Here is a 55638-nt window from a genome sequence, read left to right on the forward strand (position 1 = left end):
CGGGGCTGGCCTGGCGCGTGAGCACGAAGGCGCCGGCAAAGGCCACGGTCTGTTCCTGATAGGTGAACGTCAGGGCATACATGCCTGGACGGAACGCCGGGCCGCGGGAGCAGTCTTCCACCATGCGCTGGTCGGACGGTGTGAGCAGGTAGTCCTTGGCGTTGAGGCGCGCTTCCTGTTCCAGCGCGGTGCTGCCGGCGGTATAGGTCATGTAGGCCTTGCGGCCCTGGCCATCCACGCGGCTGGTTTCATCCAGGGTTTGCAGTTGCTGGTCTAGATTGGTTTTCAGGCGCGCGAGCGAGGTGTCGTCTTCGGCAAGGCCGTTGTAGAGCGCGCGGGCCTGGGTGAAGAAAGCCGCGTTGGCTTGCTTGAGCGTGGCGTTCACTTTTTCCAACGCCTGGAGCGTGTGTGGTAATTGGACGGGGCGCAGCGTCTGGCCGCGCAGTGTCGGGTCGATCTCGAGCAGTTGGGTCTCGAGCTGCTCAAGGGTGGGTTCGGTCAGGGTGCTCATCGGCACAGTCCTCATGATGATGAAGTGAATCCTCAGCATGAGGTGACGCCCGGGCGGCGCAGCGGTAGATAGCTAGGGGGCAGGGGTGGGCTCATCAGGGGCAGGTTTTCTGTGCTAGTCTGCTGGCCCTTTTAGTTCTGGAGGACACGGGAAGCGCAGCGCTCATGCAGCTTTTTCGGTGTCTTCCTACAGCGGAGCCTCTTCATGTCCGAAGTTAATCTGTCCACCGACGAAACCCGCGTCAGCTACGGTATTGGCCGTCAGTTGGGTGACCAACTGCGCGACAACCCGCCGCCGGGCGTGAGCCTGGACGCGATCCTGGCCGGCCTGACCGACGCCTTCGCTGGCAAGCCAAGCCGTGTGGACCAAGAGCAGATGGCCGCCAGCTTCAAAGTGATCCGCGAAATCATGCAAGCCGAAGCGGCTGCCAAGGCTGAAGCTGCAGCGGGCGCCGGCCTGGCGTTCCTGGCTGAAAACGCCAAGCGTGATGGCATCACCACCCTGGCTTCCGGCCTGCAATTCGAAGTGCTGACCGCAGGTGATGGCGCCAAGCCAACCCGTGAAGACCAAGTGCGTACTCACTACCACGGCACCCTGATCGACGGCACTGTGTTCGACAGCTCCTACGAGCGCGGCCAGCCTGCAGAATTCCCGGTTGGCGGCGTGATCGCTGGCTGGACTGAAGCCCTGCAACTGATGAATGCCGGCAGCAAATGGCGCCTGTACGTGCCAAGCGAACTGGCTTACGGCGCTCAAGGCGTTGGCAGCATCCCGCCGCACAGCGTTCTGGTGTTCGACGTCGAACTGCTCGACGTTCTGTAAGACTGGGCAGCATTGACGCCAGCTTGATATGGGAGCTGGCTTGCCTGCGATAGCATCACCTCGGTAGCAAGGTTGACCGAGTCGTCTGCATCGCGGGCAAGTCGAAGCGTCGACTCCCACATCAGGCCGGTGCATTCATGGCTTGTAGTGTCGCTCATGGATGAAACTTGCCATTGAGCTCCGTGGTCGGGCGCAACGCTCGGGCATAGCAGAACAGAAACAGATTGCGCACCACTTCCTTCAACACGCCAGGTTCACTTGAACTCAGCCCGTTGACGTCCAGATCACCCTGATCCTGCAGTTCATTCAGGGCTTCTTCTTCCAGTACCGCACAGACTTCGCCGGTTTCCCGATGCAGGATCCGCAGGTAAGGGTGTGGGCGGTCCAGCCAGGCATCTATCAAATAAGTCATGGGTTGCATCTCCTTGATGGGTTTCAATGAGAATAATTCTTATTCGTAGAATAGCAAGTGTCTATTGGCGGTTTCTGGTTTTTTCTGTGTGGATATTGCGTGGGGTCAACGCAGAGGGCGAAACGCCATCCCGCGGCGGGCGCGGGATGGAGGTAGCACATTCAGACTTTGCGCACGAACTCGGACTTGAGCTTCATTGGGCCGATACCGTCGATCTTGCAATCGATATCGTGGTCGCCGTCGCACAGGCGGATGTTCTTGACCTTCGTGCCGACCTTGACCACCAGGGAGGTGCCCTTGACCTTGAGGTCCTTGATCACGGTGATGGTGTCGCCGTCCTGCAGGACGTTGCCTACAGAGTCTTTCTTCACGGCGTCGTCGCTGGCCGCTTCGACCTCGCCATTGGCGGACCACTCATGGGCGCATTCCGGGCAGATCAGCTGGGCGCCGTCTTCGTAGGTGTATTCGGAGTTGCATTTCGGGCAGGGTGGCAACGTGCTCACTAAAGCTCCTTAAAAGTCAGGATGGCTAAAAGTCGCACATTATATAGGGATTTGCAGCGAGAGCGGAGCAGTGGGTGGTAATGAGGTCCAAATGTGGGAGCGGGCTTGCTCGCGAAGGCGGTGGGTCAGCTAGAAGCTTCTCACTGATATACCGCCTTCGCGAGCAAGCCCGCTCCCACACAAGCCCATTCCGCCAATAGTCTTTAGTGCGTACGCGCGACCGCAAACTCACTCAGCTCAACCAGGGCGTCCCGGTATTCACTGGCCGGCAGGGCGTCCAGGCATTTGATCGCACGGGCGACATAATCACGCGCCAACTGTGCGGTGTACTCCAGCGAGCCTGACGCCTCGACGGCGGCACGGATGGCCTCCAGGTCTTCGATCCCGCCTTTCTGGATCGCCTTGCGCACCAGGGCGGCTTGTTCCGGCGTGCCTTCGCGCATGGTGTAGATCAGCGGCAAGGTCGGCTTGCCTTCGGCCAGGTCGTCGCCGACGTTCTTGCCCAGGGTCTCTGCGTCGCCACGGTAGTCGAGCAAGTCATCTACCAATTGGAAGGCTACGCCCAGGTGGTCGCCAAAGGTGCGCAGGGCTTCGGACTGTTCGGCCGTCGCGCCACACAGTGCAGCCGCGCTATGGGTGGAGGCTTCGAAGAGCATCGCGGTTTTGCCGCGAATCACTTCCATGTAGGTTTCTTCGGTGGTGCTGGCGTCGCGGACCTTCGACAGTTGCAGCACTTCGCCTTCGGCGATGATGCGTGTGGCCTGTGAAAGAATCTTCATAACCGGCATCGAGCCAAGTTCAACCATCATTTCGAACGATCGCGAGTACAGGAAGTCGCCCACCAGTACGCTAGGGGCATTGCCCCACATGGCATTGGCGGTTTCGCGGCCACGGCGCATGCCGGACATGTCGACCACGTCGTCATGCAGCAGGGTGGCGGTGTGCAGGAACTCGATAGTGGCCGCCAGCAGGCGCAGGTCATCGCCTTCGCGACCCAGGGCCTTGCCGCACAGCAACACTAATAAAGGACGCAGGCGTTTACCGCCCGCCGACGTAATATAGTCGCCAATTTTGGAGACCAGCGGCACTTTAGAAGTCAGCTGCTTCTTGATGATGCCGTCGACGGCGCTAAAATCGTCCGCGACCGCGCGGTAGAAAGCTTGGGGTTGCATCAGCGACAGTCGCTCCAGAAGGGTTGCGCGGCATGCTAGGACCCAGGCTCCCGGGTGTCAAGGCGCGATAGACGGCCACTTGCAACGCGTCAAAGCCTTGCGTACAATCGCGCACCCTGAACTTCCTGGGCAGCACCTGCCTTACGCAATTGCATTCGGGACGTCCATCCCATGCAGCCATGCCAGCCAATACCTCTTCTTATAAAGCGCTGGGTGAGCAGGATTATCGGAGAAATACCATGTCGTACGCAGTAATTGTTACTGGTGGCAAGCAATACAAGGTCGCCCCAGGTGAATACCTGAAGATCGAAAAACTGGAAATCGCTACCGGCGAATCCGTTACTTTTGATCGCGTTCTGTTGGTCGCCAATGGCGATGACGTGAACATCGGCGCTCCAGTTGTTGCTGGCGCTACCGTTGTGGCTGAAGTGATCTCCCAAGGTCGTCACGATAAAGTCCGCATCATCAAGTTCCGTCGTCGTAAGCACCACATGAAGCGTATGGGCCACCGCCAGTGGTACACCGAGATCAAAATCACCGGTATTCAGGCTTAATTTCAGCCTAATTCCTCACTAGGAGAATTGACTCATGGCACACAAAAAAGCTGGTGGTAGTACCCGTAACGGTCGCGACTCAGAAGCCAAACGCCTTGGCGTTAAGATGTATGGCGGCCAGAAAATCATTCCGGGCAACATCATCGTGCGTCAGCGCGGCACCCAATTCCACGCCGGTTACGGTGTTGGCATGGGTAAAGATCACACCCTCTTCGCTAAAATCGAAGGCGTGATCAAGTTTGAAGTAAAAGGCGCGTTCAACCGCCGTTACGTGAGCGTTGTCGCAGCTTAACTGCGAGATCGCTGGAAAAGCCCTGTCTCGCGACGGGGCTTTTTCGTTTGTGGGGTGAGTCTCTTGCAAAGCTGTTTGTAATGGGCTCAAGCGCGGGATGTGCGGTCGTTGATTGAGGTCGCTGCGCTCATTTTTGCAAGAGTCTTATGTCTTGGTTTCTTAAGCTCGTCCGTGCGGCGAGAGGCGTTTTGTTATGAAGTTCGTTGATGAAGTTTCCATCCGAGTAAAAGCAGGCGACGGCGGTAACGGTTGCATGAGTTTCCGTCGCGAAAAATTCATCGAAAACGGTGGTCCTAACGGCGGTGATGGCGGTGACGGCGGTTCCATCTACATGATGGCCGACGAAAACCTCAACACCCTGGTCGACTACCGTTACACCCGGCACTTTGATGCCGAGCGTGGCTCCAACGGCGGCAGCACCGACTGCACCGGTAAAAAAGGCGAAGACCTGGTACTGCGCGTACCGGTTGGCACCACGATCATCGACTCGGCCACCCAGGAAGTGATTGGCGACCTGACCAAGGCCGGCCAGAAGCTGATGGTTGTGCAGGGCGGCTGGCACGGTCTGGGTAACACCCGATTCAAGTCCAGTACCAACCGCGCGCCACGCCAGACCACGCCAGGCAAGCCGGGCGAGCAGCGTGACCTCAAGCTGGAAATGAAAGTCCTCGCCGACGTAGGCCTGTTGGGCCTGCCGAACGCCGGTAAAAGTACCTTCATCCGTTCGGTATCGGCCGCCAAGCCGAAAGTCGCCGACTACCCGTTCACCACCCTGGTACCCAACCTGGGCGTGGTCAGCGTCGACCGTTGGAAAAGCTTCGTGGTCGCTGACATTCCTGGCCTAATCGAAGGTGCTTCCGACGGTGCTGGCCTGGGGATTCGCTTCCTCAAGCACTTGTCGCGTACCCGTTTGCTGCTGCACCTCGTCGATATGGCGCCGCTGGATGACACCAGTGCACCGGACGCCGCCGAAGTGATCGTCAGCGAGCTGACCAAGTTCAGCCCGGCCCTGGCCGAGCGTGATCGCTGGTTGGTGCTGAACAAGTGCGACCAGATCCTCGAAGAAGAGCACGAAGAGCGCGTCAAGGAAATCGTTGACCGCCTGGAATGGACTGGCCCGGTCTACGTGATCTCGGCCATCGCCAAAGAAGGCACCGAGCGCCTGACCCGCGACATCATGCGCTACCTCGAAGACCGTGCCGACCGCCTCGCGGCCGACCCGGTGTTCAAGGCCGAACTGGCTGAGCTCGATCAGCAGATCGAAGACGAGGCCCGTGCCCAGTTGCAAGCCCTGGACGACCAGCGTGCCCTGCGCCGCAGCGGCGTGAAGTCGGTCCATGACATCGGCGACGATGATTGGGACGAAGAAGACGTGGATGATGAAGACGGTCCGGAAATCATTTACGTGCGCGACTGATCTGTTGCGATAAACTTGAACGCCGCTCCTTTTAGAGCGGCGTTTTGGTATCTGGGTATAACGTTATGGGCGGCGCTGGGTCGCGCAGCCATCACTTTAAGGTTGAAGATGATGCGGAGCAAAGTGACAGGTGCGCAGCGCTGGGTCGTAAAGATCGGAAGTGCGCTGCTGACGGCGGATGGCAAAGGTCTGGATCGCGCAGCCATGAGCGTCTGGGTCGAGCAGATGGTGGCCTTGCATGAAGCAGGCGTCGAGTTGGTGCTGGTGTCGTCCGGGGCAGTTGCTGCCGGGATGAGCCGCCTCGGCTGGACCGCGCGACCCAGCGCGATGCACGAGCTGCAAGCCGCCGCCGCCATCGGCCAGATGGGCCTGGTGCAAGCCTGGGAATCCAGCTTTGCCGAGCACGGTCGCCACACGGCGCAGATCCTGCTGACCCACGACGACCTGTCCGACCGCAAGCGCTACCTCAACGCCCGCAGCACCCTGCGTGCGCTGGTGGAGCTCAAGGTCATCCCGGTCATCAACGAAAACGACACGGTGGTCACCGACGAAATCCGCTTCGGCGACAACGACACCCTGGCCGCCCTGGTGGCCAACCTGGTGGAAGCCGACCTGCTGGTGATTCTTACCGACCGCGACGGCATGTTCGACGCCGACCCGCGCAACAACCCTGATGCCCAGCTCATCTACGAAGCGCGCGCCGATGACCCGGCGCTGGACGCCGTGGCCGGCAGTGTCGGCGGCGCCCTGGGCCGTGGCGGCATGCAGACCAAACTGCGTGCCGCACGCCTGGCCGCACGTTCCGGCGCGCACACCATCATCGTCGGCGGGCGCCTGGAGCGCGTGCTGGACCGCCTCAAGGCCGGTGAGCGCATCGGCACCCTGTTGTCGCCGGAACGCGGCATGCTGGCGGCGCGCAAACAGTGGCTGGCCGGTCATCTGCAAACCCGAGGCACACTGGTGCTGGACGAGGGTGCCGTGTCAGCGTTGTCCCAGGGCAACAAGAGCCTGCTGCCGGTGGGCGTCAAATTGGTGCAGGGCAGCTTCCGCCGTGGCGAGATGGTGGTCTGCGTTGCGCCGGACGGTCGTGAAATTGCTCGTGGCCTAGCCAACTACAGCGCCCTTGAAGCGCAGAAAATCATTGGACAATCGTCTGATGCGATTGTCGGACTATTGGGTTACATGGCGGAACCTGAACTGGTGCACCGCGACAACCTGATCCTGGTCTAACCAAAGGAATACACGATGCGTTTAATGAAGGGAATGCTCGGCCTGCTGTTGGCCATGCCGCTGCTGGCGTCCGCCGAGGAAGTCGGCCAGGTGTCGACGGTGTTCAAGTTTGTCGGCCCCAACGACCGGATCGTGGTCGAAGCGTTTGATGACCCCAAGGTCGACGGCGTGACGTGCTACCTGTCGCGCGCCAAGACCGGCGGCGTCAAAGGCGGCCTGGGCCTGGCTGAAGACCGCGCCGAAGCCTCGATCGCCTGCCGTCAGGTGGGGCCGATCCGCTTCAAGGGCGAGCTCAAGGATGGCGACGAAGTGTTCAAGGAGCGCACCTCACTGGTGTTCAAGACCATGCAGGTGGTGCGTTTCCTCGACAAGAAGCGCAACACCCTGGTGTATCTGGTGTACAGCGACCGACTGATCGAAGGCAGCCCGCAGAACGCCGTGACGGCGATTCCGATTTTGCCCTGGCCGACCGCTCAGTAACCCGCAGGCGAGTTTTGCAATCGGCGTCTATGATTGCAGGCTTGCGAGCTGTAATCTCGAAGCGCTGCAATGCGAAGAATATGGGATATCTGGAGTTCGTCATGAGTGCTTTCCACGACCTGAAACTCAAAGCGTTGGACGGACAAGAGCTGCCGCTGGCGCCCTTCAAGGGGCAAGTGGTGCTGGTGGTCAACGTAGCCTCCAAATGTGGTTTGACCCCGCAATACGCCGCGTTGGAAAAACTCTACCAGCAGTACAAGGACCAGGGTTTTACCGTACTTGGCTTGCCGTGCAATCAGTTTGCCGGCCAGGAGCCGGGTACTGAGGAAGAGATCCAGGCGTTCTGCAGCCTCAACTACGGGGTAACGTTCCCGCTGGGCAGCAAGCTCGAGGTCAACGGCCCTGATCGGCATCAACTGTACCGCCTGCTGGCAGGCGAGGGCGCCGAGTTCCCCGGGGATATCACCTGGAATTTCGAAAAATTCCTGTTGGGTAAAGACGGCCGGGTGCTCGCGCGCTTTTCGCCACGTACAGCGCCGGATGATCCGACGATCGTCCAGGCCATCGAAAAAGCCCTGAGCTAAACTTCCCCCCCTGTGGCGAGTGAGCTTGCTCCCGTTGGGCTGCGCAGCAGCCCTGAAAGCCTTGCCACTTTTACCCCTTAATCACTCAGATCAATAGTGCTACTCAGCGCTGCGCACTCCCCATATTATCCACATCATAAATCCAGTCTCCCGTGGAGTGCCCCCATGCCTGTCCAAGCCTTGTTCAAACCGTTCCAGCTCGGTGCATTGCAACTGTCGACGCGCGTGGTCATGGCGCCGATGACCCGCTCGTTCTCCCCGGGTGGCGTCCCCAATTCCAACGTCATCGAGTACTACCGTCGCCGCGCCGCCGCGGGCGTGGGCCTGATCATCACCGAAGGTACGGTGGTCGGCCATCAAGCCTCAAACGGCTACCCCAATGTTCCGCATTTCTACGGTGAAGCCGCCCTGGCTGGCTGGAAGAAGGTAGTCGACGCGGTGCACGCTGAAGGCGGCAAGATCGTTCCGCAATTGTGGCACGTAGGCAGCGTGCGTCGTATTGGCACCGAGCCAGATGCCAGCGTGCCAGCCTATGGCCCGATGGAAAAACTCAAGGATGGCAACGTGGTCGTCCACGGCATGACCCCTCAGGACATCAAAGAAGTGATCAACGCCTTCGCCCAGGCCGCCAGGGATGCCCAGAGCATCGGCATGGACGGTGTAGAGATCCACGGCGCCCACGGCTACCTGGTGGACCAGTTCTTCTGGGAAGGCAGCAACCAGCGCACCGACGAATACGGCGGCAGTCTGGCCAACCGTTCGCGCTTTGCGATCGAGCTGATCGAGGCCACCCGCGCGGTAGTTGGCCCGGACTTTCCGATCATCTTCCGTTTCTCCCAGTGGAAACAGCAGGACTACACCGCTCGCCTGGTGCAAACCCCGGAAGCGTTGGGCGAGTTCCTCAAGCCGTTGTCTGACGCCGGTGTGGATATTTTCCACTGCTCCACCCGTCGCTTCTGGGAGCCTGAATTCGAAGGCTCCACCCTCAACCTGGCCGGCTGGACCCGCAAGCTCACCGGTAAGCCGACCATTACCGTGGGCAGCGTGGGCCTGGATGGCGAGTTCCTGCAGTTCATGGTCAACACTGACAAGGTCGCGCAACCGGCCAGCCTTGAGAAACTGCTGGAACGCTTGAACAACGATGAGTTCGACCTGGTCGCCGTGGGCCGTGCCCTGCTGGTGGACCCGGATTGGGCCGTGAAGGTGCGCGAGGGCCGGGAGAGCGACATCCTGCCATTCAGTCGTGAGGCGTTGACGACCCTGGTTTGAGTGGTTGGACTCCCTGTGGCCGCACAGGGAGCTTTATGGTTTTAGTGACTAGTACTGCGGCCCCTTGTACAGCTCTTTACTGTGGTCGGTTTTGTTTGGGTCTTTATGCCCGGTCTGACCGTAGACAGGGGGGGCTGCCCGGGATTTATCCAGCCATTGTTGCTGACGCGTCCATTCGGCGTTTGGCATGTTGACGCCATTGCGTGCACCCATTCCGTAAGCAGACATTTTTCGTATCTCCAATAATTGAAAGCCCTGCTTGCATAGCAGGTATCAATAATTGGCGTTCAGCATTAAGGAGTTCCCAGCTTAAATATAAGGAAAGACTTAAGGGTTTATCGCACGTAAGGCTGTGTAGGAAGCGCAGGGTTTTCATCGCATGCACCCCGTAGCTGATGCTCAAACTGCTCGATAATCGCCGGCCAACCCTGGCGGCTCGCATGCTGACGGGCATTCAGGCGCATGCGGCGCAAGCTTTCTGCGTCCTCCAGCAACCAGTTCGCGGCCTCACAAAACGCATTCTCATCTCCCGGCATCGCCAGCACACCGTTGTAGCCATGGCGAATATGCTGGGTCGCAGCCGCCTGATCGTAGGCCACCACACCCAAGCCCGATGCCATCGCCTCCAACACCACGTTGCCAAAGGTTTCGGTCAGGCTGGGGAACAGGAACACATCGCCTGACGCGTAATGCCGCGCCAGTTCCTCGCCTCGCAAGGTGCCGCAGAAGATCGCTTCCGGCAGTTCCTTTTCCATCATCGCCCGTTGTGGGCCATCGCCGACGATGATCAGCCTCATCTGACGCTGTGGATAAGTGTCCTGCAACGTCTCAAAGCAACGTTTGAGCACTCCCAGGTTCTTCTCCTGCGCAAGTCTGCCTACGTAGAGCACGGCAGTTTGCTCACTGTTCAATGCCCAGCTTTCCCGCAGCGCGTTGTCGCGTCTGGCTGGGTGGAACAACTGGCTGTCCACCCCGCGTGACAACATCCCCAGACGCTCGAAATGCCTGCGCTCCAACTCCAGGCGCTGGCTGGCGCTGGGCACCAGGGTCAAGGTCGAACGGTTATGAAACCAGCGCAGGTAGTGAGTGACCATTCGGCTCAGCATGCTCAAGCCGTATTGGTTCGAGTACTGCTGGAAATTGGTATGAAAGCCACTGACCACGCTGATCCCCAGGCGCCGCGCAGCGCGCAGGGCAGAGAGACCCAATGGCCCCTCGGTGGCGATGTACAGCACGTCCGGACGCTGACGGGTCCAGCGTCGCAGCAATTTGTGCATCGACGACTGTCCCCATTGCAGGCCCGGGTACCCGGGTAGCGGCCAGCCACGGCACAGTAGCAACTCATCGTCGCTGGGGCGGCTCTGGTCGACGCCCTGGCGTGGGCGCACCAGCTCGACTTGATGGCCGCGCGCGCGCAAACCCTCGCACAAGCGGCCAAGGGTATTGGCCACCCCGTTGATCTCTGGCGGGAAGGTTTCGGTAATCAGGGTGATGTGAAGCGAGGCTGTCGTCATGACCCACAGTGTCGCCGTGGGCCATGTCGTCATTGTGTCATCGGCATGATGGATTTATGACGGGGTCACTTTTTTCGGCTGCGCCATCGCTTCGGCACCTTGCTCGCGCACCCAGAACAACGTCGCCCCGGCGACTGCCGCCGGCATCATCAGCAGGTTGACCACCGGCACCAGCAGCACCAGGTAAACAATCCCGCCGAAGCTCATGCTCTGCCAGCGCTTCTGGCGCAGCCAGGCGAGCATCTCATTCCAGCCCAGCTTGTGGTTGTCGGCCGGGTAGTCGATGTACTGGATCGCCATCATCCACACGCCAAACAACAGCCATAGTGGCGCGGCGATCAGGTTGACCACCGGAATGAACGACAGGATAAACAAGCCGATGGCCCGTGGCAGGAAGTAGCCCAGCTTGCGCATTTCCCGGGCCAGCGTGCGCGGGACCATGGCGACCAACTCGCCCCAGCTGAAGGCCGGAAAGTCGTCGGTGCCACGTACCACCACTTCAACCTTCTCCGAGAGAAAGCCGTTAAAGGGCGCGGCGATGATGTTGGCCAGCATGGTGAAGGTGAAAAACACCATCAGCACCACTAGCACCACGAACAGAGGCCAGATGAGGTAATTCAGAAAACTCAGCCAGCTCGGCAGCGCCGGCATCAAATGGTCGACCCACACACTGAACTGGTGACCGGCGAAATAGATCAAGCCGACGAACAGCATCAGGTTGATCGCCAGCGGCAGCAAAACAAACAGTCGCAGGCCAGGGCTCAACACCAGTTTGAGGCCTTCACGCAGGTATTGCGGGCCAGAAAGAGCAGGGGCGGGCATGGAGAACTCCGAGCAAAGGGGCGAACGCGCCGACCTTACCGACTTTGCACCTTAGGCGAAAGCGGCGACATCAGCGGTAACAAACGTGTCGATGAACCAACCCGACTGCATAGAGACCACCTATGAGCTGGATTGTTATTCCGTATTTCCTTAATCTTGCCCCCCTCGATACGCTGCACCCATTATTTTTCAGGGCCTGCGAGTTCAAGCCTTCCCCAAGTGCTTCGTAGTCCCTTTTTTATTCCAGCCGCCTTGTAGTCCGGGCGGTCGATAGGAGTGAGTCATGTCTGATACCCGTCATTCGCGAGTGATTATTCTCGGTTCCGGCCCTGCCGGTTACAGCGCTGCGGTCTACGCTGCCCGGGCCAACCTCAAGCCGCTGCTGATCACCGGCATGCAGGCGGGCGGTCAGTTGACCACCACCACTGAAGTCGACAACTGGCCGGGCGACGTCCACGGCCTCACCGGCCCGGTGCTGATGGAGCGTATGAAAGAACACGCCGAGCGCTTTGAAACCGAAATCGTGTTTGATCACATCAACAAAGTCGATTTCTCGAAAAAGCCTTACAGCCTGACCGGCGACAGCGGCGTATACACCTGTGACGCGCTTATCATCGCCACGGGCGCCAGCGCCCGCTACCTGGGCCTGCCATCGGAAGAAGCGTTCATGGGCAAGGGCGTATCCGCCTGCGCGACCTGCGACGGTTTCTTCTATCGCAACAAACCGGTTGCCGTGGTCGGCGGCGGCAACACGGCCGTGGAAGAGGCGCTGTACCTGGCGAACATCGCCAGCACCGTGACCCTGGTTCACCGCCGCGAGACCTTCCGCGCCGAGAAGATCCTGATCGACAAGCTGCACGCCCGTGTCGCTGAAGGCAAGATCATCCTCAAGCTCAACGCCACCCTGGACGAAGTCCTGGGCGACAACATGGGCGTGACCGGTGCTCGCCTGAAAAACAACGACGGCAGCTTTGACGAACTGAAAGTCGACGGCGTGTTCATCGCCATCGGCCACACCCCGAACACCTCGCTGTTCGAAGGCGTGCTGGAAGCCAAAGACGGTTACCTGGTGGTGCAGGGCGGCCGTGAAGGCAACGCCACCGCCACCAACATCGAAGGTATCTTCGCTGCCGGTGACGTGGCTGACCACGTGTATCGTCAGGCGATCACCTCGGCCGGTGCTGGCTGCATGGCGGCACTGGATGCCGAGCGTTACCTCGACGGCCTGCAGAACGCTTCGTTCTGAACCCGTTGAACTAAAAAACCGGCTGTGAGGCCGGTTTTTTATGTCTGAGATTTGATTAACGCCTCAGTTCAAATGTGGGAGCGAGCTTGCTCGCGAACGCGGTGTATCAAATACACATTAAGTGACTGACACTCCGCTTTCGCGAGCAAGCCCGCTCCCACATTTTGATCTGTGTTTGACTCAGGACTTGCGAGTCAGGGGCTGTGCGGTGAACTTTACGCCGGCCAGGCCATGCGCGATCAAGGCGCGGATGTTGGCGTGGTCGCTGCCCTCAGGCGTCGCCACTACCGAACGGTAATGCTCGCCAAAAGCCAACAGCGCTTCCTGATCGCTCAGACCTTCCAGCAGGGCCAGACCCAATGTCTTGCACGAACCCTCGTTCTGCCCGGCCGCATTTTCTACAGCGCCATTGGTGAAAGCTTGCGGCTGGTAATCGTAACCGGCAGCGACAAAAGCCAAGGTGTCGGAAAAAACGTGTTCGCCGCTGTTGAGGCTGGCGCGAAGGGTGGTCAGGTCGGTCATGGGTATGGAGCCTTTTAACGTCGGGGTCAATATATACACGCGTATGGTAGCTTTTTTGAGTGTCGAGATCATTCGGCGCAGGGATATTTTAAAAGGTTTGCGTTTTCGTGGTGGTGCTTCCTAGAATTCGCGCAACCATCCCGCTCGATTGAACGAGTAACAGGGTTTGAATAACTGTAGGAGTTGCTGTGTTAAGGATAATGTTGTGTGCGACGGTTGCGGGAGTCTTGTTAAGTGGTTGTTCGGTGGCTACCTACAGCCACAAATTGGAAGATGTTCAGGGCGGCGAACGGGTCGGTGTCAGTTTTGATAACCGTAATATTGACTATATCCGTGTCTACCCTAATACCGGTACGTGTATAAATCTGGATGACCCGCAAAATGGCTATACCAATAATGCGGTGGGTTTTCAGACAGCAATGAACAATAAGATCGAAGGGTTTCCCGACATTCCAGAAACCCCGCCGCTGCGCCGCGAGTTTTGGGTGAGTGCACAAAAAAATATCGCAGTGCGTATGATTTCAGCCAATGGTTCATACAGTACTGTCACGTTCAAACCGGTCGTAGGGTCTTACTATTATGTGACCGGGCTCTTCGTTAATCAGTATGCCCCGCGCACGCTCACTGTTTATGAAGTCTACAAAACCGAGAAGGGCTACTACGATAAAAAGCCTGTCACCGACTTGGCTCTGGAAAACTGTGAGGATGGCACGTTCAGGCTGCAGAAGTTCTGATTCCGTATTGGCAGGCAGCCGTTGCGGCTGCCTGCCCGCCGGATCAGGTCAGCTTGTAGCCTACAGAACGATTGTCGTACCAGGCATCCAGCGTGCTGAGTAGTTTTTTAGCCTGTTCTACCGTCAGCCCGAAGTAGCGATCCTTGCCGTCGATGTGAATCACCAGCATCGGCACGCCCGCGCGGGTTTGAGTAAAGTCAAACTGATACTCGACTTCTCTGTTTTCAAAAAGATAACCATAGGTGTTCCCCGCAGGCCGTTTCATCGTTAAACGCTTGGCGGTGTGCGTGTCGGCCTGTGCCCATGCTAGGAAGTCACGTATGGGTTTGACTTGTGCCTGATAGTCGTTTCGGATAAATCCAAAATAGCTGACACTGTCACTTGGGTTGATGAACTTTGCTAACGCAACTTTTTCTTTGTTGTCCGATATTTTTACGTCGAAAACGCGTTGTTCGGCACAGTCGTTAAAGGCCGGTTTAAACTCGCAGCCACCCAGACCGCTCACAGAATAAATTTCGTAATAGCGTCCGCTGGCATATTTGTCAGCGGTGGAGCAAGCGCCTAACGACAATAGGCCTAGCATTAAGGCGAATTTATATACTGAGTGCTTCACTTGACCTTCCTTTGGTTGCTTCCATGTTTAATCAGTTATTACCGTTGCCGTTTTTAGCGAACGCTGCCTGTTGGTCGGCGCTGGCTTCTTTCTGATACTGAGCTTTCCACTCGGCGTATGGCATGCCGTACACCACTTCACGGGCGTCATCGAGGCTCAGCTCGATCTGGCGCTCGTCAGCTTCGGCCTTGTACCACTTGGACAAGCAGTTGCGGCAGAAGCCCGAGAGGTTCATCAGGTCGATGTTCTGCACATCCTTACGGCTGTCTAGGTGGGCTACCAGCCGGCGAAAGGCGGCGGCTTCGAGTTCGAGGCGTTGTTGATCGTTCATAAGGCTCACTGGCAATTCAGGGGTTAGCGGCTGGCCGCCAGGGTAATCGAAACCGATTCGGCAAAGCGCAGCGCGTGGGGCTTGTCGACTTCGACTTCGGCGTACAGCACTGATTCATTACTCATCACCAGGTCCAGCAATTCCTGGGTCAAGCGCTCTAGCAGCGCAAAGCGGTTGCCTTCCACATGGGCGATGATCGCCTTGGTGATGGTGCGGTAGTTCAGCGCATGGTCGATGTCATTGTCGCGCACGGCTTCCTGGGCGGCATACAGGATGGTCAGGTTGATCAGCACATCCTGCTTGTTGAGGATTTCCTCCTCGTTGATACCGATGTAGGTGCGCAGGCACAGGTCCTTGACCCGGATACGCGCCATGCCTGGTTGAAGTTGTGGCATTGCTACTTGCTCCGTCCGATCAGTTGCAGGAACTCCATGCGCGTGGTGTTCGACTCGCGGAACGCGCCGAGCATCACCGAGGTGTTCATGGTTGAATTCTGTTTTTCTACGCCACGCATCATCATGCACATGTGCTTGGCTTCGATCACCACGGCCACGCCGGCCGCCTGGGTCACGTCCTGGATGGCGTCGGCAATTTGCCGCGTGAGGTTTTCCTGGATCTGCAGGCGCCGGGCGAACATGTCGACGATACGCGCCAGTTTCGACAGGCCCAGCACCTTGCCGGTCGGAATATAGGCCACATGGGCCTTGCCGATAAAGGGCAGCAGGTGGTGTTCGCACAGCGAGTACAACTCGATGTCCTTGAGGATCACCATCTCGTCATTGTCAGAAGCGAACAGCGCGCCGTTGACGATCTCCTCCAGGTTCTGCGCGTAGCCATGACACAGGTATTGCATGGCCTTGGCGGCGCGCTTGGGGGTATCGAGCAAGCCTTCGCGCTCGGGGTCTTCGCCCAGACCTTTAAGGATCTCGCGGTAGTGTTGGGGCAGGGATAAGGTCATACAACATCCTCACAAACGGCTTACTTGATATGCCGCCCGCCGTTGACGGTCAGGGTGGTTCCGGTGACATAAGGGTTGTCCAGCAGGTAGCGCACGCTCTGGTAGATCACCTCGGGCCCAGGCTCGATGCCCAGTGCCGACTTGGCCAGTACCTTGGCGCGGTAGGCAGCATCGTCGCCCTCGTTGAACATCACCATCGCCGGTGCGATGCCGTTGACCTTGATCAGCGGCGCGAACTGCGCGGCAAATGACAGCGTAAGGCTGTCGAGCCCGGCCTTGGTGGCGCAGTAGGCGATGTGCTGGCGGCTGCCCTTGCGCACCACGTCATCGCTGATGTGCACGATGTCGGCCGGTGTCGAGCGTTGCAGCAGGGGTGAACAATGCAGGTTGATCAGGTATGGCGCAAGCATGTGCACGCTGAACATGTCGGTAAAAGCGCGGCTTTCGTCGCCAGGCGTTTCCGCGACCCAGGCCGAGGCGTTATGGATGATCGCGCGCAGGCTCTGGGTGTGGGTGTGCAGCTCGGCGATAAACGCGAGAATTCCGGCTTCGTCAGAAAAATTGGCATATACACCGATGGCCCCGCGCTCGCGCAACGCCTGCACGCCGGGCCGCTCGCTGCGGTAGCTGAAAATCACCGAGTGGCCTTCGTCCAGCAGGCGCTGGGCGCAATGCAGGCCGACACGCTGGCCGGCGCCGGTGATCAGGATCGGGGCGTTCGTTGCAGTCATGAGGGGCTCGCGTCGCTGGCAGATTGAAACTATACCAGCGACCGCACGCCCCTGTACTCAAGCGGCAGCTTGAGTGACCTTGCGCGGTGGGGAAGGATGTAGCCAATTCGCCAGCAGGTGGGTCGACAGTGGGATAAACAGATAAACCATCAAGGGCGTGAGCGCCAGGGTGCTGACCAGCACACGTGGCACCAGCTCCAGTTCATTGAGCAGCGGGCCCAATACAAAGTTGAACAACAGCGATACCGGGAAGAACGCCAGCCAGATCGCCACGGCCTGCTTCCAGCGTGGTGGGCGAGCACCCACCGCGCCGAACCAGCCGTCGATGCCGCGTACGCGGTGCTCGGACGGGTCGGCAAACAATTCGCTGCCACGGCTCAACCAGGCACTGCGGGAGGCAGAAAACTCCCAGGCATGCAGGGTGTGCTCATCGGCGAAGCGGAAAATGATCTGGAACTCATCATCATTGGGCGGCGGCGCAAGGACGCCTGAGCCCAGGTAGCCGGGGAAGTCCGTGGCTAATTGCTCGCCTTCGCGCAGCCAGGCCATCAGTTCTTCATAGCGACCCTTGGCCACGCGACGCGCAACCATCAGGGTGACGGGAGAGGTAGACATTGTGTATCTCCAAGTGTGCGGGTGTGCTGGGCCGGGTAGGCGGCACACAAACGAGGCTGCGGGGTGTTGCAGCGACGTAGAAAAAACAGGCAAGGATTATTCCTGTTTTATCGAAATACGCCAGGTACTTTGGTCGGGTCGCCCTGTAACTTGTGTCGCACCGCCGAATAAGCGTTAAATAGTGTTCAAACTGACGCGGATGTTTTTCATCTCTGATGCCCGAAATTACTGCTCCCCAGCGCGAAAAGACGCCTAGCAATGTCACTGATTGCGACGACCTTTTCCCTATTCGTGAAGTCGCCCGGCTGACCGGCGTCAACCCGGTCACCTTGCGCGCCTGGGAGCGTCGCTACGGCCTGATCCAGCCAACCCGCACCGAAAGCGGGCATCGGTTGTACTCACGCGACGATATCGACACCGTGCACCGGGTGCTGGACTGGATCGAACGCGGCGTCGCGGTGAGCAAAGTCGGCAAAATCCTCGCACGAGACGAACTGCTCAGCGACCCTGGCACCGCGCCTGAAACGCAGGTGGAGTGGGTCCAGTGGCATGGGCGTCTGCGCCTTGCAATCAGCGCATTCGATGACCGTGAGTTGGACCGGCTGTACGGCCAGATCTTTTCCGCCTACCCGATTACCGTAGTGTTTCAAGACATTCTCATGCCGCTGTGGCAGGCATTGCTGCGTCACCAAGGGCGCTTCGGCCAAGCCAGCGAGTGGCTGTTCTTCGACAATTTCCTGCGCTCGCGCACTGCGCAACGTCTGCAAGTGGCAGCGGCCACGTCGGTACCTCGGGTATTGCTCGCGGCCGTTGCCGGGGAATGCCGCGAGTTGGAGTTGCTGGTCGCGGGCCTGCTGATGTCGGGGGAAAAGCTCGCAGTGAAGGTCATGGGCGTAGGCCAGCCATTCGATGAACTGACGCTGATCTGCGAAAAGACCCAGCCGCAAGCCTTGGTGCTGTTTTCCAATCGAGCGCCCGGCAGTGAACTGCCGCTGCGACTCAAGCGTCTGGCTATGACCCTGGATTGCCCGTTGTTGCTGGCGGGTGATGCTGCGGAGTTGGCGCAGGAGCGTCTTGCGGACTCGTCAATTGGTTGTCTCGGTAATGAGGGGCGGCTGATGCAGCGCCGCTTGCAGCAATTCTTGAGCGGTAGCCTGGATACCTGATTTCAGGCATGCACTTCAGGATGGGCCAGGCGGTGCTGGTGCAGGATGAACTGACGCAGACGCTCGGTTTCATCGGCGTCGCCTTGGCTCAGCCGATAGGCGAACAGCCCGCGTGCCGTTTCTCGTTCGAACGTTCCGCGCACCGCAATGCGCTCATAGCCCGATGGGCTGAACCACAGTGAAAAGGTTTTGGGCGGCTTGATCCGGCCCCGAATTTCCACCAGTAAGCCTTTGAACGACACCTCATGCACCCACATCGCCCCCGGGTTGCCCTTGATGTTCTCCAGGGCCACTGGCGTTTCAAGCGCCAGGCGCCACGGACGAATCATCGGGCCGTCTTCGAAAATACTCGGCACGCCCAAGCGCAGGTGAACCGCATGAAACTCATCTTCGACCAAGTGCAGTGGGAACGTGAGTTGCTGGTTGTCGAACTGCGCCTGGATGGTGACATGGTCGTGGGCGGCCAGGCGAGTGAGCAGGTCGCGAATCTGCGCCCCCCCGTTGACCGTCAGGCTCGACGATGCATCCCGCAGGTTCAACTGTGGGTTGTGCTGCATGGTCTGGATAAAATCCAGTTCGTCCTGCGTCAGGAGTGCGTTGCGTTGCATGAGGCCTGCTCAACGGGTAGGTGTTAAAACGCCATTATCCTCTTAATCACCGTTTTATCTAATTTTTGTTAGATCCACTCGTCGTCTTGAGTGCGGCCATTTCTGCCTTGAGTTCGGCGACCTGCGCTTCCAATTGGGCCACGCGCTGCAGGGCTTTGACCTGGACGGTGACGTCCTTTTGAACGCCGATGAAGTACGTCTGTTTGTCTGCCGCGTTGTAAACGGTGGATATCGACAGCTCGTTCCAGAAATGCGTGCCGTCCTTGCGGTAGTTGCGCAGGGTTTCGCGACAATTGCCATCATTGCCCAGCGCGTCTCGAATGGCGATCAGGCCCGGTTGGTCCCGGTCTCCCGATTGCAGGAAGCGGCAGTCCTGATAGAGCACTTCGTCTTGGGTGTAGCCAGTCATCCGCTCGAAGGCGGGATTGACGTAGATCAGTGGCAAATCCTCGCCTTCCCGTTCAGCGATAACGATGCCTTCGTTCGAGGCATCAATGATCATTTGCATCAATTGAGCGTTAATCATACGGGGCTTCATCTATGTAAGGTGTCGCAAGTCTAAGACACCCCGGTATTCTTTCCATCCGAGCACGACGTTTTTTTGAAGGGGTGGGTCGAGCTGCTAATATCCCACGCTTTCGCTCAACTACAGGATTAGATTGATGAAAGTCGCCATCCTTTCCGGCTCGGTCTACGGCACAGCCGAAGAAGTCGCTCGTCATGCTGCCAGTATCCTCAATGCCGCAGGTTTCGAGGCCTGGCACAACCCTCGCGCCAGTCTGGCGGATGTGCAGGCATTTGCGCCGGACGCTTTTCTGGCGGTGACGTCCACCACCGGCATGGGTGAGTTGCCCGACAACCTGCAACCCCTGTATTCGACCATTCGCGACCAACTGCCCGCCGCCTGGCGCGGCCTGCCTGGTGCAGTCATCGGCTTGGGCGACGCCAGCTATGGCGATACCTTCTGCGGTGGCGGCGAGCAAATGCGTGAGCTGTTTGCTGAGTTGGGCGTGCGCGAGGTGCTGCCGATGTTGCGCCTGGACGCCAGCGAAAGTGTCACCCCGGAAACTGACGCCGAACCGTGGCTGGCCGAGCTGGTCATTGCGCTGCGCGGTTGAGCGCTCATTCGCGCACCAATGCCTGTGCCGCCCCTTTATTGGCGGCACTTCTCTGACGTTGTACTCACGTATTTAAACTATTCTCAACACTGACTCGTACGGTCATCAAGCTGGCTGCCAAGGCAACTACGGCGCCCACGACGTCTGGCTAGACTGCCCCATCACTCAAAAAAATAATAAGAAAGTACGCCAAGGAGGTCGTTACCGTGAGCCTAGCCCCCGTTCTATCGCCACAGAATGTCCACGATCAGGTCAGCGCTGCCGAATGGCAAACCCGCGTCGACCTGGCAGCCTGTTATCGCTTGGTGGCGCTGCATGGTTGGGATGACCTGATCTTTACGCATATCTCGGCCAAGGTGCCGGGGACCGATAATTTCCTGATCAACCCCTATGGGCTGATGTTCGACGAGATCACCGCGTCGAGCCTGGTCAAGGTCGATCAGGCCGGCCACAAGCTGATGGACAGCCCCTACGAGATCAACCCCGCGGGCTACACCATCCACAGCGCCATCCATGAAGTTCGCCACGACGTGACCTGTGTGCTGCACACCCACACCGCTTCGGGTGTTGCGGTGGCGGCGCAGAAACAAGGCGTGTTGCCGATCAGCCAGCAGTCCCTATTCGTGCTGTCGAGCCTGGCCTATCACGCCTACGAAGGGGTGGCGTTGAACCACGAAGAGAAGGCCCGCTTGCAGGCCGATCTTGGCGAAAACAATTTCCTGATGCTGCACAACCACGGGCTGCTGACGTGCGGCAGCACCATCGCCGACACTTTTTTGATGATGTTTACCTTCCAGCGCGCCTGCGATATCCAGGTGCTGGCGCAAAGCGGCGGCGCTGAATTGATCGCCATCGGGCCGCAGATACTCATCGGTGCCAAGGCAATGGTGGCGGCGGTCACAAAGAGCGCACAAGGTATGGGGGGCGCGCTGGCCTGGCCGGCGTTGCTGCGCAAGTTGGACCGCGTCGATCCTGGGTATAAAACCTGATGCCACTCGCCGAGATTCCGCTCAGTGTCTGGCGCAAACGCAGCCAGACATTCGAATTCCACGGCCGCAGCATCCGTTACTGGGTGGCGGGGCAGGGCGAGCCGTTGCTGCTGATCCATGGCTTTCCCACTGCCAGTTGGGACTGGCACTACGTGTGGCAGCCCCTGGCCCACCGCAACTTGGTGATCGCCTGCGACATGCTCGGTTTTGGCGACTCGGCCAAGCCGCTGGACCACGGTTATTGCCTACTGGAACAGGCGGATTTGCAGCAGGCACTGCTCGAGCACCTGCGAGTCGAGCAGCCGGTGCATGTGCTGGCCCATGACTACGGCGACAGCGTCGCCCAGGAATTACTGGCGCGGCACTATGAAGGTCGCTTTCAGATGGCCAGTTGTGTGTTTCTCAACGGGGGGTTGTTTCCTGAGACCCATCGCCCGGCGCTGGTACAAAAGCTCTTGCTCAGCCCCCTGGGCTGGATGATCGGCCGTGCGTTTGGGCGCAATGCCCTGGCGAACAGCTTCAGCCAGATATTCGGCCCCAATACCCGCCCCAGCGAAAGCGCTCTGGATGATTTCTGGAGCCTGATCGAGTGTCACGATGGCACGCGCATCCTGCACAAGCTCATCGCCTACATTCCTCAGCGTCGGCGCCTGCGTGATCGTTGGGTCGCGGCAATGCAGCAGGCTGAAGTCCCACTGCGGGTGATTGATGGCGAGATAGACCCGATCTCCGGCGCCCACATGGTGGAGCGTTACCACGAGTTGGTGCCCCACGCCGACACGGTCTTGCTGGCCAATATCGGCCACTATCCGCAGATCGAGGCGCCGGTGCAGGTGCTCAAGCACTACCTGGCGTTTCGCGAGCGAATTGCTGGCCCAGTGCGGGAGCTGGCTTGCCTGCGATAGCCATTAAAGCCTCAAGAACACTTGTAGTGAGCGGGCTTGCCCCGCGCTGAGCTGCGAAGCGGCCCTAAACCAGGCAAATGGGTTCTATCTGGAACTCGGCGGTGTCTTTATTGGGGCGGCTTGGCCACCCAGCGCGGGGCAAGCCCGCTCACTACACACATTTAGATTTTCGTTAGTCCATCACAATCATCCCTCAGCCTTATCGAGCACCATTCAGCCCCTGCCGTATCTATTGTGACCAGAGCCCCCGTGCCTGACACTCGACCCATTCCCATTGTCGCCATTGGAGTTCGGTATGAGTGAGTCAGTGCAGTTCCAGGATAAGGTCGTGATCGTCACCGGTGCCGGCGGCGGATTGGGCCGGGCCCATGCGCTGTTGTTCGCTAAACATGGCGCGAAAGTGTTGGTCAACGATCTCGGTGGTTCTACCCAGGGTGAAGGCGCGAATGCCTCGGCAGCCGACCGGGTCGTGGCCGAGATTCGTGAAGCGGGCGGTATTGCCGAGGCCAACCATGACTCTGTCACCGACGGTGACAAGATCGTGCAGAACGCCCTCGATGCCTTCGGCCGTATCGATGTGGTGGTCAATAACGCTGGTATTCTGCGTGACAAGACTTTCCACAAAATGGACGACAGCGATTGGGACCTGGTTTACCGGGTGCATGTCGAAGGCGCCTACAAAGTCACCCGCGCTGCCTGGCCCCATCTGCGTGAGCAAGCTTACGGCCGGGTGATTTTCACTGCGTCCACCTCGGGCATCTATGGCAACTTCGGCCAGTCCAACTACGGCATGGCCAAGCTTGGCCTCTATGGGCTGACCCGCACGTTGGCGCTGGAAGGGCGCAAGAACAACATTCTGGTGAACGCCATTGCCCCCACCGGCGGCACGCGCATGACCGAAGGCTTGATCCCACCGCAAGTGTTCGAGCGCCTCAAGCCGGAGCTGGTCAGCCCGCTGGTGGTGTACCTGGGCAGTGAGGCGTGTCAGGAAACCTCGGGGCTGTTTGAAGTAGGCGGCGGCTGGATCGGCAAGACCCGCTGGGAACGCAGCTTGGGCGTGGGCTTTGACCCTGAAGCCGGCTTCTCGCCCGACGATGTGGCCGCACACTGGCAGCAGATCTGCGACTTCGACGGTGCGGCCCACCCCAAGGACAATATCGAGGCGTTGAAGGAGATGATGGCCAATCTGCAGAAATACAGCCTGTGATCGTTGCTTGAAAAAGAGTGAATCCTACGGGGCGCTGATGGCGCCCCGTTTTATTCAAGGCATAAAAAAGGCCGCTGCATAGGCAGCGGCCGAAGTAAGACGTTGGATCAAGGAGCGACAAATCAACGTCAGTGAACACCGGTAACGGATTGAAAACAGTCATCAATCCATTTGAATCTGGCTTTTCTTCCGGTCGGGGAAGTGGGCCGTTTGCCCTGAAAGCCCGGCAAGAATAGCCGTTAGTAACAAAATGAGTAATGCCGATTCATGACAAGGACTGTTGCTGAATCAGCAACAGTTCTAACGTGCTCCATCCATCTTCCTGATAACCCGCCATCCACACGGTGCATGCCCGCGCGCAGACCCACGCCAGAGCGCCCGGTAATCCTTTCGAGCGACAACACGAATCCCTCCTTGGTGCGCTTATCCCTCCTGATGGGCGGCAGTAGGGTGGGGCCTTCTGTCACTCACCGGGGAAGACGCATGACAAGAACAACAATGCGCGCCATCTTCAGGCCACAGGCGCTGGCCGCTGCGGTTGCGTTGGGTTGCTGTGCGCAGGCACAGGCTGTTTCATTCAACATTGGCGAGATCGAAGGGCAATTCGACTCCTCGCTGTCGGTGGGCGCGAGTTGGGGCATGCGCGATGCGGACAAAAAACTGGTGGGCACCGTCAATGGCGGCACCGGCCAGGCTTCCACCGGGGATGACGGGCGCCTGAACTTCAAGAAGGGCGAGACCTTCTCGAAAATCTTCAAAGGCCTGCACGACCTTGAATTGAAGTACGGCGACACGGGCGTGTTTGTCCGTGGCAAATACTGGTACGACTTCGAACTCAAGGACGAAGATCGCGAGTTCAAGCAGATCAGCGACCACAACCGCAAGGAAGGCGCCAAGTCCAGCGGTGCGCAGATCCTCGATGCCTTCGTTTATCACAACTACTCACTGGGCGATCTGCCGGGCACCGTGCGCGCGGGTAAGCAAGTGGTGAGCTGGGGTGAAAGTACTTTCATCGGCAACTCCATCAACAGCATCAACCCTATTGACGTGTCTGCCTTCCGTCGCCCGGGTGCCGAGATCAAGGAAGGGCTGATCCCGGTCAACATGCTGTTCGCTTCACAAAGCCTGACCAGCCAACTGACCGTAGAAGGGTTCTACCAGCTGGAATGGGACCAGACGGTGCTGGATAACTGCGGCACTTTTTTTGGCAGCGATGTGGCGGCGGATGGTTGCACCAACAACTACACCGTCGGGAACCCGGCGATCAGGCCGTTGCAACCTGTGGCGGCGGCGTTCGGCCAAGGGTTTGGCGCGACCAATGAAGGCGTGATCGTACGTCGCGCCGGTGACCGCGATGCGCGGGATTCCGGCCAGTTCGGTACGGCCTTGCGTTGGCTGGGGGATGACACCGAGTACGGCCTGTACTTCATGAACTACCACAGCCGTTCACCGATCGTGGGCACCATCACCAACAACACCAACTTGGCGACACTCGGCGCGATCTCCGGCACCGCCAACGCCATTGCGCCGGGCTCCGGTGCGGGCCTGGTGCAGAGCCTGATGCTCGGCCGCGGCCAGTACTACCTCGACTACCCGGAAGATATTCGCCTGTTCGGGGTCAGTTTTTCCACCACCTTGCCCACCGGCACGGCGTGGACCGGAGAGATCAGCTACCGCCCAAATGCTCCGGTGCAACTCAATACCACCGACCTGACCCTGGCCCTGATCAACCCCGTCGCAGGCCAGCTCGCCTCACCTATCCGCAGCAACTTCGGCGACGACAACAAAGGCTACCGCCGCAAGGAAATCACCCAGATCCAAAGCAGCATGACCCAATTCTTCGACCAGGTACTCGGCGCTGAACGCCTGACGCTGGTGGGCGAAGCGGCCATCGTGCACGTCGGCGGCCTAGAGGATAAATCCAAACTGCGTTACGGCCGCGACTCGGTGTACGGCGCTTATGGTTTCGAAGGCGACACCGATGGCTTTGTCACGTCCACCTCCTGGGGTTACCGCGCGCGAGCGATCCTTGACTACAACAACGTGATCGCCGGGATCAACCTCAAGCCCAACCTGTCCTGGTCCCATGACGTCGCCGGCTACGGCCCCAACGGCCTGTTCAACAAAGGCGCCAAGGCGATCAGTGCGGGGGTCGATGCGGACTACCGCAACACCTACACCGCCAGCCTCAGCTACACCGACTTCTTTGGTGGCGACTACAACACCCTGACCGACCGCGACTTCCTCGCCCTCAGCTTCGGCGTGAACTTCTGATTTGGCTTAAAGAAGGACAAGACTCTATGCGTAAGATAATTGCGGTAATGGCCCTCAGCCTGTTGGCCGCCAACGTGATGGCGGCGGTGTCGCCGGACGAGGCGGCCAAGCTGGGCACCACCCTGACCCCGGTGGGCGCCGAAAAAGCCGGCAACGCCGATGGCTCGATCCCGGCCTGGACGGGCGGCATTCCCAAAAACGCCGGTGCGGTGGACAGCAAGGGCTTCCTCGCCGACCCGTTCGCCAGTGAAAAACCATTGTTCGTGATCACCGCCGCCACCGTCGACACATATAAAGACAAGCTGTCTGACGGCCAGGTAGCGATGTTCAAGCGCTATCCCGAGACCTATAAAATTCCGGTGTATCCAAGCCACCGCACGGTCAATCTGCCGCCGGAGATTTACGAGTCGATCAAGCGCAGCGCGCTGAACGTCAAGGCCATCAACGACGGTAATGGCCTGGAAAATTTCACCGGCAACCGCTACTACGCGTTCCCGATTCCGAAGAATGGCGTGGAAGTGCTGTGGAACCACATCACCCGATACCACGGTGGCAACCTGCGCCGCATTATCACCCAGGCCACCCCGCAGACCAACGGCGGGTACACGCCGATCCGCTTCGAAGAAGAAGTGGCGGTGCCGCAAGCGATCCCGGACATGGACCAGGCCAAGGCCGCCAACGTGCTGAGCTTTTTCAAGCAATCGGTGACGGCGCCGGCGCGGCTGGCGGGCAACGTGCTGTTGGTACACGAAACCCTCGACCAGGTGAAGGAGCCGCGCCTGGCCTGGATCTACAACGCCGGCCAGCGCCGCGTGCGGCGCGCGCCGCAGGTGTCGTATGACGGTCCGGGTACTGCATCCGATGGGCTGCGCACTACGGATAACTTCGATATGTTCTCCGGCGCGCCTGACCGTTATGACTGGAAGCTGGTGGGCAAGAAGGAGATGTACATCCCCTACAACAGCTACAAGCTGGACCAGCCGACGCTCAAGTACGACGACATCATCAAGGCCGGCCACATCAACCAGGACCTGACGCGCTATGAGCTGCACCGCGTGTGGGAAGTGGTTGGCACGGTCAAGCCGAGCGAGCGGCACATCTACGCCAAGCGCCACATGTACATCGACGAAGACAGCTGGCAGGTGGCACTGGTGGATCACTATGACGGCCGTGGCCAACTGTGGCGGGTTGCCGAGGGGCATGCGCAGTTCTACTACAACCACCAGGTGCCCGCCTACACGGTGGAGACGCTGTACGACATCATCGCCGGGCGCTACATCGCCTTGGGGATGAAGAACGAGGAGAAGAGCAGTTTTGTGTTTGGGTTCAATGCCAAGGCGGCGGATTACACGCCGGCGGCGTTGAGGGCAGAGGGGGTTCGCTGATCTCCATTTGAAACATAATCCAAATGTGGGAGCGGGCTTGCTCGCGAATGCGGAGTGTCAGTCACTGGATTCTTAGACTGATCCACCGCATTCGCGAGCAAGCCCGCTCCCACATTGGTTTGTGTATGCCTTGAATTTTATGCCCTTCAATCACCCCGCTGAATACTTCTTCAACAACCGCCGACCACAGGACTAGGGTAGTCGCCACGTTGCATAACAATAAAAACGCAGGATGCAGCAATGACCGCCATGACACGCTGCCTGGACCGTCCTGGATTCATGCCTCGGCTGTCCGCCCACCATCTGCTGCGCCCGCGCTTGGCGGTGCCTTTGCTGGCGGCGCAGGTCAGGGTGAAGCTGTTGTGCGCGCCGGGTGGCAGTGGCAAAAGTGCGTTGCTCGCCGAGTGCGCATTGCAGGCACCCCAGGATTGCCAGGTGTACTGGTTGCCGCTCAATGGTGTTGCCCTCAGCCCTCTCGATCTGTGCCTGCGCCTGGCACAAAGCCTCGGCTTGCCATTCACCGATGAAGCCACGTTGCTGCTGGACCTTGGCCGCTGGCACACCTCGGCGTGGGTGTTCCTCGATGACTTCTGCCGCTTACCCGCGCCCGACACCGACGCCTTGCTCGACCGCCTGCTCACTGCCAGCAGCCCGGCGTTGAGCTGGTGGCTTGGGGCGCGGCGCCGTCCGGCGTGCAATTGGCCACGGCTGTTGCTCGACGATGAGTTGCTGGAGTGTGGCGCCGAGTTGGCGTTTGATCCTGAGGAAATCAAGCAACTGCTCAGCCATGCGCCAGGGCAGTCCGTCGACCGTGTGTTGCAGTTCAGCGCCGGCTGGTGCGCCGGTGTGCGCATCGCGCTGCTCGGCGATGGTCACCCGGACAAAACCTTGCTCGACTATTTGCAACACGAGCTGTTCAGCACCTTGCCGGCCGAGCTGGCCGAAGCCTGGCGCGTGTTGGCCCATCTGCCGCGCTTTAATACGGGGTTGTGCGAGCACCTGTTCGGCTTTGGCGACGGCGTCCAATACCTGCGGGACTTGCAGGCCCTCGGCGCGTTTATCCAGCCTTGGGAAGACACGGATTGGCTACAGGTTTTCCCGCCGCTGGCACAGCTGATGCGTGATGAGCCCTGGCCGGCCAAGCGCTCCTGGCACCGGCGCGCCTGCCAATGGTTCACCGCCGAACAGGACTGGCAGGCGGCATTTGAGCACGCCTTGCTGGCCGAAGAATATGAAGTCGCGGTGAGCCTGTTGCAGTACTTCAGTTTCGAGGACCTGTTCCGCCAGCAGAACGCGGTGTTGCTGTTGCGCTTGCACGAGCAGCATGGCGATGAATTGATGCTCGGCTCGGCGCAACTGGTCGGGCTGGTGACGGCGGCATTGCTGTTCGCCGGGCGTTTCGACAGGGCCGCGCAATGCATCGACCAGCTTGCGCGGTTCGCCCCGCAACCGACGGCGGCGCAACAACGCTACCTGCTGGCGCGCTGGCAGGCGCAATGGGGCTGGCTGCTGCATTTGGGCGGCGATGCAGAGCGCTCTCGCGAACATTTCCTGGAGGCGCTGCAAGCCTTGCCCGACAGTGCCTGGACGTCGCGGCTGATGTGCTTGTCGGGCCTGACCCAGCAAGCCTTGCTGCGTGGCGAGTTGGACGTGGCCCAGAGCCTGAGCCGTGAAGCGTTGTGCCTGGCCCGGGCCCATGGTTCGTTGCTGCTCGAGGCCTTGCTCGAACTGGATCACGCGCAATTGCTGGAGCAGCGCGGCGCGCCGTATCGGGCGCAAAGCCTGCTGGAAAATGTGCAGGCGATGTTACTCAAGCAGCGGCTCAAGGCCGGGCCCTTGGTCGGGCGCATTGCCCTGCGGCGCGGGCATCTGGCGTTGCGCCAGGGGCAAGACAGCCTGGCGGTCGAATGCTTCGAAACAGGCTTGAAGGTGTGCCTGCACAGCCAGGACAAGCGCGTGCTCTACGGGTTTCTCGGCTTGGCGCTGATGGCGGCCAATCGTGGCGACTACGCCCAAGCCTTTGACCAACTGCGCGAAGCCGAACGGCTGATGCAACAACGCCAGGTGCCCGACAGGGTGTATCGCGCGGTGCTGCTGTTGGTCAGCGGGCATTTCTGGTTGCAACAGGGGCGCGCCGACCTGACCGTAGAAGCAGTGCGCCGCGTACTGCGCCATTTCCGTGGGCCCGAGGCCAAGCAGGCGCCGCCGGCCACCCTGGAACTGATCCCGCGTCTGGAATACCTGCTGGTACTGGCGGAAGTGAAACTGGGCTGTGCCGAGCAACCCGTAGCGCGGCTTACGGCCTTGCTGGGCATCGCCCACCAACGCGGCATGCTCTGCCTGGAGACCGAGCTGCACTTGGTGCTCGGCGAAGTGGCTTGGCAAGTCGGCGACGCCTCACTGGCGCGCCGTTCGCTGCAAACCGGGCTGGAGCTGGCGGAGCGTTGCCAGGTGCAGCAGGCGATTCGCGAGCTGCGGCTGCGCTCGCCGGGGTTGTTGAGCGAGCTGGGCATGGAGCCCCAAGCCTCAACGTCAGGAGCGGTCGAGAACCCACTCAGCCAGCGCGAGCTGGAAGTGCTGCAGTTGATCGCCCTGGGTAACTCCAACCTGGAAATCGCCGACCGCCTGTTTATCTCCCTGCACACCGTCAAGACCCACGCGCGGCGCATCCACAGCAAACTCGGCGTCGAGCGGCGTACGCAAGCGGTGGCCAAGGCCAAGACCCTGGGGTTGATGATCTAAGCGCAGAACGCCTGGCGATACTCGCCGGGTGTGGCGCCCATGGCCTGGCGAAAGCGATGGGTGAAGTGGCTGGCGCTGGAGAAACCGCACATCAAGGCGATCTCGCCCAAGGGCAGGGCGCCGCTGCGCAGCAGCGCCTGGGCACGGGTCAATCGCCGCGCCAACAAATATTGATGGGGCGGCAGGCCGAACGTCTGGCGGAACATCCTCGCGAAATGGTACTCCGACAGCGCGCACATCCCGGCCAATTGGCCCAGGCTGATCGGGTCTTCCAGGTGGTGATCGATGTAGTCCACCAACAGTCGTCGCTGGTACGCCGCCAACCCGCCTTTCAGGCGCAGCCCTTCACGCGCGCCCACCTGGCTGAGCAGGGTGTGGCTGAGCATTTCATGGGCCAGGCTGCTGGTCAGCAAGCGCTCGGCGGGTTCGTGCCAGTTCAGCGCGATCAATTGATGAAAGCGCCGGGCCTGGCTGGCATCTTCCAGGAAGGTGCTTTCGCGCAGGTGCAAGGTGCGGGGCTCGCGGTCGAGCAGGGTGATGCAGCCCAACGCAAACTGCTCCGGGCTGAAATACACGTGGGCCAGGCGAATCTCGCCGTTGATCACCCACGCCGACTGATGCTCGGCGGGCAGGATGCACAGCTTGTCGGGCCCGCCCTTGGTGCCCGGCTGGTCACGCCGAAAGGTGCCGGTGCCGCCGCCGATGTAGCACGACAGCGTGTGATGGCTCGGCGCCTGGTAATCCTGCGAGTCATGGTGGTTGCTCCACAACGCCGCAGACAAGCCGTCACCGAGCTCGGCGCAGGCCTCAAGGCGTGCGTTGGGCGAGCGATTAAGGGCTTGAAAGACTTGCAGGGATTCCAGATCAGGCATGGTGAGTACTCTCCGACGCTTTGCATCCTACTCCCCGCAGTTGGCGCTGTGATCCCGTCGTCCGACAAAAGCGCAAGATTGTGCAAGAGCGCGCCACGGAGGGCGGGCCACACTGTGGCTCAACCGATGGAGCCCGCTATGAACCTTTCCCTGTATTTACTCACCGTGCTGATCTGGGGCACCACCTGGATCGCCCTCAAGTGGCAACTGGGCGTGGTGGCCATCCCCGTGTCCATCGTTTATCGCTTTGGCTTGGCGGCGCTGGTGTTGTTTGCGCTGTTGGTGCTCAGCCGCAAGTTGCAGGTGATGAACCGGCGTGGGCACTTGATCTGCCTGGCCCAAGGGCTGTGCCTGTTCTGCGTCAACTTCATGTGCTTTCTTACGGCCAGCCAGTGGATTCCCAGTGGGTTGGTGGCGGTGGTGTTCTCCACGGCTACGCTGTGGAACGCGCTGAATGCCCGGGTATTTTTCGGCCAGCGGGTGGCGCGCAATGTGTTGATGGGCGGCGGCCTTGGCTTGCTGGGACTGGGCTTGCTGTTCTGGCCAGAACTGGTGGGGCATACCGCCAGTCCGCAGACCTTGCTCGGCTTGGGGTTGGCGTTGCTGGGGACAATGTGTTTCTCGGCGGGCAATATGCTCTCGAGTTTGCAGCAGAAGGCCGGGCTCAGGCCGTTGACCACCAATGCCTGGGGCATGGCGTATGGCGCGGCGATGTTGGCGACGTATTGCGTGGTGCGTGGGATTCCGTTCGAGATGGACTGGAGCGCGCGGTATGTCGGCGCGTTGTGGTACCTGGTGATTCCGGGGTCGGTGATTGGGTTTACGGCTTATCTGACGTTGGTGGGGCGGATGGGGCCGGAGCGTGCGGCGTATTGCACGGTGTTGTTTCCGGTGGTGGCGCTGAATGTGTCGGCGTTTGTTGAGGGGTATCAGTGGACGGCGCCGGCGTTGGTGGGGTTGGTGCTGGTGATGGTGGGGAATGTGTTGGTGTTTCGGAGGGTGAAGCGTGTGAACCCAGTCTTTAAGGCACAACAAATCTAAATGTGGGAGCGAGTTGTTTGGGTTATTTCATTCCAAGGCGTTTGGCCATTCGGCCGAGGTTGGCGCGGTCCAGGCCGAGTTCGCGGGCGGCGCTGGCCCAGTTGTGCTGGTGGCGCTCCAGGCAAGCGCTGATGATTTGGCGCTGGTAGTGCTCGGTGGCCTGACGCAGGTCGCCGGTGACGGCGGTCGCCATGTCAGTCTGTTCTTCGATCTGCGGCGCGCTGACATCGGGCAGGTCGAGGTCCTGGGCACTCAAGCTTAAAATCCTCGGACGTTCGCGACAGTTTCCCAAGGCTTTCAGCGCGCTGCGTCCGATCAAATGTTCCAGCTCTCGCACGTTGCCCGGCCAGTTATAGGCCAGCAGCGCCGCCTGGGCATCGCTGGTCAGGCGCAAGCTGCCCAGGCCCATGCGCGAGCGGTTCTGTTCGAGGAAGTAGCCGGCCAGCAGCAGTACATCGCGCCCGCGTTCGCGCAGCGCCGGTACTTGCAGGGGGTACACGCTGAGGCGGTGGTAAAAATCGGCGCGGTAGCGGCCGTTGCGCACCTCAAAGGCCAGGTCGCGGTTGGTGGCGGCGATCAGGCGAACGTCCACTTGGTGTTCCTTGTCCGAGCCCAGCCGCTGCAACTGGCCGCTTTGCAGTACCCGCAGCAGCTTGGCTTGCACCGTCAGTGACAGTTCGCCCACTTCATCCAGGAACAACGTACCGCCATTGGCCAGCTCGAATTTGCCGCGGCGCTCATTCAACGCGCCGGTGAAGGCGCCGCGCACATGGCCGAACAGCTCGCTTTCCACCAGGGTTTCCGGTAGGGCGGCGCAATTGAGGCTGATCAGCGGTTTGTCCGCGCGTGTTGATGCGGCGTGGATGGCCTGGGCCACCAGTTCCTTGCCCACTCCGGTTTCGCCAGTGATCAGTACGGTCAGGTCGCTGCCACCGACCAATTTGATCTCCTCGACCAGGCGCTTGTGGCTTTTACTTTGGCCGATCATTTCCTTGTGCTGCTGGCCGCTGGCCTGGCGGTAAATCTCGGCACGCTGGTGTTCGTCTTCGGCGCGCAAGGCCAGGCGCTCGATGCGCTCGGCTACATTGACGGTGGCGGCGGCGAGGCTGGCGAAGGCTTGCAGTGCATCGAGTTCCACGCGTTCGAAACGCTCGGTGTCGAGGGCATCCAGGGTCAGCAGGCCCCAGGGCTGGTCGTCGACGAACAGCGGGCAGCCCATGCAGTCGTGTACTTCCAAGTGGCCATGCAGGCCATCCACCAAGCCGTCATAGGGGTCGGGCAATTCGCTGTCACTGTCAAAGCGCGTGGGGCCGGGGCTGCTCAGCAGCACGGCAAAGCGCGGATGCTCGCTGACCTTGAAGCGTCGACCCAAGGTGTCGGCGCTCAAGCCATCGACGGCCAGTGGCACCAGCCATTCGCCGTCCAGGCGCAACAACGCGGCGGCATCGCAAGGGAGCAGGGCGCGCATCGCTTGCAGCAGGCGGCGGTAACGCTCGCCTTCAGGCAGTTCGCGGGACAGGTCGGCGACCAGAGGCAGCAGGGTGGTGAGCAATGAGTGCGCAGTCATAAAGACTCCTTGTAGTCCTTATGACTATAAGGTGTAGGAAGTCATACTGACTACATGTAATTTAAGTGCTTGAAAAGTAAAGATTAATAAGTTGGCACGAATACTGAGTAAGTCAGGGTAATCAGTGAAGAAGCCCAGGAGGCTCCCATGCTTAGTGCCCAAGACCGTGCCATCGTCAAGTCCACCGTGCCCCTGCTGGAAAGTGGTGGCGAAGCATTGATCACCCATTTCTACCGCATGATGCTCTCCGAGTACCCAGAAGTTCGTCCGCTGTTCAATCAGGCGCACCAGGCCAGCGGCGACCAGCCCCGCGCCCTGGCCAACGGTGTGTTGATGTATGCGCGACATATCGACCAGTTGGATCAACTGGGTGATTTGGTGGCCAAGATCATCAACAAGCACGTGGCCCTGCAGATCCTGCCGGAGCATTACCCGATCGTCGGTGCCTGCCTGCTGCGGGCGATTTCCGAAGTGCTGGGCAGCGAGATCGCGACCCCCGAAGTGATGAGTGCCTGGGGCGCGGCGTACGGCCAACTGGCGGATATCCTGATCGGCGCTGAGGCGGCGATCTATGAAGAGAAAGCCCAGGCACCCGGTGGCTGGCGTGGTGCGCGGCCGTTCCTGCTGGTCAAGCGGGTGGAGGAGAGCGACGAGATCATCTCCTTCTACTTTGCCCCGGTGGACAACGGCCCGATCCTCAATGCCGCGCCGGGCCAGTACATCGGCATGAAGCTGGTGCTGGATGGCGAGGAAGTGCGCCGCAACTATTCCCTGTCGGCCCTGACTGACGCGGGCCTGTACCGTATCAGCGTCAAGCGCGAAGCCGGTGGGCGGGTATCCAACTACCTGCATGACCAATTGCACGTCGGCGCGACCATCGACCTGTTCCCACCGTCGGGTGAGTTCACCCTGGCGGCCAGCGATAAACCGCTGGTGCTGATCAGCGGCGGGGTCGGCATCACGCCCACCTTGCCGATGCTCGAAGCCGCCCTGGCCACCGAGCGTCCGGTGCACTTCATTCACTGCGCGCGCAATGGCGGCGTGCATGCATTCCGTGACTGGGTGGATGCCCTGGCCGCCAAGCACCCGCAGCTCAAGCGCTTCTATTGCTACGCCGAAGATGATGGTGTGAGCCCATCGGCGGACAAGGTGGGGTTGCTCAGCCTGGAACAGCTTGCGGCGTGGTTGCCCGAGCAGCGCGACATCGACGCCTATTTCCTTGGCCCCAAAGGCTTCATGGCCGCGATCAAGCGCCACCTCAAAGCCTTGGGTGTCCCCGAAAAACAAAGCCGCTACGAATTCTTCGGCCCAGCGGCGGCCCTGGAATAAGGCCTCAAGGTCCACACTGTCCAAAAATGTGGGAGCGGGCTTGCTCGCGAATGAGGTAGATCAGTCATACATAAGTTGACTGACACACCGCATTCGCGAGTAAGCCCGTTCCCACATTGAGTTCTCTATTTCTCCAGATTAATCCCCCGTTAACCCCCCTCTGTTTAAACCACTCCCTGTGTGTAAACTTGCGGCCATTGGCACAACCAAACAAAGGGAACCGGAAATGAGTGACGAATTGCGTTTAGGCAGGGAGCGGCGCTTTCTGGTGTTGCTGGGCATCATCTGCCTGGCGCTGATCGGCGGTGCGCTCTACATGCAGGTGGTGCTGGGCGAGGCGCCATGCCCGCTGTGCATCCTGCAACGCTATGCCTTATTGCTGATCGCGATCTTCGCGTTCATCGGCGCGGCCATGCGCACCAAAGGGGCGCTCACCTTTTTCGAAGGGCTGGTGATCCTCAGCGCCCTCGGTGGTGTCGCCGCAGCCGGTCACCATGTGTACACCCAGTTCTATCCCCAGGTCAGCTGCGGCATTGATGTGCTGCAACCGATCGTCGATGACCTGCCCCTGGCCAAGGTGTTTCCCTTGGGCTTCCAGGTCGATGGTTTCTGCAGCACCCCGTACCCACCGGTGCTGGGCCTGTCCCTGGCGCAATGGGCTCTGGTCGCGTTCGTGCTGACGGTAATCCTGGTGCCCCTGGGCATTTACCGGAATCGCTAGCGCAAAGCCTGAGCCATTTACTGAAACGCCCCGGTCCTCCTTAAAGGAAGGCCGGGGCGTTTTTTGTTTGTGGGGATTTGTGAACAGAGCGTGACGCAGGACAACGGCGAGTGCGCGCAGCATGCGACATGTTGTCACACGGAAGCAGCCGCAAGACGTTTCTGACCCGCCAAACGGTCGCTTAAATTTGCATCATGCGGCCAAGATGTGCTGTCACTTCGTGGCTCCGCCAGTGGCGTGCACCTCACGCTGCTCCCGCGATTTCGTGATGTCTGAATGCCTTGTTTTATGGGGGGTTGCATCGGTTTGGCGTGCCCTTACAGACCGTAAGGACTGCGGCAGGTTGCCCTATAACACGGCAATTTTTGTGGTTTTTGTTGAGAATCGAACACGATAAGATCGCGAACCTTTGCAATAAAGGTGAAGGATTATTGCTGTAATCGATAAAAATTATTTCTTTATAAGACATGGTTTATACATCGCTAGCTAACTACAATCGCCCGCACTGAATGTCCGGTGCTGTTCAATCTTTGAGCACTGGAGCGGTCGAGGGGCAGATGGATGGCTCTGTGCGACCCCAAGGTTCCGGCAGCCTTTCAACTACCCGCACCAAATGGAATTGGTCTGTAACAAGGCCTTTAGCCACGAAATCGAATAAGAACTCACCGCAGGTCCGTGAAACGTAGATTTATGGCGTGACGGGCAGGCTCTTATTCAATCGAAGAGAAATGCCAACCCTTGGCAGGGTGAAGTGTTGGCGATCAAAACCCAACTGCATTGCGCAAGCTGCTTTAGAGGTCGTGAGATGAGTAAAAACAGGTACCCCCGATTACTAGGCTTTTTGCCGCTGCTTGGCATGATGTTAATGCTGGGAGGCTGTAAGTGGACCTTGATGGACCCAAAAGGACAGATCGGTCTGGATCAACGAAACCTGATCATCACCGCCACCCTGCTGATGCTGCTGGTCGTGGTGCCTGTGATCATCATGACCTTCGCCTTCGCCTGGAAATACCGCGCGTCGAACACCAGCGCGACCTACGCGCCGAAGTGGTCGCACTCCACCAAGATTGAAATCGCGGTGTGGCTGGTTCCGATCCTCATCATCATCGCCCTGGGTTACATCACCTATAAGTCGACCCATGAACTGGACCCGTACCGTCCGCTGGAATCCGACGTCAAGCCGATCAATATCGAAGTGGTTGCGCTGGACTGGAAGTGGCTGTTCATCTACCCGGACCTGGGTATCGCCACTGTCAACGAGATCCAGTTCCCGGAGAACACTCCGCTTAATTTCCGGATTACCTCCGACGCCGTGATGAACTCGTTCTTCATCCCAGCCCTGGGCGGTCAGATCTACGCGATGGCAGGCATGCAGACCCGACTGCACCTGATCGCCAACGAAAAAGCTGAAATGGAAGGCATCTCCGCGAACTACAGCGGCGCTGGCTTCACCGGCATGAAATTCAAAGCGATCTCGACGAGCCAGGAAGATTTCAACGCCTGGGTCGCCAAAGTCAAGGCCGCACCTAAACAGCTTGATCAAGCTGAATACGACGCCCTGACCAAACCAAGCCAGAACAACCCAGTCGCGCTGTACTCCGCGTTTGAGCCGAACCTGTTTCAGAAAATCGTCGACAAGTACGAAGGTATGAAGCCAGGCAAGCCGGTCAAGCACGAGAAGAAAGAAGTGGCCGCGGTTGAAGGTTCTGACGCGGGCTCGCATTCAACTGCTGGGGCAGAGGAGTAAACGATGTTTGGTAAATTAAGTTGGGATGCGGTCCCGTTCCACGAGCCGATTGTGATGATTACCATCGCCATGATCGCGTTGGGTGGTCTGGCACTGTTTGCGGCAATCACTTATTTCAAGAAGTGGACCTACCTGTGGACCGAGTGGCTGACGTCGGTCGACCACAAGAAAATCGGCGTGATGTATATCATCGTCGCCATGGTCATGTTGCTGCGTGGTTTTGCCGACGCCATCATGATGCGTACCCAGTTGGCCATGGCCACCGAGGGTTCGCCTGGCTACCTGCCGCCTGAACACTATGACCAGATCTTCACCGCCCACGGTGTGATCATGATCATCTTCATGGCGATGCCTTTCTTCACCGGCCTGATGAACCTTGCAGTGCCGCTGCAGATCGGCGCGCGTGACGTGGCTTACCCGTTCCTGAACTCCCTGAGCTTCTGGCTGCTGGTTTCCGGCGTTGTGCTGATCAACGTTTCCCTGGGCGTCGGCGAATTCGCCAAGACCGGTTGGGTTGCGTATCCGCCATTGTCGGGCCTGCAATACAGCCCTGGCGTGGGTGTGGACTACTACATCTGGGCGCTACAGTTATCAGGACTCGGGACGACGCTGACGGGGGTCAACTTCCTGGCCACCGTGCTGAAAATGCGCGCCCCTGGCATGAAACTGATGGACATGCCGATCTTCACCTGGACCTGCACCTGGGCCAACGTCCTGATCGTGGCTTCGTTCCCGATCCTGGCCGCTACCATGGCGCTGCTGTCGCTTGACCGTTACCTGGATTTCCACATTTTCACCAATGAACTTGGTGGCAATCCAATGATGTACGTGAACCTGTTCTGGGCATGGGGTCACCCTGAGGTGTACATCCTGATCCTGCCAGCGTTCGGTATCTTCTCCGAAGTGATCTCGACCTTTACCGGCAAGCGCCTGTTCGGTCACCACTCGATGGTTTACGCATCGGGCGCAATCTCTGTACTGGGCTTCATGGTGTGGCTGCACCACTTCTTCACCATGGGTTCGGGGGCCAGCGTCAACGCCTTCTTCGGCCTGGCAACGATGCTGATTTCCATCCCGACGGGGGTGAAGCTATTCAACTGGCTGTTCACCATCTACCACGGTCGTCTGCGCATGACCAGCCAGGTCCTGTGGACCCTGGGCTTCATGGTGACCTTCGCCATTGGCGGCATGACCGGCGTACTGCTGGCCATCCCGGGTGCTGACTTCGTCCTGCACAACAGCCTGTTCGTGATCGCTCACTTCCACAACGTGATCATCGGTGGTGCTGTATTCGGCTACATCGCGGGTTTCAGCTTCTACTTCCCGAAAGCGTTCGGCTTCAAGCTGCACGAAGGCTGGGGCAAGGCTGCATTCTGGTTCTGGATCTCGGGCTTCTTCGTCGCGTTCATGCCGCTCTATGCACTGGGCTTCATGGGCATGACCCGTCGTCTGAACGCTACCACCAACCCTGAGTGGGTACCGTACCTGTACGTTGCCATGTTCGGTGCAATCATGATCGCTGTGGGTATTGCCTGCCAGTTGATCCAGTTGTACGTGAGCATCCGTGACCGTAAGCAGAACGCTTGCGACTCCGGCGACCCATGGAACGGCCACACCCTGGAATGGTCGACTTCGTCGCCACCTCCGTTCTACAACTTCGCCGTGATCCCTACTGCGAACACCATCGATGCGTTCACCGAAGCCAAGGAAGACGGTACTGCGTACCAGAAGCCCAAGCACTACGAACCGATCCACATGCCAAGCAACACCGCCACTGGCGTGGTGATGGGTGCGCTGTTGACCGTGTTCGGTTTCGCGATGATCTGGCACATCTGGTGGCTGGCAATCGTTAGCCTGGTGGGCACCATCGGCTACTTCATTGTCCACGCTGCACGTGATGATCAAGGCTACATGGTGCCGGTCGAAACGATCGAACGCATCGAAGCCGAGCAGCACGCTCGCCTGGTCGCCGAGAAGAAAATCCCGGCCAACCGTGTAGAAACCTCGTTGGAACAGGCTTAAACCATGTCGAACTTAGTGACCAATGCTGGACACGCCCATGTCGATGACCATGGGCACGATGACCATCACCACGACTCGGGGCCGATGACCGTTTTCGGTTTCTGGCTCTACCTGATGACCGACTGCATCTTGTTTGCGTCGATCTTCGCGGTGTACGCGGTACTGGTAAACAACGTAGCGGGTGGCCCGTCGGGCCACGACATCTTCGAACTGCCTTACGTGCTCGGCGAAACCGCCTTGCTGTTGTTCAGTTCGATCACCTACGGCTTCGCCATGTTGGCCTTCTACAAGGGCAACAAGAAGGGCGTACTGAGCTGGTTGGGCCTGACCTTCCTGTTCGGCCTGGGCTTCATCGGCATGGAGATCAACGAGTTCCACCTGCTGATCTCCGAAGGCTACGGCCCGCACCGTTCCGGTTTCCTGTCGGCGTTCTTCACGCTGGTCGGCACCCACGGTCTGCACGTAACGGCAGGCCTGCTGTGGATGGCGGTGATGATGTATCAGGTCAATAAACACGGCCTGACCAACACCAACAAGACTCGCCTGAGCTGCCTGAGCCTGTTCTGGCACTTCCTGGACGTGGTCTGGATCTGCGTCTTCACCGTTGTTTACCTGATGGGGACTCTGTAATGGCTAATGCACACTCCCATGACCATGACAGCCACGATGCGAGCCACGGCAGCGTTAAGTCGTACGCCATCGGCTTCATCCTGTCGGTAATCCTGACCCTGATCCCGTTCGGCCTGGTGATGTACCCAACCCTGCCGAAGTCGATCACGTTGATGATCGTGCTGGCGTTCGCGGTGATTCAGGTGCTGGTTCACCTGGTGTACTTCCTGCACTTGGATCGCTCGAAAGAGCAGCGCGATAACGTGATTGCGTTCGTGTTCGCAGGCCTAGTAATCCTGCTGCTGGTTGGCCTGTCGATATGGATCATGTTCAGCATCCATACGTTCATGATGGCGAAGTGAGGTAAGACCCGATGTCGCTTAAGCACTTTATCCAAATCACCAAACCGGGGATCATTTTCGGTAACGTGCTTTCTGTGGCGGGCGGTTTCTTCCTGGCCTCCAAGGGACATGTCGATCTGGCCATCTTCCTGGCTGCAATGATCGGCACCTCCCTGGTGGTAGCTTCCGGATGTGTGTTCAACAACTGCATCGACCGCGACATCGACATCAAGATGGAGCGCACCAAGAACCGCGCGCTGGTACAGGGGCTGGTTTCCCTGAAGCTGGCGCTGCTGTTCGCGACCGTCCTGGGTGTTGCCGGTGTGGTGCTGTTGTACAAGGTGGCTAACCCGCTGGCGGCGCTGTTTGCCGTGATCGGCTTTGTCATCTACGTCGGCCTCTACAGCCTGTACCTCAAGCGCAAGTCGGTTCACGGCACGCTGGTGGGCAGTCTGTCGGGGGCGATGCCGCCGGTCATTGGTTATGTGGCTGTGACCAATAGCTTCGACATGGCCGCGCTGGTGCTACTGGTGATGTTCAGCCTGTGGCAGATGCCGCATTCCTACGCCATCGCGATTTTCCGCTTCAATGACTACCTGGCTGCGTCGATTCCGGTTTTGCCGGTTAAACGTGGCATCCAGGTCGCCAAGAAACACATCCTGCTGTACATCCTGGCCTTCCTTGTGGCGACCTTGATGTTGACCTTCAGTGGCTACGCCGGCATGAGCTACCTCGCCGTCGCCGCCGCCATGGGCATGTACTGGTTGTACATGGCCTGGACCGGCTACAAAGCGGTGGATGACACCGTCTGGGCGCGCAAGCTGTTCGTGTTCTCGATCTTCACCATCACCGCGCTCAGCGTGATGATGTCCCTGGATTTCCAAGTGCCGAAAGAGCTGTTGCTGACCTACGCTCACTGAGTGGTCCCGCAGTGAAAAAGCCCCGCCTTCGAGAGAAGCGCGGGGCTTTTTCTTGGGCGTTCGGTTAAATCGGCCGACGCCTTTCTCGTCATACACTTTTGTACGAGCTGTGCGAATCCATCACCCGCCCTACAACAAGGAGTTGTCATATGGTCAGCGTTAGTCGTCGGTCCCTTCTCGCCGTGGGCGCCGCCCTGCCATTACTGGGGCGCCTGGATTGGGCGGTTGCGGCGCCGTCGCCGGCAGCGTCTGACAAGGTACGGCTCAACTACAACGAAAGCCCCTATGGCCCTTCAGGCGCTGCGCGGGAGGCGATGCAGCGGGGCATCGCCACCTCCGGACGTTATCCTTACGGCCATATGTATGCTTTAGCCGGGCTGTTTGCCCAACAGCAGGAAATTGCCGAGGACCAGGTGGCGGTATTTGCAGGCTCGATGGCGGCCTTGCGCTATGCCGTATTGGCATTCACCAGCGAAACCCGTGGCCTGGTGATGGCCACGCCGTCCTACGAAGTGCCGCGCCAGGCGGCCGAGTCGAACAAGGCGCCGGTGAAGGAAGTCAGTCTGAGCGCCGACCACGCCCACGACATCCCGGCGATGCTCGCCGCCGATCCCCAGGCGGGCATGCTCTACCTGTGCAACCCCAATAACCCCACTGGCACTGTCACGTCTACCGAGGCCATCCGCCAGGCACTGGCAAACAAACCCAAAGGCAGTGTGCTGGTGGTGGACGAGGCCTATATCGACTTCGCCGACGTCCCCAGCGTTGTCAGTTGGGTCAAGGACCATGACGACCTGCTGGTGCTGCGCACGTTCTCGAAAATCTACGGCATGGCCGGCGCCCGTCTGGGTCTGGCAATCGGCCACCCTGCGCTGCTGGAGCGGCTGGCCGTGTTTGGCGGCGACAACGTACCGGCGGGCTCCACCCTGCTCGGCGGCCTTGCCAGCCTGGAAGACGTGAAACTGCTGCCGCAACGCAAGGCGCTCAATAACCAGCTGCGTGATGAGACCGTGGCCTGGCTGAAAGGCCGTGGTTTCACCTGCACGGCGTCACAGGCCAACTGTTTCATGATCGACGTGAAGCAACCGGCGGAGCAGGTGATCGAGCAGTTGGCGGCGCAGGGCGTGCTGATCGGCCGGGTGTTTAAAGGCTGGCCGCAGTGGGTACGGGTGACGGTGGGAGACAAGCGCGAGATGGCGCGGTTTCGCGAGGTGTTTGCGACGCAGATGAGTTGACACGACGCAGAACAAATGTGGGAGCGGGCTTGCTCGCGAATGCGGTGTATCAGTGGCATATTCGCTGACTGACACACCGCATTCGCGAGCAAGCCCGCTCCCACAAGGGGTCCTGCAGTGTTGCTGATTATGGGTTACTGCTGCGCGATGCTGTACCCCTCAAACGCGCTCTGCTGCTGCAGTGCAGTAATCACACTCTTACGGCTCAACGGCTGTTCAGCACCGGTGTTGTCCACAAAGCTTTCAACCGTAAGCTCCGCTTCATCGCCTTCACCCACAAAGCTGAAGCCAAGGAACTCAAACGCCTCACGGTCAACGTTCAGCTTCGAGCGTGGTGTGCGCAGTGGCAGGGTGACGCTGATGCCATCCTTGCTGATCACAAACACTTCGGCTTCTTTCTTGGGCCGTGAAGCCTTGCTCTTGCCGGCGCTTGGGTTGCTGATGGCCTGGTGGCTCTGGTTCAGCACCTTCAACGCCAGGCCGTAGACCAGCTCCTGGAACTCGGGGTCGTCCTTGAAGCTCGACAGGATGCGGCTGATCGAGAACTGGCTGCTCAGGTTCTCCAGGGCTGCATTGTCGGCCGCCTCGGCGTCTTTCAATTGCTTGAGCTGGCCCATCAGGTCGTAGGCCTTGTCGTCGTCGAAGGCATCGTGGGCCTGGCGGATAGCCACGCGCAGTTCGCGGATCTGGTCGCTTTCCTTGGACGTGTGGAAAGCGTCCAGCACCATCTCGCTGATGATCTTGGCCGCTGGCAGATGCTGTGAAAGATTGATGGCGTTTTCGTACTCGGCTTTGGCGTGCAAGGCGACTACGGTTTCTTCGGCGGATTCTTCGATGGTGTAGGAATCGGGCATTGAAATTTCACTACTTCAGTAAACGAGGACAAAAAAGCGTCGGGCATTTTCAGGGGGGAGGGGGATCAGGTCAAGGCAGCACAATGCCCTTATCCCGACGTTACCCCGGCAGCGCCCGTTGCAGCCGGACTGCCCGCCTGCAAAACAGACCTACGGTAAACCCCGGCCTTCCTTACTGGGACAAGTGTCTCAGGCACGCTTGGAGGATATCCAAGCCCTCCTCCAACACTGCCGGTTCAATCGTCAGCGGTGCCAGTAAACGGATGATATGCCGCGACTTGCCGCTGGGCATTAGCAACAACCCGGCATCCCGTGCCAGGCCCAACAGTTGAGCAAGCTGTTTCGGTGCGGGTGTGCCATCGGCGTTCGCCAGCTCGATGCCGCGCATGGCGCCGACGCCGGTCAGGCGGCCGAGGTAGGGCGTGAGGCCTTGTGCGCACCAGGCTTCATAGCGGCGAACGATGGCTTCTTGCTGTTGCGCTCCCCAAGTGTTCAGGTGCTCATCTGTCATTGCGTCAAGGGTGGCTAATGCTGCGGCACACGCAATAGGGTTGCCGGAATACGTGCCGCCCAGGCCGCCCTTCGGCAGGTTGTCCATCAACGCCTTGCGCCCCACTACGGCGCCCAGCGGTACACCCCCGGCGATGCTTTTACCCAGCAGGATCAAGTCCGGTTCGATCCCCAGGCGTGAGAACGCAAAACGTTGGCCGGTACGGCCAAAGCCGGATTGGATTTCATCGGCAATCAGCAGGATGTTCTTCTCATCGCAAAAGCGCCGAAGAGCCTGGGCGAACTGGATATCCAGTGCGAGGAACCCCCCTTCGCCCTGCACCGGTTCGATAATGAAACAGGCCACATCGTTGACGTCGATTTCTACGCTGAACAAGCGGTCCATGGCCTTCAGTGCCTCAGCGCAGGTCACGTCGTTATCAGCGCTGGGGTAGGGCAGGTGGTACACCGGGCCGGGCAGTACACCGACCTTTTGTTTGTAGGGCGCGACCTTGCCGTTGAGGTTGAGCGTGGCCAGGGTGCGGCCGTGGAAGGCACCGTCAAATGCAATCACCGCCGTACGGCCGGTGGCGCCGCGCACGATCTTCAGCGCGTTTTCCGCCGCCTCCGCGCCGCTGTTGGTGAGCATGCCGCTGACTGGGTAGCCCACCGGGATAAATGCGCTCAGGCGCTCCATCAGTTCGATGTAGGGCGCGTGCGGGGCGGCGTTGAACGCGTAGTGGGTCAGTTTGGTCGCTTGTTCACGAATTGCCTCGACCACGCCCGGGTGGCAGTGGCCGAGGTTGAGCACACCGATGCCGCCAACAAAGTCGATATAGCGTTTGCCCGAGGTGTCCCAGACTTCGGCGTTTTTCCCGTGGCTGAGGCTGATGGGATGAACGATGGAAATCGATTGGCTGATGGTTTCGTGGCTCATGAATGGGAGACTCGGCAGTGACGGGCGTCTTTTTATCTAAGCTGGGCGCCCGCCCTTGTCGCAAACGAAATAAAGTCGCCGGGTCATTATTAAAAGTCGGGATGTGCGTGAATGTAGTCCACCATCCAGTTCAGGAAGGCCTTCACTTTGGGGACCTCGCCGGCATGCTCGGCATGGGCGATAAAGTGCGCGCCGCTGCTGGGCATTGCGTAGTCCCACGCAATCATCAGGCTGTCCTGGGCCAACTCTTCGGCCACCAGGTACTGCGGCACCAACGCTACGCCGTAGCCCGATTGTGCTGCGCGAATGCACATGTAGAACGTGTCGAAACGCGGCCCGTGGTAGCTGTTCTGCGAGTGCAGCCCCTGTTCGAGGAACCATTCGTGCCAGGCTTCCGGGCGCGAGGTGCATTGCAGCAACGTGTGGCGCGACGAAGCATCGCTGCCTTCGGCGACAAAGCCCGGTGCGCACACCGGCACCACGGCTTCACGGAACAGCTCAATGCACGTCGCGCCCGGCCATGAGCCCTGCCCATAGAAAAACGCGATATCGGCCTTGGCCTGCAACACATCGAAAGGCTCCAGCTCGTTGCGCACATCCAAGTGGATATTCGGGTGTTTCGCCGCGAAATCCTTGAGCTTGGGCACCAGCCAGCGATCGCCGAAGGTCGGCTGCGTGGCGATGCGCAGCACTTCGGTCTCGCCGCCGTAGGTGAGGATGTAGCGGCTGGAGATGTCCACCTGGGTCAGGATTTTGTGCACTTCGGCCAGGTACAGCGACCCCGCTGGCGACAGGTACAAGCGCTGGCGAACCCGTTCGAACAGGTTGTGGCAGAGCATTTCTTCCAGCTGCGCCACTTGCTTGCTGACGGCACTCTGGGTCAGGTGCAGCTCTTCGGCGGCACGGGTGAAACTCAAGTGGCGGGCGGCGGCTTCGAAGCATTGCAAGGCCGTCATCGAAGGGGTCAAGCGTTTTGAAATCATGCAGTTCATTCCAAATCGGAAGGAGCCTTTGCCTAAAGGTCGTTTGTGGCAGCGGCGTAAAGCCGTGGATACTGCCCGGCAGCACTATAAACCGGCGCGGGCGATACGGCGCCGAATAATAAGGAATGACAGGGAGAGCCTTGCATGAACTCATTCAAAATTACGTTGGCCGCGATTGGCGCCAGCGCCGTGCTTGGCCTGGCAGGCACCGCCCACGCGGGCGCAACCCTGGACGCCATCCAGAAAAAAGGCTTTATCCAATGTGGTGTCAGCGATGGGCTACCGGGCTTCGGCGTGCCCGACAGCCAGGGCAAGATGACCGGTATCGATGTGGACGTATGCCACGCGGTGGCGGCAGCCGTATTCGGCGACGCGTCGAAAGTGAAGTTCACGCAGTTGACCGCCAAGGAGCGTTTCACGGCGCTGCAGTCCGGTGAGATCGACCTGATCTCACGCAACACCACCTGGACCAGCTCCCGTGATTCGGGCATGGGCTTAGTGTTCACCGGCGTGACCTACTACGACGGCATTGGCTTTCTGGTGAACAACAAGCTGGGCGTTACTGGCGCCAAGCAATTGGACGGCGCCACCGTGTGCATCCAGGCCGGTACTACGACTGAACTCAATGTTTCCGATTACTTCCGCACCAACGGGATGAAGTACACACCGATCACCTTTGACACCGCCGACGAAAGCGCCAAGGGCCTGGAAGCCGGGCGATGCGACGTACTCACCACCGACCAATCGGGCTTGTATGCCCAGCGAATCAAGATGGCCCACCCGGACGAGTTTGTGGTGTTGCCGGAAGTGATCTCCAAGGAACCGTTGGGACCGCTGGTGCGTAAAGGCGATGACGAGTGGTTCAGTATCGTCAAATGGACCTTGTTCGCGATGCTCAACGCCGAGGAAATGGGCATCACCTCGCAGAATGTCGAAGAGCAGGCCAAGACCACCAAGAATCCGGACATTGCGCGGTTGCTGGGGGTTGATGGCGAATACGGCAAGGACTTGAAACTGCGCAAGGATTGGGTGGTACAGATCGTCAAGCAAGTGGGCAACTATGGCGAAGTGTTCGAGCGCAACATCGGCCAGGGCAGCGTGCTGAAAATCAAGCGCGGGCTCAATGCGCTGTGGAACAACGGCGGCATCCAATACGCGCCGCCAGTCAGATAAACGCGGTGCCGCTGCAGGCGCTGGCAAGCCCGCGCCTGCAGTGAACATTGCTCATTCGGACACGCCGTCCTTCCCCGCCGCCTTGGCGCGATACAACGCCTGATCAGCGCGCGCCATCAGGGCCGCGGGGTATTCATCCGTTAGACGCACAGCAACACCCAGGCTCAGGGTTACCTTGAAGTCGTCCCTTTGCGGGCGATTCCTGAACGTCTGGCGGATGTGTTCTGCCAGCGCCTTTGCGATGTCCAGCGAGGTTTTGGGCAGGACCAGCACAAACTCATCGCCGCCCCATCGGGCCAGCAGGTCATTAGGGCGGATACAACTTTCCAGGCATTCCACCACCCGCACCAAGGTCTGGTCGCCCACACCATGACCGTAGCGGTCATTGATCAGCTTGAAGTTATCGATGTCTATGGCAATCAATGCCAGCGGCAGGCGAAAGCGCTGGGCACGGTCGCATTCTTCGAGCAGCACTTTCTCCAGGCGATAGCGATTGGCGACCAGGGTCAGCGCATCCCTTTCGGCCAGGGAGCGATTTTCATCCAGTTGCAGCTGCAGCTGCTGATTGACCCGCGACAGCTCGCGCGTGCGTTCGGCCACCAGTGCCTCAAGCGATTGATTGCGCTTTTCCAGCTGTTCGACGGAGCATTTGCGCAGATGAATATCGCGATGGGCGCCCACCATTCGCGCCACCGAGCCGTCGGCGTTACGTGCAATCACGTAGCCGCGGTCTTCGATCCACAGGTAACTGCCCTCTTTTTTGCGGCAGCGATATTCGGCTTGGTAATGGGGGGGGCGACGGTGGATGTAGTCGTCGAACAGCTTCATCACCTTGGGGTAGTCGTCCGGGTGAATCACGTTCTCCCAGGTGAACACAGTGTTCTCTAGTGCATGGCGGTGATAGCCAAGCATTTCGTACCAGCCTGGATTGCGGTAGACGAAACCTGTGTTGGCATTCCAATCCCAGATCCCGTCACTGACCAGCTCCAGAATGGTGTGCAGCATGTCGGCGTTGAAGTGAGAGAAATCTTGCTCTAACGGATTAGTGTCGGAGGTATCGTTCATCTGCGCATTCCTTGCGTGGGCAGGCATTCAACGCCTACCACTGTTGTCGCCGATACTCCGTGGCTGGAGCCACTGTACAACGGGGCCTGGATGCTTTGAATAGGGCAGATGTACGGCGAAAGATTGATGGCAAATAGCTATTGCTTCGGCGCCACCATCCTAGTCGGCACCTTCCCATCCGCGTTGTGCTGATAAATCGCTTCAGGCTGCCCTTGTTCGTTAAAAAATACCTGGCCAATCCCCGCCGAATTCCATAACCGCTCGCCGGCTTCGGCGTGCTCCGGAATATGGGGCACCACCTGCATGGTGCGGCGGCGGGTGAACCAGTTGAGCGGCGAGCGCGGCGAGTAGAGCCAGCGATTAAGGCGGTCGAACCACTCCAGCAGGCGGGGTGGGAATTCGTTCTTGATACCGCTGCTGGTGATTTGCCAGATCCTGGGGCCGGCGTTGCGATGGCGGATCAGCACTTCGTAGACGAACGAGTAGTGCACGTCACCGGAGAGGATCACGTAGTTACCCGGCGTGCGGGAATGACGGAAGATATTGAGGATCACTTGGGCGGCTCCGCGATGGGCCATCCAGTTTTCAGCATCCACCAGCAGGGGGTGGCCGCACCAACTGAACACCTTCTGCACTGTCTCGATCAGCTTGACGCCGAAGATTGGCGCGGGCGAGACGATGATGGCCGAGGGGTGATCCAGCAGTTCCTGTTGCAGTTCGCTCAAGGCCTCCCAGTCCAGCAGGCCGGAAGGTTGTTTGAGGGTGAACTCGCTGCGCCAACGGCGAGTGCGAGTGTCGAGCACCACCAGGGCGGGGGTGGTGGGCAGTACGTAATGCCAGCGCTGGAATTTCAGCAACGTTTCGAGCAGTTCATCCTGCGCGCCCGCGTCCAAATGATTGGCTTTGGGCTGAGCCGTGAGGGCTTGGGTTTGGCTGACCAGTTCGCCAAACGCGTCCGGTTGGTTGCCCCAGCCCTGGCACAGCAAATAGGCAAGCAGGGCGTTGCCGATGATGCGCTTGGAGAAAGGGTGGCCGTAGGCAGTCTCCTCCCATTGGGCGCTAAGGTTCCAGTCGTCGGTGATGTCGTGATCGTCAAAGATCATCAAGGTCGACAGGTGGGCGAATACCCGTGCGACGCCCGGTAGGCCGTCGCGAAATTTATTGATCTGTACCTGTTCGCGCGCGTAGCGCTGGTGTCTTTCTACGTTCAGCTGCGGAGGTTGAGGCGCAATCAACGTCCAGGGCGTGGGCGACCATACCAGCAAGTACATGGCGATGACTTCAGCGAATGTCACCAGATGATTGTCGGCGGTGCTGCTGGTGAAGATGGGCTTTTTTACACCCCCAAAGAAGCGTTCGCGCAGGGTTTCGTTGCTGTCCAGTGCGGGCAGCAAGTCGGCGCGATGGTAGTAGCTGGCGCTGTGCCCGTAGAGGCTGGCGCTGTCATCGACCACGGCGCCCTCCAGGTATTCATCGAACAGGCCCAGGCGTGCGATCAATGAATGTATCGCCCGCAGCATCGGCCCGGCCACATCATCGGCGTAGACCTGATCGCCGCTCATCATCAGCAGGGCTGGGCGATCGGTTGGGGTGTGGGTGTCTGCCAACAGGCGGTCGACACACAGCAAACCCTCGTCGGCACTGTGATGGGGTTTGCGGCATGAGCCGTGCACCAACTGGTGGATACGGCTGTGCAATACGAAACTCGGAAGTTGGGCGTTGGCGTACAGCAGGTGCGGTGCCCAGTCGGCAATGCCGGTGTTGTCAAACAACAGGTCGTAGCTGATCGCCACGTCCAGGGGCAGTGCGTCGTCCAGTGACACGTCGATCAAATGGATAAACGCCTGGCGCCCTACGGCCACAACCTGGCACGGGTCCAGGGTGATCTCCAGTGTCTGAGTTGGCAGATGCAATTTCAGCGTCAATTCAAGTGCGCGGCTTCCCACCAGCCACAACACCAGGCGCCGGGGTTCGAGGCGCCGCAGCAGTGGGCCGGCCAGTACGGCGGGCAGTGTGTCGGGGTGCGGCATGCAGTCAAGGATTCCGGGCAGGGTTGAACCGGCAAGATTAACCCAGTGAATGTCATTGTTTTGTTAAGGGCGAAGGTACGAAGGGCCGTGCACTGCCCTCCGTATAAGGCAGATTAAAGCAGGTGGCCTTGACCCAGGCTGTCTAGCCCGCCGCCGTTTTTGCGTCGACGGTCATTGGCCGCCGTACTTCCAGGGTCAGCGGCATGCAGTTGCGTTTGAGTGTCGTCAATGCTGCGCTTCCTGCGCTGGGGCTCTGCATCATCCTTCTGCAGCGGTGGGTAGTGAAAGTGGCCCAGTGAGTGGTTGATAGCGTTAAGCATGGATGTTTCCTTCTAGTGGGTAGAGGATTACTCCGCTTGTGAGAGCGAAGTGAGGCCAAACTTATAGAGGGCGAAGCGGGGCTGCTATAAACGCGCTGCTGCAAGATATGACTGCCGTGGGTAACGCACTTCAGAAGTCATCAGAGGCGCTGTTCGCGCAACTGTTTAGCCCGGGAGACGTCGCGCCTTCCTTGCCCTCCCGCACAAAAGCCGCGCGATTTTCCGCCACCACATTACGCAACGCGCTGTAGTAATCCGGCAGTTTTTGCAGGCTATCGGTGAGCGGCAACAGTGACGCACGGGTATCGATCGTGCCGCCGACGAGGCTGATGGTACCCAGCGTCTGAACTGTGTCGCTGTCCCCCAGTGGCGAAACCAGGAAGCTCAAGACTTTGCCTGCCGCATCCCGGCTGTTACTGGTACCCAGCAATGGCAGCTCGACGATGGGCCCGTTGCCCACACCCCACACGCCGAATGTCTGGCCGAAATCGGCTGTGTGGCGCGGGATGCCCAGGCGGTCCGACACATCGAACAGCCCCACCACGCCCACCGTGGTGTTCACTGCGAAACGCCCCAGGGTATTGACTGAGCGCCGTGGGTTACCTTGCAGTAGGTCGTTGATAAACACCTTTGGCTCGCTGAAGTTGCTCGCGAAGTTATGCACACCCTGTTGGAAAAAATTCGGCAGGTAACGGTAACCGCGAGCCACAGGTGCTAGGGCGTAGTTATCCACAGCACGGTTGAACGCGAACACGCCGCGGTTGACCGGTTCGGCTGGGTCATACACCGGGTAATTCACCTGTGCGCAACGGGTGGTAGGCGTTACGGGTGCCGGGCTGGCGCAGCCCGTCAGGTAAGTCACGGTCAGCAACAGCACGGCCTGGCGGGCCAGTTGCCGGGAATAGGTCAGCGAACGCATGGGCACAGTCTCCGCAAAAAGGAGGCCGATGCTGGCATTCGAGCCTTGCGCAAAGATGTCGGGTTTATTGCGCCTTTGACGCTTTATTGCACGATTGAAATATATGACGGACCGCGCCGAATGGTTTTAGATGGCACCTTGACCCAGCCCAGTGAAGCCTGCCGGTGAGCAACCTGTTAATCGTCGACGATGACCTTGAAGTCCTCGCCCTGCTGAAGAAGTTTTTCCTGCAACACGGCTACGCGGTCGAGACCGTGGCCAGTGGCACCGAATTGTGGGCGGCGATGAAGCGCGGGCCCGCCGACCTGATCATCCTCGACCTGATGCTCCCCGGCGACAACGGCTTGCTGCTGTGCCAGCGCCTACGCCAGCAATACGCCACGCCGGTGATCATGCTCACCGCCATGGGCGAACTCAGCGACCGCGTGGTGGGCCTGGAAATGGGTGCCGATGACTACCTGAGCAAACCCTTCGACGCCCGCGAGTTGCTGGCACGGGTGCGCGCGGTTTTGCGCCGGGCGGGTGAAAGCCGACCCGCGATGGGGCAGGTCGCGCGCCCGCTGATCTGTTTTGCCGGCTGGCAACTGGACGTCACGCGTCGCGAACTGCGCTCGCCTGACCACGTGATGATCCCGCTGTCTTCCGGAGAGTTCGACCTGCTGTTGGTGTTTGCCGAACACCCGCAACGGGTGCTCACCCGCGAGCAGTTATTGAACCTGGCGCGCGGGCACAGCCATGATGCGTTCGACCGCAGCATCGACGTGCAAGTGAGTCGACTGCGCCGCAAGCTGGAATTCGATACCAAGCGCCCGGCGATGATCCGCACGGTGCGTAACGGCGGCTACCAGTTCACCGCCAGTGTGACCCGCTCATGAGCCGCCGCCCACGCGACACCGTGGCCCGCTGGATCGCCCTGACCATCCTGATCGCAATGTTTACCGCGCTGGCGTTCAACGCGTTGTTCGTGCAATTGGCGGGCGTGTGGGCCAGGCCACCGCTGACCGAAACCGGGTTGCTGGAGAAGATCGCGGTGGTGGTGCGCGCAGTCGAGGCGTCCGATCCGGCGCAGCGACCGCGTCTTGCTCAGGTGATGGGCGATGGTTCTTTCAGCGTGATGTGGGCAGCGCAGCGTGCAGCGTTTGATTTGCCGGTGCTCGACGACCCGGATTTTCAATCGGGCGAACAGGCACTCAAGCATCTGCTTGAGGGGCCGACCCGGCCGATGGAGGCTTATCAACCGTCCGACTGGCCGGACGGCGATGGGCACTATGTGCTGTTGATGCAGCTGGCGGATAAGTCCTGGCTGATGTTCAGCGCGGGTACTCGCAGTTGGGGACTGGACGACGGCGCGCGCAGTCTGATTGTGGTGTTGCTCGTGTTGATCTCCACTGCGCTGGTCACCCTGGTCGCGACCCGCCGCCTGGCCCGTCCTCTACAACACTTCGCCCAGGGCGCGCGACGCTTTGGTGCGGACTTTCGCGCGCCGCCCATTGAGCCAGTGGGGCCCCACGAAATACGCCAGGCAATCCTCGCTTTCAACAGCATGCAGGCGCAGTTGCGGCACTTTATCCAGGACCGTACCCAAATGCTCGCCGCCATCTCCCACGACCTGCGCGCGCCGTTGACCCGGTTGCGTCTGCGCGGTGAGTTCATTGAGGACGCTGACCAGCAGCAAAAGTTGTTTCGCGACGTGGATGAAATGCAGGCCATGATCAACACCGCCCTGGAATTCTTCCGCGACGACGCCCGCCTGGAACAAGCCACCCAACTGGACCTGGCGGAATTGCTGCAAACCCTGATCGATGACTACCGCGACCAGGCCATCGACCTGACCTTTCGCGGCCCGCCGCGCCTGGTGTATTTCGGACGCCCGCTGGGCCTCAAGCGAGTGATGACCAACCTGATGGACAACGCGATCCACTACGGCGTGGCGCCGGAAATTGAGTTGCAGCAGAAGAATGATGAGGTGGTGATTCGCGTATCGGATCGCGGGCCGGGCATTCCCGTGGAGCATCGGGAGCAGGTGTTTCTGCCGTTCTATCGCCTTGAAGGGTCACGCAACAAAAGCACGGGAGGCGTCGGGCTGGGGCTTTCTACCGCACGGGCAATTGTGCTGGAGCACGGTGGCACCCTGACCCTGGCCGAGCGCCAGGGTGGTGGGTTGGAGGCAGTAGTGGTGCTGCCGGTGTGAGATTTACCAGGCAGTGCAAAACAAATGTGGGAGCGGCGGTGCTCCCACATTTTTAACCGTGTCAGGTACGCAAGTCTTCAATCACCTTCGGCAACGTAAACCGGAATTCACTGCCCCGGCCCAGCTCGCTCTCAGCGACGATCTTGCCGCCATGGGCCTGCACGATACCTTGCGTGATGTAGAGCCCCAGGCCGCTTCCGGTCGGGTTGTTATCCGCCTGGGTCCAGTAGCGATCGAACACGTGAGGCAAGTGCTCGGGTGCAATGCCTTCACCGGAATCGCGCACCGAGAAGACGATGTCTTCGTCGGTGCTCATGGCGCTGACACCGATATTGCCCTGGCGCGGAGTAAACTTGATGGCGTTGCCGATCAGGTTCGACAGCACCTGAAACAGACGCTCGGGGTCGCCGTTGATCTGCAGGCCGGGCTCGGCGTTGAACGTCAGGTCGATACCTTTTTCCATCGCCAGCGGTGCGAGCAAGGCGTAGGCCTCTTCGAACATCTGGCTCACGTCGAGTACCACTGGCTTTACCACGTAGCGTCCGGCCTCGATTTTCGAGGTGTCGAGCAAATCTTCCAGCAGCACGTTCATGCGCCCGGCGGCTTGTTGCATGGTGTCGATGGCCGAGGAAATCCGCCGTGAGGTGTGTGGGCCTTCGGAGCTGAAGGTCTTCTGCATCATGCCGCACAGCATGGAAATCACCGTCATCGGGTTGCGCAGGTCGTGGGACACCACTGCCACCAGGTCATCGCGGGCGCGCACGGCTTGTTGTTCGCGCAGTACCTGGCGGGCCAGGTCGTTTTCCAGGGCCGAGCGACGCAGGTCGTTGGCGGCGAACAGGTCGCCATGGCTCCACTTGGTGGAGATGCCTGCCATCTCGACTTTCCAGATTTCAAACGAGGTGCGTGGGCGAAGGCGTAGGCCCGCGTCGGAATTTTCCAGGTTCAGTGGCTTTTTCGGGTCGCCGCTCCAGTGGATGTTCTCTTTGACTTCCGGGCGAAACCACAGCACACCGTTGTCCACTGGCTTCGGCAGGCTCATGGCCAGGACACCGCTGGCCACCTGCTGGAAATCCGTTGCCGGCGGGTACACCGATGCCAGGTTGTGGCTGGAAAAGACAGTCTCTTCGCTCCCTTGCAACCACGCGTGCAACGCACGGATCTGCGTGGGCTCCGGGCAGTTGCCGTAGCAGTGCAGTTGCTTGTCTTCGATGATCGCCACGCCACCGGACACGGTCAGGTCCATCAGCAACTGAGGTTGCTGGGCCAGGCCGTCGAACACGCTTACGTGCGACGCTTTCATCGCTTGATCCAGCCGCGTCAGGGTCTCGACTTTCTCTTCACGCTGACGGGTCAGGTCCAAGGCCTCCATGGCGCTGATCTGCAACGACAACACCTGGCCGATAGTCTGGCAAGCGGTGCGCAGGTCATTCGGCACCAGCAGCGGTTCGCGGTTGCCGCAACTGATCAGACCCCAAAGCTTGTCGCCTTTCATCAGCGAGATGCTCATGGACGACAGCACGCCCATGTTCTGCATGTACTGGCAGTGAATTGGCGACACGCTGCGCAGGGTGGCGAAACTCAGGTCCAAGGGCTGGTCGGAGTCAGGGCGCAGCTTGGGCAACAGCGGCACCGGCTCGTAGGCGGCGTTCGGGATGATACGCAGCCAATTGGTGCGATACAGCTCACGGGCCTGCTCCGGGATGTCGGACGCCGGGAAGAACAACCCGTTGAAAAGCTCCATGGACGGCGCCGACGCTTCGGCGATCACCTGGCCGTGGCCTTCATCTTCGAAGCGGTAGATCAATACACGGTCGTAACCGGTCATGGCCTGGATTTCGGTCACGCTGATTTCGTACAGCGCTTGCAGCGTTTTCGCCGACTGCAAACGCTGCAGCATTTTGCCCAGGTCACTGGTGCGACCATTCAGCACCCGCGGGCGAAAGTCCTTGAGCCGTGGTTCGAACTCCAGCACCAGCACATGCTGATGGCGGTGCAGCAGGCCTTCGAACTCCGCGCCGTTGAGCGTGACGTGCAGCGGTGCCGCGTCGAAAAACGTATTGTTTTCGGCCATGGCGCCGACGGCATTGGCGTGCTCGGTGCCTATCAGCGTGTGCAGCGGCTGGCCCAATAACGCCTCGGGTGCGCGCCCGAACAACGTGCCGACGTTGGCGCTGACCTGGATGATATTCAGCCCCGGCTCCGATAACGTCAGCAGCACACCGTGGGGTTGGATCGCCCCCGGAAAGCGGATGGGCTCGTCGGCACAGTTGGCAAGCAGCTCTTCAAAATCTTCGGTTTTCATAGCAGTACCTTCTGGCTGTCGAGCCATTGCTCAAAGCAGCTGAATGTCGAACAGGCAGCGTCTACTGCGTGTTGCTTCGCCGGTGTGTCCAATGCCTGATGGCCCAGGTACTCAAGAAAATCTTTCCAGCGTCGACCGGTTTCGACGCCGTATACATTGAGAAATGCGCCGCCATTGTCCGCATCCAAGTCCAGACGCTTGGCCATTTCCCGACGCAGTACCTGGCCTCCCAGCGTCGCGCC

General features: G+C 59.7%; 57 protein-coding genes (2 of these 57 running past the window's edge). 30 read left to right on the plus strand and 27 right to left on the minus strand.

Annotated features, from left to right (window positions below):
- Positions 1–511, minus strand: partial view of a membrane-targeted effector domain-containing toxin gene (locus BFP95_RS13080; protein ID WP_083224221.1) — the beginning only. 5159 nt of this gene lie to the left of the window's left edge; the window shows 511 of its 5670 coding nt (coding positions 1–511); the start codon lies at positions 509–511; its stop codon lies off the left edge, out of view.
- 204 nt (positions 512–715) lie between these two features.
- On the opposite strand from BFP95_RS13080, the gene BFP95_RS13085 reads away from it, so the two are divergent.
- Positions 716–1333 carry an FKBP-type peptidyl-prolyl cis-trans isomerase gene (locus BFP95_RS13085; RefSeq protein WP_003176055.1) on the plus strand — a complete coding sequence of 206 codons (618 nt, stop codon included), beginning with the start codon at positions 716–718 and terminating at the stop codon, positions 1331–1333.
- Between the two features lie 154 nt (positions 1334–1487).
- Here BFP95_RS13085 and BFP95_RS13090 read toward each other — a convergent pair whose 3' ends face one another.
- From BFP95_RS13090 to BFP95_RS13100, 3 genes are all read right to left on the minus strand, one after another.
- Positions 1488–1745 (minus strand): PA4570 family protein, encoded by a 258-nt coding sequence (locus tag BFP95_RS13090; RefSeq protein ID WP_024077374.1) that lies wholly within the window; start codon positions 1743–1745, stop codon positions 1488–1490.
- A 161-nt stretch (positions 1746–1906) separates the two neighbouring features.
- On the minus strand, positions 1907–2248 hold the full coding sequence (locus BFP95_RS13095) for a zinc ribbon domain-containing protein YjdM (protein ID WP_065874684.1): 342 nt from the start codon (positions 2246–2248) through the stop codon (positions 1907–1909).
- A 203-nt stretch (positions 2249–2451) separates the two neighbouring features.
- Entirely contained in the window at positions 2452–3420 is a 969-nt protein-coding gene (locus BFP95_RS13100) for a polyprenyl synthetase family protein (RefSeq protein WP_065874685.1), read from the minus strand.
- A gap of 239 nt (positions 3421–3659) precedes the next feature.
- Here BFP95_RS13100 and rplU point away from each other — a divergent pair, with 239 nt between their 5' ends.
- The 7 genes from rplU (at position 3660) to BFP95_RS13135 (ending at position 9246) form a co-directional block, all read left to right on the plus strand.
- Complete coding sequence (gene rplU / locus BFP95_RS13105) at positions 3660–3974, plus strand: 50S ribosomal protein L21 (RefSeq protein ID WP_003176051.1); 315 nt, start codon at positions 3660–3662, stop codon at positions 3972–3974.
- Positions 3975–4008: 34 nt separating this feature from the next.
- The gene (rpmA, locus tag BFP95_RS13110) at positions 4009–4266 is read left to right on the plus strand and encodes a 50S ribosomal protein L27 (RefSeq protein WP_003176049.1); all 258 of its coding nucleotides are present in this window, start codon (positions 4009–4011) and stop codon (positions 4264–4266) included.
- A gap of 193 nt (positions 4267–4459) precedes the next feature.
- Entirely contained in the window at positions 4460–5683 is a 1224-nt protein-coding gene (cgtA, locus tag BFP95_RS13115) for an Obg family GTPase CgtA (RefSeq protein ID WP_065874686.1), read from the plus strand.
- Positions 5684–5794: 111 nt separating this feature from the next.
- On the plus strand, positions 5795–6913 hold the full coding sequence (gene proB, locus BFP95_RS13120) for a glutamate 5-kinase (protein ID WP_005791305.1): 1119 nt from the start codon (positions 5795–5797) through the stop codon (positions 6911–6913).
- 15 nt (positions 6914–6928) lie between these two features.
- Positions 6929–7393 (plus strand): CreA family protein, encoded by a 465-nt coding sequence (locus BFP95_RS13125; RefSeq protein WP_065874460.1) that lies wholly within the window; start codon positions 6929–6931, stop codon positions 7391–7393.
- Between the two features lie 101 nt (positions 7394–7494).
- Positions 7495–7977, plus strand: coding sequence for a glutathione peroxidase (locus BFP95_RS13130; RefSeq protein ID WP_049711568.1), 483 nt, complete (start codon positions 7495–7497; stop codon positions 7975–7977).
- A gap of 165 nt (positions 7978–8142) precedes the next feature.
- Complete coding sequence (locus BFP95_RS13135) at positions 8143–9246, plus strand: NADH:flavin oxidoreductase (RefSeq protein ID WP_065880726.1); 1104 nt, start codon at positions 8143–8145, stop codon at positions 9244–9246.
- Between the two features lie 48 nt (positions 9247–9294).
- On the opposite strand, the gene BFP95_RS13140 is transcribed toward BFP95_RS13135, so the two are convergent.
- The 3 genes from BFP95_RS13140 to cysZ all read right to left on the minus strand — a co-directional run bounded on the left by BFP95_RS13140 (position 9295) and on the right by cysZ (position 11582).
- Complete coding sequence (locus tag BFP95_RS13140; RefSeq protein WP_065874462.1) at positions 9295–9474, minus strand: hypothetical protein; 180 nt, start codon at positions 9472–9474, stop codon at positions 9295–9297.
- Between the two features lie 107 nt (positions 9475–9581).
- Complete coding sequence (locus BFP95_RS13145; protein WP_065874463.1) at positions 9582–10760, minus strand: glycosyltransferase family 4 protein; 1179 nt, start codon at positions 10758–10760, stop codon at positions 9582–9584.
- Positions 10761–10814: 54 nt separating this feature from the next.
- Positions 10815–11582 (minus strand): sulfate transporter CysZ, encoded by a 768-nt coding sequence (gene cysZ, locus BFP95_RS13150; RefSeq protein ID WP_065910247.1) that lies wholly within the window; start codon positions 11580–11582, stop codon positions 10815–10817.
- Between the two features lie 283 nt (positions 11583–11865).
- Between cysZ and trxB the strand changes: the two genes are divergently transcribed.
- On the plus strand, positions 11866–12828 hold the full coding sequence (gene trxB / locus BFP95_RS13155; RefSeq protein ID WP_003176041.1) for a thioredoxin-disulfide reductase: 963 nt from the start codon (positions 11866–11868) through the stop codon (positions 12826–12828).
- 180 nt (positions 12829–13008) lie between these two features.
- On the opposite strand, the gene BFP95_RS13160 is transcribed toward trxB, so the two are convergent.
- On the minus strand, positions 13009–13350 hold the full coding sequence (locus tag BFP95_RS13160) for a HopJ type III effector protein (RefSeq protein ID WP_065874465.1): 342 nt from the start codon (positions 13348–13350) through the stop codon (positions 13009–13011).
- Positions 13351–13595: 245 nt separating this feature from the next.
- Between BFP95_RS13160 and BFP95_RS13165 the strand changes: the two genes are divergently transcribed.
- Entirely contained in the window at positions 13596–14084 is a 489-nt protein-coding gene (locus BFP95_RS13165) for a hypothetical protein (RefSeq protein ID WP_202895309.1), read from the plus strand.
- Positions 14085–14127: 43 nt separating this feature from the next.
- On the opposite strand, the gene BFP95_RS13170 is transcribed toward BFP95_RS13165, so the two are convergent.
- From BFP95_RS13170 to BFP95_RS13195, 6 genes are read right to left on the minus strand one after another with little or no spacing between them, the layout of a single operon-like run.
- The gene (locus BFP95_RS13170; protein ID WP_065874466.1) at positions 14128–14697 is read right to left on the minus strand and encodes a hypothetical protein; all 570 of its coding nucleotides are present in this window, start codon (positions 14695–14697) and stop codon (positions 14128–14130) included.
- A gap of 31 nt (positions 14698–14728) precedes the next feature.
- Positions 14729–15028 (minus strand): DUF1244 domain-containing protein, encoded by a 300-nt coding sequence (locus BFP95_RS13175; RefSeq protein ID WP_065874467.1) that lies wholly within the window; start codon positions 15026–15028, stop codon positions 14729–14731.
- Between the two features lie 23 nt (positions 15029–15051).
- On the minus strand, positions 15052–15423 hold the full coding sequence (folX, locus tag BFP95_RS13180; RefSeq protein WP_065874468.1) for a dihydroneopterin triphosphate 2'-epimerase: 372 nt from the start codon (positions 15421–15423) through the stop codon (positions 15052–15054).
- Between the two features lie 2 nt (positions 15424–15425).
- Positions 15426–15986 (minus strand): GTP cyclohydrolase I FolE, encoded by a 561-nt coding sequence (gene folE, locus BFP95_RS13185; protein WP_049711572.1) that lies wholly within the window; start codon positions 15984–15986, stop codon positions 15426–15428.
- A gap of 20 nt (positions 15987–16006) precedes the next feature.
- Positions 16007–16717, minus strand: coding sequence for a dihydromonapterin reductase (gene folM, locus BFP95_RS13190; RefSeq protein ID WP_065910249.1), 711 nt, complete (start codon positions 16715–16717; stop codon positions 16007–16009).
- Positions 16718–16774: 57 nt separating this feature from the next.
- Positions 16775–17332, minus strand: a complete 558-nt coding sequence (locus tag BFP95_RS13195) for an antibiotic biosynthesis monooxygenase (protein ID WP_065910251.1) — start codon at positions 17330–17332, stop codon at positions 16775–16777.
- Between the two features lie 215 nt (positions 17333–17547).
- On the opposite strand from BFP95_RS13195, the gene BFP95_RS13200 reads away from it, so the two are divergent.
- Positions 17548–18498 carry a MerR family transcriptional regulator gene (locus BFP95_RS13200; RefSeq protein ID WP_065880728.1) on the plus strand — a complete coding sequence of 317 codons (951 nt, stop codon included), beginning with the start codon at positions 17548–17550 and terminating at the stop codon, positions 18496–18498.
- Positions 18499–18500: 2 nt separating this feature from the next.
- On the opposite strand, the gene BFP95_RS13205 is transcribed toward BFP95_RS13200, so the two are convergent.
- The gene (locus BFP95_RS13205) at positions 18501–19106 is read right to left on the minus strand and encodes a hypothetical protein (protein WP_065910253.1); all 606 of its coding nucleotides are present in this window, start codon (positions 19104–19106) and stop codon (positions 18501–18503) included.
- 58 nt (positions 19107–19164) lie between these two features.
- Positions 19165–19632, minus strand: a complete 468-nt coding sequence (locus tag BFP95_RS13210) for a PAS domain-containing protein (protein WP_065910255.1) — start codon at positions 19630–19632, stop codon at positions 19165–19167.
- 136 nt (positions 19633–19768) lie between these two features.
- Here BFP95_RS13210 and BFP95_RS13215 point away from each other — a divergent pair, with 136 nt between their 5' ends.
- The 7 genes from BFP95_RS13215 (at position 19769) to BFP95_RS13245 (ending at position 29726) form a co-directional block, all read left to right on the plus strand.
- Positions 19769–20224 (plus strand): flavodoxin, encoded by a 456-nt coding sequence (locus tag BFP95_RS13215; protein WP_065874474.1) that lies wholly within the window; start codon positions 19769–19771, stop codon positions 20222–20224.
- Positions 20225–20430: 206 nt separating this feature from the next.
- Positions 20431–21213: a class II aldolase/adducin family protein gene (locus BFP95_RS13220; RefSeq protein WP_065910257.1), complete on the plus strand. Its 783-nt coding sequence runs from the start codon at positions 20431–20433 to the stop codon at positions 21211–21213.
- Positions 21213–22118, plus strand: coding sequence for an alpha/beta fold hydrolase (locus tag BFP95_RS13225; RefSeq protein WP_065874476.1), 906 nt, complete (start codon positions 21213–21215; stop codon positions 22116–22118). The genes BFP95_RS13220 and BFP95_RS13225 overlap by 1 nt, the downstream gene beginning before the upstream one ends.
- 295 nt (positions 22119–22413) lie before the next feature.
- On the plus strand, positions 22414–23325 hold the full coding sequence (locus tag BFP95_RS13230) for an SDR family oxidoreductase (protein WP_049711581.1): 912 nt from the start codon (positions 22414–22416) through the stop codon (positions 23323–23325).
- Positions 23326–23808: 483 nt separating this feature from the next.
- On the plus strand, positions 23809–25599 hold the full coding sequence (locus BFP95_RS13235; protein ID WP_083224222.1) for a DUF1302 domain-containing protein: 1791 nt from the start codon (positions 23809–23811) through the stop codon (positions 25597–25599).
- 26 nt (positions 25600–25625) lie between these two features.
- Positions 25626–26984: a DUF1329 domain-containing protein gene (locus BFP95_RS13240; protein WP_065880729.1), complete on the plus strand. Its 1359-nt coding sequence runs from the start codon at positions 25626–25628 to the stop codon at positions 26982–26984.
- 240 nt (positions 26985–27224) lie between these two features.
- A complete protein-coding gene (locus BFP95_RS13245) occupies positions 27225–29726 on the plus strand; it encodes a LuxR C-terminal-related transcriptional regulator (protein ID WP_065874479.1) in 2502 nt (833 codons plus the stop codon).
- Here the strand turns inward: BFP95_RS13245 and BFP95_RS13250 are convergent.
- Positions 29723–30598, minus strand: coding sequence for a helix-turn-helix domain-containing protein (locus BFP95_RS13250; protein WP_065874480.1), 876 nt, complete (start codon positions 30596–30598; stop codon positions 29723–29725). The genes BFP95_RS13245 and BFP95_RS13250 overlap by 4 nt on opposite strands.
- A 138-nt stretch (positions 30599–30736) precedes the next feature.
- Between BFP95_RS13250 and BFP95_RS13255 the strand changes: the two genes are divergently transcribed.
- Entirely contained in the window at positions 30737–31639 is a 903-nt protein-coding gene (locus BFP95_RS13255; RefSeq protein WP_065874481.1) for a DMT family transporter, read from the plus strand.
- A gap of 22 nt (positions 31640–31661) precedes the next feature.
- Here the strand turns inward: BFP95_RS13255 and norR are convergent, their stop codons facing one another.
- On the minus strand, positions 31662–33206 hold the full coding sequence (gene norR / locus BFP95_RS13260) for a nitric oxide reductase transcriptional regulator NorR (RefSeq protein ID WP_065874482.1): 1545 nt from the start codon (positions 33204–33206) through the stop codon (positions 31662–31664).
- A gap of 147 nt (positions 33207–33353) precedes the next feature.
- Here norR and hmpA point away from each other — a divergent pair, with 147 nt between their 5' ends.
- The 8 genes from hmpA (at position 33354) to BFP95_RS13300 (ending at position 42130) form a co-directional block, all read left to right on the plus strand.
- A complete protein-coding gene (gene hmpA / locus BFP95_RS13265; protein WP_065910261.1) occupies positions 33354–34535 on the plus strand; it encodes an NO-inducible flavohemoprotein in 1182 nt (393 codons plus the stop codon).
- 226 nt (positions 34536–34761) lie between these two features.
- The gene (locus tag BFP95_RS13270; protein ID WP_065910263.1) at positions 34762–35256 is read left to right on the plus strand and encodes a disulfide bond formation protein B; all 495 of its coding nucleotides are present in this window, start codon (positions 34762–34764) and stop codon (positions 35254–35256) included.
- Between the two features lie 805 nt (positions 35257–36061).
- Positions 36062–37003, plus strand: a complete 942-nt coding sequence (gene cyoA, locus BFP95_RS13275; RefSeq protein ID WP_049711590.1) for a ubiquinol oxidase subunit II — start codon at positions 36062–36064, stop codon at positions 37001–37003.
- Between the two features lie 3 nt (positions 37004–37006).
- Positions 37007–39025 carry a cytochrome o ubiquinol oxidase subunit I gene (gene cyoB, locus BFP95_RS13280; RefSeq protein WP_049711591.1) on the plus strand — a complete coding sequence of 673 codons (2019 nt, stop codon included), beginning with the start codon at positions 37007–37009 and terminating at the stop codon, positions 39023–39025.
- A gap of 3 nt (positions 39026–39028) precedes the next feature.
- A complete protein-coding gene (locus BFP95_RS13285) occupies positions 39029–39655 on the plus strand; it encodes a cytochrome o ubiquinol oxidase subunit III (RefSeq protein WP_017734786.1) in 627 nt (208 codons plus the stop codon).
- Positions 39655–39996, plus strand: coding sequence for a cytochrome o ubiquinol oxidase subunit IV (gene cyoD / locus BFP95_RS13290; protein WP_010206434.1), 342 nt, complete (start codon positions 39655–39657; stop codon positions 39994–39996). The genes BFP95_RS13285 and cyoD overlap by 1 nt, the downstream gene beginning before the upstream one ends.
- 11 nt (positions 39997–40007) lie before the next feature.
- Entirely contained in the window at positions 40008–40895 is an 888-nt protein-coding gene (gene cyoE, locus BFP95_RS13295; RefSeq protein ID WP_049711593.1) for a heme o synthase, read from the plus strand.
- Between the two features lie 149 nt (positions 40896–41044).
- Positions 41045–42130, plus strand: coding sequence for a pyoverdine biosynthesis transaminase PtaA (locus BFP95_RS13300; protein WP_065910265.1), 1086 nt, complete (start codon positions 41045–41047; stop codon positions 42128–42130).
- Positions 42131–42264: 134 nt separating this feature from the next.
- On the opposite strand, the gene BFP95_RS13305 is transcribed toward BFP95_RS13300, so the two are convergent.
- The 3 genes from BFP95_RS13305 to BFP95_RS13315 all read right to left on the minus strand — a co-directional run bounded on the left by BFP95_RS13305 (position 42265) and on the right by BFP95_RS13315 (position 45393).
- Positions 42265–42984: a hypothetical protein gene (locus BFP95_RS13305; protein ID WP_065910271.1), complete on the minus strand. Its 720-nt coding sequence runs from the start codon at positions 42982–42984 to the stop codon at positions 42265–42267.
- A gap of 172 nt (positions 42985–43156) precedes the next feature.
- Entirely contained in the window at positions 43157–44410 is a 1254-nt protein-coding gene (locus tag BFP95_RS13310) for a 2-aminoadipate transaminase (protein ID WP_065874487.1), read from the minus strand.
- A gap of 89 nt (positions 44411–44499) precedes the next feature.
- Positions 44500–45393: a LysR substrate-binding domain-containing protein gene (locus BFP95_RS13315; RefSeq protein ID WP_065910273.1), complete on the minus strand. Its 894-nt coding sequence runs from the start codon at positions 45391–45393 to the stop codon at positions 44500–44502.
- A 144-nt stretch (positions 45394–45537) separates the two neighbouring features.
- On the opposite strand from BFP95_RS13315, the gene BFP95_RS13320 reads away from it, so the two are divergent.
- Positions 45538–46566, plus strand: a complete 1029-nt coding sequence (locus BFP95_RS13320; protein ID WP_065880735.1) for an amino acid ABC transporter substrate-binding protein — start codon at positions 45538–45540, stop codon at positions 46564–46566.
- A gap of 51 nt (positions 46567–46617) precedes the next feature.
- Here the strand turns inward: BFP95_RS13320 and BFP95_RS13325 are convergent, their stop codons facing one another.
- From BFP95_RS13325 to BFP95_RS13340, 4 genes are all read right to left on the minus strand, one after another.
- Positions 46618–47631, minus strand: a complete 1014-nt coding sequence (locus tag BFP95_RS13325; protein ID WP_065910275.1) for a diguanylate cyclase domain-containing protein — start codon at positions 47629–47631, stop codon at positions 46618–46620.
- Between the two features lie 137 nt (positions 47632–47768).
- Positions 47769–49661, minus strand: a complete 1893-nt coding sequence (locus BFP95_RS13330; RefSeq protein WP_065874491.1) for an alkaline phosphatase D family protein — start codon at positions 49659–49661, stop codon at positions 47769–47771.
- Between the two features lie 113 nt (positions 49662–49774).
- Positions 49775–49981, minus strand: coding sequence for a hypothetical protein (locus BFP95_RS13335; protein ID WP_065874492.1), 207 nt, complete (start codon positions 49979–49981; stop codon positions 49775–49777).
- A gap of 130 nt (positions 49982–50111) precedes the next feature.
- Positions 50112–50900: an MlaA family lipoprotein gene (locus tag BFP95_RS13340; protein ID WP_065874493.1), complete on the minus strand. Its 789-nt coding sequence runs from the start codon at positions 50898–50900 to the stop codon at positions 50112–50114.
- A 164-nt stretch (positions 50901–51064) separates the two neighbouring features.
- Here BFP95_RS13340 and BFP95_RS13345 point away from each other — a divergent pair, with 164 nt between their 5' ends.
- Together BFP95_RS13345 and BFP95_RS13350 are read left to right on the plus strand one after the other, a co-directional pair.
- Positions 51065–51775, plus strand: a complete 711-nt coding sequence (locus tag BFP95_RS13345; protein WP_065874494.1) for a response regulator — start codon at positions 51065–51067, stop codon at positions 51773–51775.
- Entirely contained in the window at positions 51772–53091 is a 1320-nt protein-coding gene (locus BFP95_RS13350; protein WP_065874495.1) for a sensor histidine kinase, read from the plus strand. Before BFP95_RS13345 ends, BFP95_RS13350 begins: the two co-directional genes overlap by 4 nt.
- 61 nt (positions 53092–53152) lie before the next feature.
- Here the strand turns inward: BFP95_RS13350 and BFP95_RS13355 are convergent, their stop codons facing one another.
- Positions 53153–55396: an ATP-binding protein gene (locus BFP95_RS13355; protein WP_065910277.1), complete on the minus strand. Its 2244-nt coding sequence runs from the start codon at positions 55394–55396 to the stop codon at positions 53153–53155.
- Positions 55393–55638, minus strand: the end of a protein-coding gene (locus tag BFP95_RS13360; RefSeq protein WP_065874497.1) for a biliverdin-producing heme oxygenase. 369 nt of this gene lie beyond the right edge of the window; 246 of the gene's 615 nt are visible here — the last part of the coding sequence; the start codon falls outside the window, past its right edge — the gene reads right to left on this strand; its stop codon occupies positions 55393–55395. Before BFP95_RS13360 ends, BFP95_RS13355 begins: the two co-directional genes overlap by 4 nt.

This window comes from Pseudomonas sp. 58 R 12, from assembly GCF_900005865.1.
In the GTDB taxonomy this organism is placed as follows: Bacteria; Pseudomonadota; Gammaproteobacteria; order Pseudomonadales; family Pseudomonadaceae; genus Aquipseudomonas; species Aquipseudomonas tritici.

Excerpts from the sequence above, each read along its gene's own strand:
- BFP95_RS13085 (WP_003176055.1), top strand. The coding sequence starts at position 716 with ATGTCCGAAGTTAATCTGTCCACCGACGAAACCCGCGTCAGCTACGGT.
- BFP95_RS13090 (WP_024077374.1), bottom strand. The coding sequence starts at position 1,745 with ATGACTTATTTGATAGATGCCTGGCTGGACCGCCCACACCCTTACCTG.
- BFP95_RS13100 (WP_065874685.1), bottom strand. The coding sequence starts at position 3,420 with ATGCAACCCCAAGCTTTCTACCGCGCGGTCGCGGACGATTTTAGCGCC.
- rplU (WP_003176051.1), top strand. The coding sequence starts at position 3,660 with ATGTCGTACGCAGTAATTGTTACTGGTGGCAAGCAATACAAGGTCGCC.
- rpmA (WP_003176049.1), top strand. The coding sequence starts at position 4,009 with ATGGCACACAAAAAAGCTGGTGGTAGTACCCGTAACGGTCGCGACTCA.
- cgtA (WP_065874686.1), top strand. The coding sequence starts at position 4,460 with ATGAAGTTCGTTGATGAAGTTTCCATCCGAGTAAAAGCAGGCGACGGC.
- proB (WP_005791305.1), top strand. The coding sequence starts at position 5,795 with ATGCGGAGCAAAGTGACAGGTGCGCAGCGCTGGGTCGTAAAGATCGGA.
- BFP95_RS13125 (WP_065874460.1), top strand. The coding sequence starts at position 6,929 with ATGCGTTTAATGAAGGGAATGCTCGGCCTGCTGTTGGCCATGCCGCTG.
- BFP95_RS13130 (WP_049711568.1), top strand. The coding sequence starts at position 7,495 with ATGAGTGCTTTCCACGACCTGAAACTCAAAGCGTTGGACGGACAAGAG.
- BFP95_RS13135 (WP_065880726.1), top strand. The coding sequence starts at position 8,143 with ATGCCTGTCCAAGCCTTGTTCAAACCGTTCCAGCTCGGTGCATTGCAA.
- BFP95_RS13140 (WP_065874462.1), bottom strand. The coding sequence starts at position 9,474 with ATGTCTGCTTACGGAATGGGTGCACGCAATGGCGTCAACATGCCAAAC.
- BFP95_RS13145 (WP_065874463.1), bottom strand. The coding sequence starts at position 10,760 with ATGACGACAGCCTCGCTTCACATCACCCTGATTACCGAAACCTTCCCG.
- cysZ (WP_065910247.1), bottom strand. The coding sequence starts at position 11,582 with ATGCCCGCCCCTGCTCTTTCTGGCCCGCAATACCTGCGTGAAGGCCTC.
- trxB (WP_003176041.1), top strand. The coding sequence starts at position 11,866 with ATGTCTGATACCCGTCATTCGCGAGTGATTATTCTCGGTTCCGGCCCT.
- BFP95_RS13160 (WP_065874465.1), bottom strand. The coding sequence starts at position 13,350 with ATGACCGACCTGACCACCCTTCGCGCCAGCCTCAACAGCGGCGAACAC.
- BFP95_RS13175 (WP_065874467.1), bottom strand. The coding sequence starts at position 15,028 with ATGAACGATCAACAACGCCTCGAACTCGAAGCCGCCGCCTTTCGCCGG.
- folX (WP_065874468.1), bottom strand. The coding sequence starts at position 15,423 with ATGCCACAACTTCAACCAGGCATGGCGCGTATCCGGGTCAAGGACCTG.
- folE (WP_049711572.1), bottom strand. The coding sequence starts at position 15,986 with ATGACCTTATCCCTGCCCCAACACTACCGCGAGATCCTTAAAGGTCTG.
- folM (WP_065910249.1), bottom strand. The coding sequence starts at position 16,717 with ATGACTGCAACGAACGCCCCGATCCTGATCACCGGCGCCGGCCAGCGT.
- BFP95_RS13195 (WP_065910251.1), bottom strand. The coding sequence starts at position 17,332 with ATGTCTACCTCTCCCGTCACCCTGATGGTTGCGCGTCGCGTGGCCAAG.
- BFP95_RS13200 (WP_065880728.1), top strand. The coding sequence starts at position 17,548 with ATGCCCGAAATTACTGCTCCCCAGCGCGAAAAGACGCCTAGCAATGTC.
- BFP95_RS13205 (WP_065910253.1), bottom strand. The coding sequence starts at position 19,106 with ATGCAACGCAACGCACTCCTGACGCAGGACGAACTGGATTTTATCCAG.
- BFP95_RS13210 (WP_065910255.1), bottom strand. The coding sequence starts at position 19,632 with ATGATTAACGCTCAATTGATGCAAATGATCATTGATGCCTCGAACGAA.
- BFP95_RS13215 (WP_065874474.1), top strand. The coding sequence starts at position 19,769 with ATGAAAGTCGCCATCCTTTCCGGCTCGGTCTACGGCACAGCCGAAGAA.
- BFP95_RS13225 (WP_065874476.1), top strand. The coding sequence starts at position 21,213 with ATGCCACTCGCCGAGATTCCGCTCAGTGTCTGGCGCAAACGCAGCCAG.
- BFP95_RS13230 (WP_049711581.1), top strand. The coding sequence starts at position 22,414 with ATGAGTGAGTCAGTGCAGTTCCAGGATAAGGTCGTGATCGTCACCGGT.
- BFP95_RS13235 (WP_083224222.1), top strand. The coding sequence starts at position 23,809 with ATGACAAGAACAACAATGCGCGCCATCTTCAGGCCACAGGCGCTGGCC.
- BFP95_RS13240 (WP_065880729.1), top strand. The coding sequence starts at position 25,626 with ATGCGTAAGATAATTGCGGTAATGGCCCTCAGCCTGTTGGCCGCCAAC.
- BFP95_RS13245 (WP_065874479.1), top strand. The coding sequence starts at position 27,225 with ATGACCGCCATGACACGCTGCCTGGACCGTCCTGGATTCATGCCTCGG.
- BFP95_RS13250 (WP_065874480.1), bottom strand. The coding sequence starts at position 30,598 with ATGCCTGATCTGGAATCCCTGCAAGTCTTTCAAGCCCTTAATCGCTCG.
- BFP95_RS13255 (WP_065874481.1), top strand. The coding sequence starts at position 30,737 with ATGAACCTTTCCCTGTATTTACTCACCGTGCTGATCTGGGGCACCACC.
- norR (WP_065874482.1), bottom strand. The coding sequence starts at position 33,206 with ATGACTGCGCACTCATTGCTCACCACCCTGCTGCCTCTGGTCGCCGAC.
- hmpA (WP_065910261.1), top strand. The coding sequence starts at position 33,354 with ATGCTTAGTGCCCAAGACCGTGCCATCGTCAAGTCCACCGTGCCCCTG.
- BFP95_RS13270 (WP_065910263.1), top strand. The coding sequence starts at position 34,762 with ATGAGTGACGAATTGCGTTTAGGCAGGGAGCGGCGCTTTCTGGTGTTG.
- cyoA (WP_049711590.1), top strand. The coding sequence starts at position 36,062 with ATGAGTAAAAACAGGTACCCCCGATTACTAGGCTTTTTGCCGCTGCTT.
- cyoB (WP_049711591.1), top strand. The coding sequence starts at position 37,007 with ATGTTTGGTAAATTAAGTTGGGATGCGGTCCCGTTCCACGAGCCGATT.
- BFP95_RS13285 (WP_017734786.1), top strand. The coding sequence starts at position 39,029 with ATGTCGAACTTAGTGACCAATGCTGGACACGCCCATGTCGATGACCAT.
- cyoD (WP_010206434.1), top strand. The coding sequence starts at position 39,655 with ATGGCTAATGCACACTCCCATGACCATGACAGCCACGATGCGAGCCAC.
- cyoE (WP_049711593.1), top strand. The coding sequence starts at position 40,008 with ATGTCGCTTAAGCACTTTATCCAAATCACCAAACCGGGGATCATTTTC.
- BFP95_RS13300 (WP_065910265.1), top strand. The coding sequence starts at position 41,045 with ATGGTCAGCGTTAGTCGTCGGTCCCTTCTCGCCGTGGGCGCCGCCCTG.
- BFP95_RS13305 (WP_065910271.1), bottom strand. The coding sequence starts at position 42,984 with ATGCCCGATTCCTACACCATCGAAGAATCCGCCGAAGAAACCGTAGTC.
- BFP95_RS13310 (WP_065874487.1), bottom strand. The coding sequence starts at position 44,410 with ATGAGCCACGAAACCATCAGCCAATCGATTTCCATCGTTCATCCCATC.
- BFP95_RS13315 (WP_065910273.1), bottom strand. The coding sequence starts at position 45,393 with ATGATTTCAAAACGCTTGACCCCTTCGATGACGGCCTTGCAATGCTTC.
- BFP95_RS13320 (WP_065880735.1), top strand. The coding sequence starts at position 45,538 with ATGAACTCATTCAAAATTACGTTGGCCGCGATTGGCGCCAGCGCCGTG.
- BFP95_RS13325 (WP_065910275.1), bottom strand. The coding sequence starts at position 47,631 with ATGAACGATACCTCCGACACTAATCCGTTAGAGCAAGATTTCTCTCAC.
- BFP95_RS13330 (WP_065874491.1), bottom strand. The coding sequence starts at position 49,661 with ATGCCGCACCCCGACACACTGCCCGCCGTACTGGCCGGCCCACTGCTG.
- BFP95_RS13335 (WP_065874492.1), bottom strand. The coding sequence starts at position 49,981 with ATGCTTAACGCTATCAACCACTCACTGGGCCACTTTCACTACCCACCG.
- BFP95_RS13340 (WP_065874493.1), bottom strand. The coding sequence starts at position 50,900 with ATGCGTTCGCTGACCTATTCCCGGCAACTGGCCCGCCAGGCCGTGCTG.
- BFP95_RS13350 (WP_065874495.1), top strand. The coding sequence starts at position 51,772 with ATGAGCCGCCGCCCACGCGACACCGTGGCCCGCTGGATCGCCCTGACC.
- BFP95_RS13355 (WP_065910277.1), bottom strand. The coding sequence starts at position 55,396 with ATGAAAACCGAAGATTTTGAAGAGCTGCTTGCCAACTGTGCCGACGAG.